The 55655-nt window shown below is 58.9% G+C and carries 59 protein-coding genes and 1 pseudogene (2 of these 60 running past the window's edge); 40 read left to right on the forward strand and 20 right to left on the reverse strand.

From position 1 onward, the window contains the following. The 12 genes and pseudogenes from ACSQ83_RS14970 to ACSQ83_RS15025 all read left to right on the forward strand — a co-directional run. A protein-coding gene (locus ACSQ83_RS14970) for a hypothetical protein (RefSeq protein WP_436228675.1) crosses the window boundary here: on the forward strand, positions 1-173 show its 3' portion. 67 nt of this gene lie to the left of the window's left edge; 173 of the gene's 240 nt are visible here — the last part of the coding sequence; the start codon falls outside the window, past its left edge; its stop codon occupies positions 171-173. Positions 174-202: 29 nt separating this feature from the next. Further along, positions 203-559: a (2Fe-2S) ferredoxin domain-containing protein gene (locus tag ACSQ83_RS14975; RefSeq protein WP_436228676.1), complete on the forward strand. Its 357-nt coding sequence runs from the start codon at positions 203-205 to the stop codon at positions 557-559. 13 nt (positions 560-572) lie between these two features. Further along, a complete protein-coding gene (locus ACSQ83_RS14980) occupies positions 573-1433 on the forward strand; it encodes a hypothetical protein (protein WP_436228677.1) in 861 nt (286 codons plus the stop codon). Next, positions 1358-1786, forward strand: coding sequence for an NADH-ubiquinone oxidoreductase-F iron-sulfur binding region domain-containing protein (locus ACSQ83_RS14985; RefSeq protein ID WP_436228678.1), 429 nt, complete (start codon positions 1358-1360; stop codon positions 1784-1786). Before ACSQ83_RS14980 ends, ACSQ83_RS14985 begins: the two co-directional genes overlap by 76 nt. A gap of 79 nt (positions 1787-1865) precedes the next feature. After that, positions 1866-2522: a hypothetical protein gene (locus tag ACSQ83_RS14990; protein WP_436228679.1), complete on the forward strand. Its 657-nt coding sequence runs from the start codon at positions 1866-1868 to the stop codon at positions 2520-2522. Between the two features lie 233 nt (positions 2523-2755). Continuing rightward, positions 2756-3532 carry a hypothetical protein gene (locus tag ACSQ83_RS14995; protein WP_436228680.1) on the forward strand — a complete coding sequence of 259 codons (777 nt, stop codon included), beginning with the start codon at positions 2756-2758 and terminating at the stop codon, positions 3530-3532. A 24-nt stretch (positions 3533-3556) separates the two neighbouring features. Further along, positions 3557-3688, forward strand: a complete 132-nt coding sequence (locus ACSQ83_RS15000) for a hypothetical protein (protein ID WP_436228681.1) — start codon at positions 3557-3559, stop codon at positions 3686-3688. Positions 3689-3697: 9 nt separating this feature from the next. Beyond that, positions 3698-4393 carry an alpha/beta fold hydrolase gene (locus ACSQ83_RS15005; RefSeq protein WP_436228682.1) on the forward strand — a complete coding sequence of 232 codons (696 nt, stop codon included), beginning with the start codon at positions 3698-3700 and terminating at the stop codon, positions 4391-4393. A gap of 4 nt (positions 4394-4397) precedes the next feature. Next, complete coding sequence (gene groEL, locus ACSQ83_RS15010) at positions 4398-6005, forward strand: chaperonin GroEL (protein ID WP_436228683.1); 1608 nt, start codon at positions 4398-4400, stop codon at positions 6003-6005. Between the two features lie 32 nt (positions 6006-6037). Further along, positions 6038-7085, forward strand: a pseudogene (locus ACSQ83_RS15015) (2,5-dihydroxypyridine 5,6-dioxygenase). Beyond that, complete coding sequence (locus ACSQ83_RS15020) at positions 7082-7705, forward strand: isochorismatase family protein (protein ID WP_436228684.1); 624 nt, start codon at positions 7082-7084, stop codon at positions 7703-7705. Before ACSQ83_RS15015 ends, ACSQ83_RS15020 begins: the two are co-directional and overlap by 4 nt. Before the next feature lie 294 nt (positions 7706-7999). After that, a complete protein-coding gene (locus ACSQ83_RS15025) occupies positions 8000-8926 on the forward strand; it encodes a porin (RefSeq protein ID WP_436228685.1) in 927 nt (308 codons plus the stop codon). Between the two features lie 43 nt (positions 8927-8969). On the opposite strand, the gene ACSQ83_RS15030 is transcribed toward ACSQ83_RS15025, so the two are convergent. The 6 genes from ACSQ83_RS15030 to ACSQ83_RS15055 form a co-directional block, all read right to left on the reverse strand. Further along, entirely contained in the window at positions 8970-9698 is a 729-nt protein-coding gene (locus tag ACSQ83_RS15030) for an SDR family NAD(P)-dependent oxidoreductase (RefSeq protein ID WP_414948577.1), read from the reverse strand. Between the two features lie 5 nt (positions 9699-9703). Then, complete coding sequence (locus ACSQ83_RS15035; RefSeq protein ID WP_436228686.1) at positions 9704-11017, reverse strand: MFS transporter; 1314 nt, start codon at positions 11015-11017, stop codon at positions 9704-9706. 67 nt (positions 11018-11084) lie between these two features. Beyond that, positions 11085-11612 carry a 2,4'-dihydroxyacetophenone dioxygenase family protein gene (locus tag ACSQ83_RS15040; protein WP_436228687.1) on the reverse strand — a complete coding sequence of 176 codons (528 nt, stop codon included), beginning with the start codon at positions 11610-11612 and terminating at the stop codon, positions 11085-11087. A 105-nt stretch (positions 11613-11717) separates the two neighbouring features. Then, on the reverse strand, positions 11718-12659 hold the full coding sequence (locus tag ACSQ83_RS15045; protein ID WP_414948580.1) for a TauD/TfdA dioxygenase family protein: 942 nt from the start codon (positions 12657-12659) through the stop codon (positions 11718-11720). Positions 12660-12816: 157 nt separating this feature from the next. Next, positions 12817-13527: a GntR family transcriptional regulator gene (locus ACSQ83_RS15050; protein ID WP_414948581.1), complete on the reverse strand. Its 711-nt coding sequence runs from the start codon at positions 13525-13527 to the stop codon at positions 12817-12819. A 131-nt stretch (positions 13528-13658) separates the two neighbouring features. After that, complete coding sequence (locus tag ACSQ83_RS15055) at positions 13659-14588, reverse strand: LysR family transcriptional regulator (protein WP_414969874.1); 930 nt, start codon at positions 14586-14588, stop codon at positions 13659-13661. 152 nt (positions 14589-14740) lie between these two features. Between ACSQ83_RS15055 and ACSQ83_RS15060 the strand changes: the two genes are divergently transcribed. Further along, positions 14741-15880, forward strand: a complete 1140-nt coding sequence (locus ACSQ83_RS15060; protein ID WP_436228688.1) for an iron-containing alcohol dehydrogenase — start codon at positions 14741-14743, stop codon at positions 15878-15880. 203 nt (positions 15881-16083) lie between these two features. On the opposite strand, the gene ACSQ83_RS15065 is transcribed toward ACSQ83_RS15060, so the two are convergent. Together ACSQ83_RS15065 and ACSQ83_RS15070 are read right to left on the reverse strand one after the other, a co-directional pair. Next, entirely contained in the window at positions 16084-17577 is a 1494-nt protein-coding gene (locus ACSQ83_RS15065) for an EAL domain-containing protein (RefSeq protein WP_436228731.1), read from the reverse strand. A gap of 248 nt (positions 17578-17825) precedes the next feature. Next, positions 17826-18656: an oxidoreductase gene (locus tag ACSQ83_RS15070; RefSeq protein WP_436228689.1), complete on the reverse strand. Its 831-nt coding sequence runs from the start codon at positions 18654-18656 to the stop codon at positions 17826-17828. A gap of 165 nt (positions 18657-18821) precedes the next feature. On the opposite strand from ACSQ83_RS15070, the gene ACSQ83_RS15075 reads away from it, so the two are divergent. Further along, the gene (locus ACSQ83_RS15075) at positions 18822-19733 is read left to right on the forward strand and encodes an AraC family transcriptional regulator (protein ID WP_414948586.1); all 912 of its coding nucleotides are present in this window, start codon (positions 18822-18824) and stop codon (positions 19731-19733) included. Between the two features lie 280 nt (positions 19734-20013). Next, complete coding sequence (locus ACSQ83_RS15080; RefSeq protein ID WP_436228732.1) at positions 20014-20661, forward strand: isochorismatase family protein; 648 nt, start codon at positions 20014-20016, stop codon at positions 20659-20661. A gap of 104 nt (positions 20662-20765) precedes the next feature. Here the strand turns inward: ACSQ83_RS15080 and ACSQ83_RS15085 are convergent, their stop codons facing one another. Beyond that, positions 20766-21272, reverse strand: a complete 507-nt coding sequence (locus ACSQ83_RS15085; protein ID WP_436228690.1) for a universal stress protein — start codon at positions 21270-21272, stop codon at positions 20766-20768. 588 nt (positions 21273-21860) lie between these two features. Beyond that, a complete protein-coding gene (locus tag ACSQ83_RS15090) occupies positions 21861-22652 on the reverse strand; it encodes an SDR family NAD(P)-dependent oxidoreductase (RefSeq protein ID WP_436228691.1) in 792 nt (263 codons plus the stop codon). Between the two features lie 394 nt (positions 22653-23046). Here ACSQ83_RS15090 and ACSQ83_RS15095 point away from each other — a divergent pair, with 394 nt between their 5' ends. The 7 genes from ACSQ83_RS15095 to yghU all read left to right on the forward strand — a co-directional run bounded on the left by ACSQ83_RS15095 (position 23047) and on the right by yghU (position 28474). Then, positions 23047-24111 (forward strand): LLM class flavin-dependent oxidoreductase, encoded by a 1065-nt coding sequence (locus tag ACSQ83_RS15095; RefSeq protein WP_436228692.1) that lies wholly within the window; start codon positions 23047-23049, stop codon positions 24109-24111. Between the two features lie 134 nt (positions 24112-24245). Continuing rightward, positions 24246-24992 (forward strand): GntR family transcriptional regulator, encoded by a 747-nt coding sequence (locus tag ACSQ83_RS15100; protein ID WP_436228693.1) that lies wholly within the window; start codon positions 24246-24248, stop codon positions 24990-24992. A 14-nt stretch (positions 24993-25006) separates the two neighbouring features. Further along, the gene (locus ACSQ83_RS15105) at positions 25007-25870 is read left to right on the forward strand and encodes a sulfite exporter TauE/SafE family protein (RefSeq protein WP_436228694.1); all 864 of its coding nucleotides are present in this window, start codon (positions 25007-25009) and stop codon (positions 25868-25870) included. Continuing rightward, a complete protein-coding gene (locus ACSQ83_RS15110; protein WP_414948593.1) occupies positions 25867-26193 on the forward strand; it encodes a DUF1634 domain-containing protein in 327 nt (108 codons plus the stop codon). Before ACSQ83_RS15105 ends, ACSQ83_RS15110 begins: the two co-directional genes overlap by 4 nt. Before the next feature lie 186 nt (positions 26194-26379). Beyond that, a complete protein-coding gene (locus tag ACSQ83_RS15115) occupies positions 26380-26502 on the forward strand; it encodes a hypothetical protein (RefSeq protein ID WP_414948594.1) in 123 nt (40 codons plus the stop codon). Positions 26503-26762: 260 nt separating this feature from the next. Next, positions 26763-27404, forward strand: a complete 642-nt coding sequence (locus tag ACSQ83_RS15120; RefSeq protein ID WP_414948595.1) for a DsbA family oxidoreductase — start codon at positions 26763-26765, stop codon at positions 27402-27404. Positions 27405-27595: 191 nt separating this feature from the next. Next, positions 27596-28474, forward strand: coding sequence for a glutathione-dependent disulfide-bond oxidoreductase (gene yghU, locus ACSQ83_RS15125; RefSeq protein ID WP_414969885.1), 879 nt, complete (start codon positions 27596-27598; stop codon positions 28472-28474). Positions 28475-28577: 103 nt separating this feature from the next. Here yghU and ACSQ83_RS15130 read toward each other — a convergent pair whose 3' ends face one another. Genes ACSQ83_RS15130 through ACSQ83_RS15140 form a run of 3 tightly spaced genes read right to left on the reverse strand, consistent with a single transcriptional unit; the run spans position 28578 to position 30169 of the window. Continuing rightward, positions 28578-29009, reverse strand: a complete 432-nt coding sequence (locus tag ACSQ83_RS15130) for a carboxymuconolactone decarboxylase family protein (protein WP_436228695.1) — start codon at positions 29007-29009, stop codon at positions 28578-28580. Between the two features lie 48 nt (positions 29010-29057). Beyond that, positions 29058-29702, reverse strand: coding sequence for an FMN-dependent NADH-azoreductase (locus tag ACSQ83_RS15135; RefSeq protein WP_436228696.1), 645 nt, complete (start codon positions 29700-29702; stop codon positions 29058-29060). Continuing rightward, positions 29699-30169, reverse strand: coding sequence for a GNAT family N-acetyltransferase (locus ACSQ83_RS15140; RefSeq protein ID WP_436228697.1), 471 nt, complete (start codon positions 30167-30169; stop codon positions 29699-29701). Before ACSQ83_RS15140 ends, ACSQ83_RS15135 begins: the two co-directional genes overlap by 4 nt. Before the next feature lie 101 nt (positions 30170-30270). Between ACSQ83_RS15140 and ACSQ83_RS15145 the strand changes: the two genes are divergently transcribed. From ACSQ83_RS15145 to ACSQ83_RS15165, 5 genes are all read left to right on the forward strand, one after another. Next, positions 30271-31692 carry a PLP-dependent aminotransferase family protein gene (locus ACSQ83_RS15145; protein WP_436228698.1) on the forward strand — a complete coding sequence of 474 codons (1422 nt, stop codon included), beginning with the start codon at positions 30271-30273 and terminating at the stop codon, positions 31690-31692. 324 nt (positions 31693-32016) lie between these two features. Next, the gene (locus ACSQ83_RS15150) at positions 32017-33264 is read left to right on the forward strand and encodes a DUF1479 domain-containing protein (RefSeq protein ID WP_436228699.1); all 1248 of its coding nucleotides are present in this window, start codon (positions 32017-32019) and stop codon (positions 33262-33264) included. A gap of 176 nt (positions 33265-33440) precedes the next feature. Beyond that, a complete protein-coding gene (locus ACSQ83_RS15155) occupies positions 33441-34685 on the forward strand; it encodes an ABC transporter substrate-binding protein (protein WP_436228700.1) in 1245 nt (414 codons plus the stop codon). Between the two features lie 50 nt (positions 34686-34735). Then, positions 34736-35743 carry an aldo/keto reductase gene (locus ACSQ83_RS15160; RefSeq protein ID WP_436228701.1) on the forward strand — a complete coding sequence of 336 codons (1008 nt, stop codon included), beginning with the start codon at positions 34736-34738 and terminating at the stop codon, positions 35741-35743. Between the two features lie 40 nt (positions 35744-35783). Continuing rightward, positions 35784-36233 (forward strand): GlcG/HbpS family heme-binding protein, encoded by a 450-nt coding sequence (locus tag ACSQ83_RS15165; protein WP_436228702.1) that lies wholly within the window; start codon positions 35784-35786, stop codon positions 36231-36233. A 508-nt stretch (positions 36234-36741) separates the two neighbouring features. Here the strand turns inward: ACSQ83_RS15165 and ACSQ83_RS15170 are convergent. Beyond that, positions 36742-37365 (reverse strand): LysE family translocator, encoded by a 624-nt coding sequence (locus ACSQ83_RS15170; protein WP_414948605.1) that lies wholly within the window; start codon positions 37363-37365, stop codon positions 36742-36744. Positions 37366-37490: 125 nt separating this feature from the next. On the opposite strand from ACSQ83_RS15170, the gene ACSQ83_RS15175 reads away from it, so the two are divergent. From ACSQ83_RS15175 to ACSQ83_RS15185, 3 genes are all read left to right on the forward strand, one after another. Continuing rightward, positions 37491-37943, forward strand: coding sequence for an Lrp/AsnC family transcriptional regulator (locus ACSQ83_RS15175; RefSeq protein WP_414969889.1), 453 nt, complete (start codon positions 37491-37493; stop codon positions 37941-37943). A 249-nt stretch (positions 37944-38192) separates the two neighbouring features. Next, positions 38193-39347 carry a 2-aminoethylphosphonate--pyruvate transaminase gene (locus ACSQ83_RS15180; protein ID WP_436228703.1) on the forward strand — a complete coding sequence of 385 codons (1155 nt, stop codon included), beginning with the start codon at positions 38193-38195 and terminating at the stop codon, positions 39345-39347. A gap of 202 nt (positions 39348-39549) precedes the next feature. Continuing rightward, complete coding sequence (locus ACSQ83_RS15185; RefSeq protein WP_436228704.1) at positions 39550-41190, forward strand: methyl-accepting chemotaxis protein; 1641 nt, start codon at positions 39550-39552, stop codon at positions 41188-41190. Between the two features lie 86 nt (positions 41191-41276). On the opposite strand, the gene ACSQ83_RS15190 is transcribed toward ACSQ83_RS15185, so the two are convergent. After that, positions 41277-42374 carry an NADH:flavin oxidoreductase/NADH oxidase gene (locus ACSQ83_RS15190; RefSeq protein WP_436228705.1) on the reverse strand — a complete coding sequence of 366 codons (1098 nt, stop codon included), beginning with the start codon at positions 42372-42374 and terminating at the stop codon, positions 41277-41279. 104 nt (positions 42375-42478) lie between these two features. Here ACSQ83_RS15190 and ACSQ83_RS15195 point away from each other — a divergent pair, with 104 nt between their 5' ends. From ACSQ83_RS15195 to ACSQ83_RS15205, 3 genes are all read left to right on the forward strand, one after another. Next, positions 42479-42781: an ArsR/SmtB family transcription factor gene (locus tag ACSQ83_RS15195; RefSeq protein WP_414948610.1), complete on the forward strand. Its 303-nt coding sequence runs from the start codon at positions 42479-42481 to the stop codon at positions 42779-42781. Between the two features lie 128 nt (positions 42782-42909). Further along, positions 42910-43926, forward strand: coding sequence for an Ldh family oxidoreductase (locus tag ACSQ83_RS15200; RefSeq protein ID WP_436228706.1), 1017 nt, complete (start codon positions 42910-42912; stop codon positions 43924-43926). Between the two features lie 172 nt (positions 43927-44098). Further along, positions 44099-44593, forward strand: a complete 495-nt coding sequence (locus ACSQ83_RS15205) for a lysozyme inhibitor LprI family protein (protein WP_436228707.1) — start codon at positions 44099-44101, stop codon at positions 44591-44593. A 155-nt stretch (positions 44594-44748) separates the two neighbouring features. On the opposite strand, the gene ACSQ83_RS15210 is transcribed toward ACSQ83_RS15205, so the two are convergent. Beyond that, positions 44749-44982 (reverse strand): hypothetical protein, encoded by a 234-nt coding sequence (locus ACSQ83_RS15210; RefSeq protein WP_436228708.1) that lies wholly within the window; start codon positions 44980-44982, stop codon positions 44749-44751. Between the two features lie 655 nt (positions 44983-45637). On the opposite strand from ACSQ83_RS15210, the gene ACSQ83_RS15215 reads away from it, so the two are divergent. Further along, positions 45638-46651, forward strand: coding sequence for a lysylphosphatidylglycerol synthase transmembrane domain-containing protein (locus ACSQ83_RS15215; protein ID WP_436228709.1), 1014 nt, complete (start codon positions 45638-45640; stop codon positions 46649-46651). Positions 46652-46666: 15 nt separating this feature from the next. Here the strand turns inward: ACSQ83_RS15215 and ACSQ83_RS15220 are convergent, their stop codons facing one another. Both ACSQ83_RS15220 and ACSQ83_RS15225 read right to left on the reverse strand, forming a co-directional pair. Continuing rightward, positions 46667-47431 (reverse strand): glycosyltransferase family 2 protein, encoded by a 765-nt coding sequence (locus ACSQ83_RS15220; protein WP_436228710.1) that lies wholly within the window; start codon positions 47429-47431, stop codon positions 46667-46669. 221 nt (positions 47432-47652) lie between these two features. Beyond that, a complete protein-coding gene (locus tag ACSQ83_RS15225) occupies positions 47653-48546 on the reverse strand; it encodes a LysR family transcriptional regulator (RefSeq protein ID WP_436228711.1) in 894 nt (297 codons plus the stop codon). A gap of 121 nt (positions 48547-48667) precedes the next feature. Here ACSQ83_RS15225 and ACSQ83_RS15230 point away from each other — a divergent pair, with 121 nt between their 5' ends. Next, positions 48668-49501 carry an SDR family oxidoreductase gene (locus ACSQ83_RS15230; RefSeq protein ID WP_436228712.1) on the forward strand — a complete coding sequence of 278 codons (834 nt, stop codon included), beginning with the start codon at positions 48668-48670 and terminating at the stop codon, positions 49499-49501. Between the two features lie 14 nt (positions 49502-49515). Here ACSQ83_RS15230 and ACSQ83_RS15235 read toward each other — a convergent pair whose 3' ends face one another. Then, positions 49516-50295 (reverse strand): hypothetical protein, encoded by a 780-nt coding sequence (locus ACSQ83_RS15235; protein WP_436228713.1) that lies wholly within the window; start codon positions 50293-50295, stop codon positions 49516-49518. Positions 50296-50921: 626 nt separating this feature from the next. Between ACSQ83_RS15235 and ACSQ83_RS15240 the strand changes: the two genes are divergently transcribed. Continuing rightward, entirely contained in the window at positions 50922-51275 is a 354-nt protein-coding gene (locus ACSQ83_RS15240) for a DUF1428 domain-containing protein (RefSeq protein WP_436228714.1), read from the forward strand. A gap of 30 nt (positions 51276-51305) precedes the next feature. Here the strand turns inward: ACSQ83_RS15240 and ACSQ83_RS15245 are convergent, their stop codons facing one another. Further along, a complete protein-coding gene (locus ACSQ83_RS15245; RefSeq protein ID WP_436228715.1) occupies positions 51306-52244 on the reverse strand; it encodes a DMT family transporter in 939 nt (312 codons plus the stop codon). A gap of 311 nt (positions 52245-52555) precedes the next feature. On the opposite strand from ACSQ83_RS15245, the gene ACSQ83_RS15250 reads away from it, so the two are divergent. The 4 genes in view from ACSQ83_RS15250 to otnC are tightly spaced (at most 24 nt apart) and all read left to right on the forward strand, a layout consistent with a single transcriptional unit that may run on beyond the window. After that, positions 52556-53260 carry a FadR/GntR family transcriptional regulator gene (locus tag ACSQ83_RS15250; protein WP_436228716.1) on the forward strand — a complete coding sequence of 235 codons (705 nt, stop codon included), beginning with the start codon at positions 52556-52558 and terminating at the stop codon, positions 53258-53260. Between the two features lie 24 nt (positions 53261-53284). After that, positions 53285-54187, forward strand: a complete 903-nt coding sequence (ltnD, locus tag ACSQ83_RS15255; protein WP_436228717.1) for an L-threonate dehydrogenase — start codon at positions 53285-53287, stop codon at positions 54185-54187. Beyond that, complete coding sequence (gene otnK, locus ACSQ83_RS15260) at positions 54187-55473, forward strand: 3-oxo-tetronate kinase (protein ID WP_436228718.1); 1287 nt, start codon at positions 54187-54189, stop codon at positions 55471-55473. The genes ltnD and otnK overlap by 1 nt, the downstream gene beginning before the upstream one ends. A 2-nt stretch (positions 55474-55475) precedes the next feature. Further along, a protein-coding gene (gene otnC / locus ACSQ83_RS15265; RefSeq protein WP_436228719.1) for a 3-oxo-tetronate 4-phosphate decarboxylase crosses the window boundary here: on the forward strand, positions 55476-55655 show its beginning. 474 nt of this gene lie beyond the right edge of the window; the window shows 180 of its 654 coding nt (coding positions 1-180); its start codon is at positions 55476-55478; its stop codon lies beyond the right edge, outside the window.

Below are 55655 nucleotides of genomic sequence, written 5' to 3' on the forward strand. Positions count from 1 at the left end.
ATAAGTTTTTCAAGCGCGAACCCGGTGAATCGAAACTGATTGCATTCGATAGCGGTCAGGAACTCAACGAGCCAGGCCGGCAACTGAAAGATTATGGACTGGGTCACTGGTCGCTGATGACGCTCGTGCCGACCACCGGCAAAGCGTATAAGCGCGTGACCTTCGGCAACTGACCTGAACTCTTGAACCAAAGGTGTTTGCAATGCAGCAAGAAGACGTCGAAGTATTCGTTTGCATGAATGTGGACTGCAAGAGCCGCGGTGCCGAAGCGGTCCTTAAGCGGCTCAACCAGCGGCTCGACGAACTCGGGCTCGACCACGTGGTGCCGGAGCCTTACCTGTGCTTCTCCGCGTGCCAGTTGGGACCTGACGTGATCATCCCGTCGAAGCGTTGCTGGATGTCCGGGGTGACGGCGGCGGATGTGAACGAGGTGGTCGATTACCTGAACGGTGGCAGCGAAGTGCCGCGCCTCACTGAAAAAAGCGATCCCGGTTTAAAAAAGCTGATCTTCGACATCATCGACGCCGGGCTGCTGCCTGGGCGTGGCGACTACTTCTAAGCGAGCGACGGTGATGAGAACCGCAATGTTCAGGCTCGCCCGCACGCCCGCCCGATACACGGCATGGGCACGCGCCATGACGCTCGATGCACAGGCGCTGATCGGCATGGTGGAGTTATCCGGGCTGACGGGGAAGGGCGGGGGTGCGTTCCCGACGCACAAGAAGATGCGGCTGATGCGTGAACAAGCCGGCGAGCGCAAGGTGCTTGTGGTCAACGGGAGCGAGCACGAGCCCGGCTCGCTGAAGGATCGGCGATTGCTCGCGCAGCACCCCCAGTTCGTACTGGAGGGTGCACTCATCATGGCTCACGCAGTCGGCGCGACAGAGATCGTGGTGGCGATAAACCGCGCGGCGAGTTCGGCGCTGCAGGCGTTCAGGGACGCAATAGATGACGCAGGACCCGAACTGCGGGGCCTGACCGTCCAGGTCAATGAAGTGCCGGATTCGTACATTGTCGGCGAGGAACCGGCGTTGCTGGAGGTGCTGGAAGGCCGCGATGCATTGCCCCGAAAGAAGCCGCCGTTCCCTATCGAGCACGGCTTGCACGGGTTACCGACCCTGATCCAGAACGTAGAAACGGTTGCGCATCTGCCGCTCATCGTGGGCGAGGGGGCGGAGGCTTACCGGGCGCTGGGCCTGACGTTATGCACGCTGGGTGACGAATTCGTCCATGCGGGCGTTCATGAGGTTCGTCAGGAACTTCGTTATACGAACTTTTGTATGAAATTGGCGGAGGCCTTCGCGACGGCTCCCGCATCAAAGCGATCCAGACCGGTGGTCCTTCATCGGGATTCCTGGTGCCCGACCATTTCGACCTGTTGTTCGACGCGGGCGTCCTGGAAAATAACGGCGCGTCGCTCGGCTGTGCGGTGATCCGGGCGTACTCGGAGAACGATTGCATGGTCGAGGCTATCGCCCGCATCACCGGTTTCTTCTCCGCGGGCTCATGCGGTCAGTGCCCGCAGTGCCGGATGGAGACGCAGATGCTCGACGCGATCATGAGGCAGATCTTGAACGGCAATGGCAGTTGGCGGCTACTCGATCGTGTCGGTGACATCCTCAAGATGGCAGAGGGCGCCGGACTGTGCAGCCTGATCAAGATGCCGGTGGCACCGGTCGTAAGCGGCATCGACTTGTTCCGGTCTGAGTTCGCTGCGCACATTGAAGGCGCGTGTAACGAATGCGCCGCGGCAGCAGGAAGAGAACCCTTGCGGGCTGACGCTTGAACACAATTCCAAGTTTCTTGAGCGGTTGTACAGGTTGTCTAATTATTTGGGTCGCAAAGAGCGACAAAGGGGATTTCTCATGGACAGGCTACAGCGGCTAAATCAACTACCGGAACATGAGGTCTATGACACGCGAGTCGTCCTGAAGCGCACAGGCGACAGCGAGACCGCACAGGATGACTACGCCCTTCGGCGTGTGCCTGCTACCTGGCGATGGAGCGCGTGGGGATCGCTCGGGGCCTTCAGTGGCATGTCCACGGCCATGGCCTACCCGCTGACCGCGGCGTTGCTCGCGATGGTGCTGGGTGGCAGCGCAGTGGTATGCGCCTTGATCCTTTCCATGCTCTACACGTGGGTAGGCGTCTGGTACATGTCGAAGAAGGCGGCCAACGAAGGCGCTATCCTCGAACTCATCAGCAAGCATACGTTCGGCTTCAAGGGCTCCGCGTACCAGATCGTGGTATTCGGGCTGCTCGGCACCATCTATTTCTCGCTCGAAGGCCATGTGATGGCGACGGCGCTGACGGAGTCGGTGCCCATGCTGTCGTACAAGCTCAGCGCCGCATTGATCTGCGTGGCGTTCATTCCGCTGACCATGTATGGCATGCAGTTTCTGTCGCGCTTTCAGTCGCTGACCGTGTGGCTCTATGCGTTGGGCATTGTGCTGGCGCTGGTAGGGCTGTTTGGCGGCTGGTCGAGCGACATTAGCAGCAAGCTTGCAAGTGCTCGCTGGTAGGAAGTGAATCCCGGCAATGCGCCGTTTAGCTGGGTAGCGGTACTGAGCGCGTTCGGCGCATTCAGTGGGTTGCTGGGTTCCATCCTGGTTCTGCTTTGCACCGATACGGCCCGTTTTGCAAGGCGCCACGAAGCAGGCAAGGTCGCTGCGTTGACGTCGCTCATCGGGGCCACTGTGCCTGTGATCGCCACGACGCTGTTTGGTATCTATCTGCTGCGAGTTCCGGTGGCAAGGTGCCGGATCCCGGTGTCTCGCTGGTTCGCCTCCTCGGCTCGGCTGGCTTGTTCCTGATCATCGTGACGCAATTGCGCGTGAACGTCATCAACGTGTATTTCGGTACGAACGCGCTTGAAAATTTTGCATCGCAAGTATTCAAGCTTAACTGGAAGCGTTCCCGGTTTCTCATCCCTTTCATGATCATCGCGTACTTGATCGTGACCTCGCCGTTCCTCGCCTACTTCGGCACGATCATGACGATGCTCAGCGTCTTCCTGTTCAACTGGACCATGGTGTTGTTCGGCGACCTGATGCTGGTGCGCAAGCGTTTCGACCTTCCACAATGGTCTGAATTCCGTCGTGGTTATGTTGCCCAGTACAACAAGATCGGCATGATCTCCATGTGGGTCCCAACCGTGGTCGGCGTGGTCATGGGCAGCGGGTTTTTCGGTGTGAAAGTCCAGGCGTTGGCAGTACCGCTGTCCGGTGCCGCGGCTTTCCTGATGCCGACGCTCGTCAGTCGGATGATGTCGCGCAAAAGCGTGATAGACCAGTATTTCGCCCGAATTCCCGAGAGCGTTGCGGCGCTTTCCGAGGAGCATCAGTGCGATGTCTGTACGCACAGTTTCCACGGGTCCGACTTCGTACTGTGCCCGTATCACGGGGGCAAGTTCATCTGCTCGAACTGCTGCGCCGCGGAGAAATCGCGCGGGACAATGTGTCACACCGAGTCGATCGTGTCAGCACCGGCCAGCCGTAAAGGTGCGCCGGTGACGGCCGCCGGGACAGTCTGAAAGATGCATTCACAAGGAGTCTCCATGAACAGCCCCAGGCATTTCGATCACTTGTACGTGAAGGGAATGGACATCGAACTGCATCTGCTTTCCAAAGGCAACCGAGGCGGAATTCCGGTGATCTTCCTCCTCGGCATTACCAGCTACAGCCGCTAGGTGATGCGCATGCTCGACCTGATGCCAGACGATTATCATTCGCTTGCACTCGACATCCGTGGCCGCGGGCGTTCCAGCTGGCCGAAGCAGGGGTATCGGCTGGCGGACTACGTTGGCGACCTGCTCGATGTACTGAACGCGCTTGCCGACAATCCGGTCTCGCCAGTTCTCGTCGGCCATTCGATGGGCGCGCGGATTGCCGCCGCGTTTGCGGCGCGTCATTCGTCGCTGGTGTCGGGTCTGGTGCTGATCGATCCGCCTGTCAACGGCCCCGGCCAGAGGCAGGTGTATCCAAACGCGCTCTCGATGTTCCTGCAGCAGAAGGCGGCAGCCGACCTGAACGACATGGCATCGTTCCGAAGCTATTTGCCGTCGTTCTCTGACGCTGCGCTGGAAGAACGGGCTGACGAGTATCGCAACTGCAGTCAGCAGGCATTGATCGAGTCCTATGAGTCTTTGCTGAGCGAGCCGTTCCGGATCCATGTGAAGGCCGTTACCTGTCCGATGCTTCTGCTTGCCGCCAAACACGGCGATACGATCCGTGAGACGGAGTTTGCGTCGCTTAAAGCGCTCAACGAGCGCCTGCGCGGGGTGCGCGTTCCGGGCGTCGGCCACATGATCTACAAGGATGCTCCTGAAGAGACGGCGCGGCATATTGTCGAGTTTGTCGGCGAACATGCTCGCCGGCCGGTAGGTAAGCGTTAAGCGGATGGCACACGACGCAGCTCACGGTCCGGTCCCCAAGACCCTGACGTTCGGGCCCGATGGGATCAGGCAGATCGCTAGCGGCGTGAAGATACTGGCCGGCGCCATGCGGCGTGCTTATGGACCGAGACGCAGCCTCGTCGTGATGGCGCGTCTGCTGGACTCTCCATTGCTGGTATCGAGCGCGTGGCAGATCGCGAAGGGGGTCGAGTGCGAAGGGCGCCTGCCGAACATCGGCGTGAGACTGCTTCAGGAAGCACTGGACGATGTCAGGGCCAGCGCGGGCGACGGCGGTACGACGACCGCTATCCTGCTCGACGAAATGCTTCGCGATGGCCTTCGTTGCATCGTCGCCGGCATCAATCCTCAAGGTCTCTGGCGCGGCATGGAAAGGGCTACGTCGACGGCCCTGAACGCCATACGGGCAACCGCGTGGACCCTCGACGATGACTTCGTGGTGGCCTCGCTGCTGAACGCCAGCGGGTTCGACGTGGCCCTGTCGCGGCTGATTCAGGAAGCGGTCAGCCGTGTCGGTGTCACAGGGATGATCCGCGTGATCGAATCGACGAAAGCGGTTTGCGAACTCATCGTTCACGATGGCATGTTTTTCGAGCGCGGATTATTGTCGAACTTGCTTGCGACCGATACCACCAAGGTCGAGGCGAGGCTGCATAGACCTTATGTGTTCGTCACCGATCGCGTGCTCGCATCGCACAACGACGTGCTCGGAATTCTCGATCAAGTCCACGCGAAGGGTGGGGCGCTGTTTATAGTCGCCGATGATGTGCAAGGCGACGCGCTGTCGACGCTGATCAGCAATCAACTCGGCAACGTCATGGCAGTCGCCGCTATCCGCTCGCCCGAGTACGGCGAGCAACGCGACGAGGTGTTGCAAGACATCGCTGTCAGCACCGGTGGGCTGGTCCATCAACAGGCCATGCACAGCGCAGTGCCCTTCGAATGTTTTGGCCGCGCGGACGAGATCGTCATCACCAGGGATTCGACGCTGATCATCGGTCCGCATCGCAACGACTTGCAGTGTGCGGTCCGGTTGGGCCAGGTTCAGGATGATATCGGCCCGGCGCTATCGCAGTTCGATCAGGAACGCTTGCAGCGGCGGGTCGGTAATCTAAAAGGCGGGACGGCTGAGCTGCGGATTGGTGGTGCAACGGACGTTGAAATGGGCGAGTTGCAGGAGAAAGCCGTCTATCTCCTGCACGCTATTCGAACCGGGTTAAAACATGGCGTGGTTGCCGGCGCGGGTTCCACTTATGTCAAGGTTGCCGCGAACATGACCGGCATGCCGGCAGTGAATGCGGATGAACAAGCGGGCGTCGATATTGTGCGGCGGGCGCTCGAAGCCCCAGCGCGGCAGTTGTTAAGCAATTCACATATTGATGATCTTTTGGTTGATCAGATTATCAAGCGATACAGAATGGTTGGTAGTGATCTGGCCTATGACCTTGACGGTGGCGGCTGGACAAACACGCTCGTCGGCGGCTTGGTCGATCCGGTTCTCGCGTTAACCGAACCCCTGCGCGTCGCCACGTCGATGGCAGGGCTGCTGCTAAACTCCGGAGCGGTGGTCAGCGACGATCTGATGATCAACTAGCCCGGTTTCCTTAACGCACTCAGGAGTAAGACATGTCCGTAAGCGATGCAGTGATGTTCGATGCGTGGATGCAGGTGCTTAAACTATCGCGTCTCAAACGCGGACAGATGGTCACCGTGCTGACATCCGTCGATACCCATCCGCAAACACTTTCGTCCGCCATGTCGGCGGCGCATGCGCTCGGCGCGACCGTCAACCGGCTCGAATTGCCGCCGGTCAACGCGGAGAAATCGCTAAGCCGCGACGCGCTTGCGTATGTCGGCACGACGCCGCTTACCGGCAATCGCGCGGCGATGGCTGTGCTAAAAGAAAGCGACCTGGTCATCGATCTGATGCTGTTGCTGTTTTCACCGGAGCAGCATGAGATCCTGCAATCAGGTACGAAGATCCTGCTGGCAGTAGAGCCGCCTGAAATACTTGCCCGGCTGGTACCCACCGAAGAAGATCGCGTGCGCGTGCTCGCGGCGGCCGAGCGCCTCGCGGCAGCGCGCAGCATGCACGTCAGCTCTGCTGCGGGCACCGACTTGCATTGCGCTGTTGGCGACTATCCGCTGCTCAAGGAATACGGTTTCGTCGATGAACCGGGCCGATGGGATCACTGGCCGAGCGGATTTCTTGCGACGTGGCCGAACGAAGGAAAAACGCACGGGCGGATCGTGCTCGATCGCGGCGACATCCTGTTGCCGATGAAATCGTATGTTCAGGAACCGATCGAGTTGACCGTCGAGGGTGGATACGTCACGAGCATAAAGGGCGGCCTCGACGCTGACTTGCTCAACGATTATATGGACGCCTTCGGCGACCCGGAGTCGTACGCGATCTCGCATATCGGCTGGGGGCTTGCAGCCTCGTGCGCACTGGTCCGTGCTGGGGCTTTACGACCGCGAGCGCACGATTGGCATGGATGCCCGGGCATTCGCCGGCAATTTCCTGTTCTCACTCGGACCGAACACGGAGGCCGGCGGTACGCTTGATACGCCTTGTCACATTGATATCCCGATGCGCCGCTGCTCCGTGTCACTGGACGGTGTCGATGTGGTGCGTGATGGCAAGCTGATCGAAGAGGAGGTGATGGCATGACAAGCGCAAATGACGAGCAGCGCTACGAACGGCAAGGATTCGGTGCCGCGCTTGGCGCGAGTGGGCGGATCGGGTTATTGATTGTTGACTTCGTTGTCGGGTTTGCCGATCCCGACGCGTTCGGTGGCGGCAACATTCCGGAGGCCATCGCGGCGACCGTACCCGTGCTTGCGGAAGCCCGCCGTCGGGGCTGGCTTGTGGCTCATACCCGAATCGTTTTCGCCGACGACGCAGGCGATCACAACATTTTCGCTGCGAAGGTGCCCACGCTGCTTGCGTTGACTGAGACCGCCGCCGGCAGCGCAATCGTGCCCGAACTGACACCCGTCGAAGGTGAATTGGTCGTGCGAAAAACGGTACCCTCGGCCTTCTTCGAGACCGGTCTGCGCTCCTGGCTCACACAGCGTGGCGTCGAGACGCTGTTGATCGCAGGCATAACGACGAGCGGCTGCGTCAGGGCCAGCGTGATCGATGCCATGTCGTGCGGATTCAAACCAGTAGTCCTTGAAGATTGCGTTGGCGATCGCGCCCTGGGACCGCATGAATCGAACCTGTTCGACATGGGTCAGAAAAACGCCGACGTGCTGAAGTTCGCGGGGGTTCTTGCGCAATTGCCGTGATGTGGTGACGTCAATGGCTCCCGGACGGGCGCACAGCGCCATAGTCCGGGAGCCGGGGGTAGAGTTTTATTTTGAAAGAGCGGATAATTTATTTAGGTATCCAACATTTATTTATGAAAGAAGATCAATGCGACGTTGTCCGTCAAATCCATCAATATCAAACAAAAGATACCAATATAAAAACCTTTAGACGGACTCTTCCGTTTCTGTCGCTTGCATTCGCCGTGTCAGCGCACGCGCAGTCCTCGGTAACACTTTGTGGCGACATGGATCTCGGCATCCAGTATTTGACGCATGCGGGCAGCGGCGGGGGGTAAAACAATAGGTCCGCAGTCTGGCAACGAGCAACCGAGCCGCTCTGGTTTTACCGGATCAGAAGACTTGGGCGGTGGGTATGCCGCCGTCTTCAGGCTCGAATCCGGATTCAATCCGGGTACCGGCGGCTACACCATTCCAGGAACCCCTTTCGATCGATACGCCTATGTCGGCTTGAGTAGTAATAAGTTGGGCACGCTGACGCTGGGTCGCCAGCGAAGCATCTTGTTCGAGCAATCGCTGTTCTATGACCCGACCTATCTCGCCGAATACTCATCGGAATCGACGAATTACATTCCGGTGTCGAGCTTCAACCAGAACAACTCGGTCAAATGGGCGAGTCTGGTGTACGGCGGATTCTCAAGCGTCTTGATGGTTGGTTTTGGACAGCAACTGGCAGGCAATGCGACTGCGGGCCGCTTCACCAGTGGGGCGCTAATATACGAAAACAATTCGTTCGGCGCGCATGTCGTCTATGAACAGAGCCGCGGTTCCGTGTCGACGGGTGCTGACTTGTCGTCGGAGGTCGATCGGCGCATCAATGGCGCCGTTCGCTATGCAATCGGCGACGCTACCGTCTATGGCGGCTATACGCATATCAGCGGTGACCTGCATCTCTCGCCAGCCGGATACACCTACTACGGCGGCTTGCAGTATCGCCTGTCGCCGGCGTTAGCGCTGGTCGGGGAGGCCGCGCACTATCACACGAGTGACAATGAGGGCCAGCCGACGTGGCTCATTGCCGGGGCGACGTATTCGCTGTCGAAGCGCACGAGTATCTATGCTTACGGCGGCATCCTGAAAAATCACGGAGGAACGTCGTTCACGCTTAATACGTACGACTTCAATTCGCCGGGCGGTTTTGATCAGACCGGCGTGATGATCGGCCCGAATCAACTTTTCTGACCGGCGCGAGGAGAATACCGGCTGGATCGCCGGCAGCAGCGGCCTATGCGACCAGATACCCGCCGTCGACCGGGACAACCGCGCCTGTCATGAAGGCCGCCGCCGGCGAGCACAGGAAAGCGACGACTTGCGCGACATCGTCAGGCTGGCCCCAGCGTTTCATCGGCGTGCGGTCGAGGATAGCTTGCGACCGGTGTTCGTCGGCCTGTAGTGCTTGCGTCAAGGGCGTCGCGATCCAGCCGGGAGCCACCGCATTCACGCGGATGCCATCGGCCGCGTAGGCGATCGCAAGTGACTTCGTCAACTGCACAATGCCGCCCTTGCTTGCGCTGTACGCCGGCACAAGTCCACCGCCGAAAAAACTGAGCATCGATGCCGTGTTCACGATCGTCCCGCCGCTCGCCTTGAGTCTCTCGCGCGCCGCGGCGCACACGCGCATCGTGCCGCTAAGGTTCACGGCGATCACACACTCGAACACATCGATCTCAAGCTCGTCGCCGCGCCGGATCATTCCCGCGCAATTGATGAGCATATCGATCGAGCCTGCTCGCTCGACGAGGGCCGCAACGCTCGCATCGTTGCTGACGTCGAGCTCAACGACATCAATGTCTCGTCCAAACGCCTCGCGCTGGGAATCGGTTGGCGCAATCCCGCCCACGACCACGCGTGCACCCAGGCGAGCCAGGCGCTGCGCGATGCCTGCGCCGATACCCTGTGTCCCGCCCGTCACGACGGCGGTCTTGCCGTTGAAAAGATCAGTTTGAAAAGTCATGTTGGTCAGGCAGAAAAATCGGAAACAGCGGCAGAGGAGACAGCAGTTTCACTGTCCTCAATCTTCGTTTTAACGATAAACATATAAACCAGCGCAGCAGCAAACGCTACCGCCGCGCTGATCAGGAACGCATTGACAAAGGAGTGCGTCCGGTCCACGACGATGCCGGTGACAAACGGTGCAAACGATCCGCCGAAATAGCCACCGAAATTCTGGATGCTGGCAAGCGACGCCACCATGTGACGGGGCGCCGCGACCGTCGCGAGCGCCCAGCATGCGCCGCTCGCCAGATTAACGAAGTACATCGCGGCGCAGAGGTACACCATCGCGAGCGTCAGGTTGGGCGTGAATGCAGCCGGCACGGTGAAGAGGGCCGCGCCGAGGAGGCCAACGCAGATCGGCCACTTGCGGCTTCTCATGGGCGCCACGCCACGTGCCATCAGCCCGTCGGCCACGAAGCCGCTCGACAGCATGCCGAGCGTGCCGAACAGATAAGGAATCGAAACGAGCCACCCCGTGCTGGCGATGGAAAGGTGACGCTCGTGTTCGAGATACGCGGGCAGCCAGGTGAGATAGAGCCATACCATGTAGATCACGCCCATGTTGCCGAAGATCATGCCCCACGTGGTCGACTTGCTGAACAGGCCGCGCCACTCGCGCATCGTCATGCGGCGTTCGGCGCGCTGTTCTGGTTCACCTTCAGTCAGATAGGCGATCTCGTCGCGCTCGAGCGGGACCTTGCGGCGATCGCGATAGACAAGGTACCAGCCGATCGATACGGCAATGCCGAGCACACCCATGACGATGAACATCGTGCGCCAGCCGAAGATCAGCAGGAGCGCGGTGAGCACGGGCGGAGCAAGAGCGGGGCCAATGGTCGACGACGTAATGAAGATGCCCGTTGGCCGGCCACGTTCATGCACGCCAAACCACTCGCTGACGACTTTGGCGCCAGCCGGAAAATTAGGCGCTTCGCCGAGCCCGAGCGCCACGCGTGCCACGAGGAATTGCGGCAGGCTCGACACCAGGCCGCCGCAGAGCTGCGCGCTCGACCAGACGAACATGCCAAGGCCGAGCATCACGCGCGCGCCGAAGCGATCGAGCAACATGCCGATGGGCAATTGCGAGAACGCATAGGCGAACGAGAAGGCTGACAGCAGCAGGCCCATCTGCGACGCCGACAGTCCCAGTTCCTGGCTCACGGAATGGTTGGCTATCGAGAGGGTGCTTCTATCGAGGTAATTGACGATGCCGGCAAGCGTCAGGAACGCGATGGCAACGACCTGAATATGCTTCAGGCGAGGGGATTTCAGAAGCATGGTGTCTCCTCCAATGCTTTTCGTCACTTTGAGCGACGTCTGTTGTTATTGACGGGAAAGGCGAGCGTTACCGGATGAACTGGTCGGCGAAGTCCTCACCGAGTCCGACCGATGCAAAGTGTTTGCGGCACATGTCGACCTTGGTGAAAACGTCTTCGTAGCCGGTGTAATTGCCATACGGGTCGCAATAGAACATCACGCCATTGACTTGGAAGTAGGTGATCATTTCTTCCACGTCTTCAGGCACATATAACGTATGGGTTTCACCGGGCGGCTCGAATACATAGCTGCCTGCAGTCGCTTCCCAATCGTGTTCGAGATACCGCCAGCGGCCCTTGAGGACCATGCCATGCACGGCTTGCGGATGCCGGTGCCGGCTGAGCACGCCGGATTTGCGCACGCGCAGGAGGTTCATCCAGTATCCCGTCGATACGTTCAGACACAGCGGACGGAACCAGACGTTCTCGGCTTGCGGAACCCAGAGGCGTTCGTCGGTGGGTATCGCCGATTCAACGACGATCTCCTTTGCCGCTTCCTTGGGGAACGGCAATTGGTACGGCGTCATTGCATCCGCCGAGGGTTTGGCTACAGCCATGCGTTGCCTCCTGGTAATAGTCAGTAGTGGAAAATGTCGATAACGGCACCGCGCCGACGATGCGCCGTGACCCATCTGCATTGCGCCGGAGCCGCATCGTGGTGGTTATTTCGCTGCCCGCTTATTGCCGATCACGGCCCGTGAATAGGGTCCGAGGACGGGGCCATCGCCTGCGACCGTCGTCCGGCGAAACACCCGGCGATACTTGCTCATATCGTAGGCTTCCGCTTTATGCAGCATCGTCCGGTTGTCCCAGACAACGAGATCGCCCTTTTCCCACTCGTGGAAGTACGTGAACTCCGACTGCGAGATGTGCTCGACGAGTTTCCTGTGAAGCGCCTGGCCCTCCTCGAGTGGCAAGCCGCTGATTTCATTTCCCGCGTTTGCCGTGAAATATAGCGAACGCTCGTTGCCGCGGTCCGGATGCACGCGCACTAGCGGTTGGCTCACCGGGGGCACGCTTTCCTTCTCATGCTTTGAAACCGGCGGCAGTTCCGGGAACAACCGGCGGCCGAATTCGTAGGTGTGAACCATGTGCAGCGGTTCGATTTCGTCCTTGAGCGCCTCGGGCAGGGCGGCGTACGCCTTGATCATGTTCGAAAAACCGGTGCGTCCGCCCGGCGCGCCTTTGGGCATGACCTCGATTCCGTAGAGCAACGAGACGAATGCCGGGACATATCGATACGAACTGTCGGTATGCCAGCGTGCATTGACCTTCTGGAAGATCACGCGGAAATCCGTTTCGGGCAGACTCTGCCCGTCGGCCGAGACGTTCGCCACGTGATACACCGTGGCAGCAGCCACCGTCTTGTCTTCTTCCGGGAAATCTTCGAGCGGACCCCATTGTTTCGAGAACTCGATCTGCTGCGCCTCGCTCAACGCCTGTTTGCGAAAGCACAGCACGCCGTATCGCCCAATCGCTTTTTTCAATTCGTCGATGGTCTCGCCGCTCAACGGTTGCGTGAGATCCAGCCCCGTTACCTCGGCGCCGAGCGCATCGCCCAATGGTGAAATTACATAGTCCGTCGCTGCTGTCGTTTGCTCCATCGTCTTCTCCAAAGTGTCAGGTTTGTCGTGGCATGCCACTGGCATGCCACGAATGGAGGCGATAATAAAACGTCGTCACGAGTGAGGACAACGGGGAGTTAACCCTTAGTGATGCAGCATGAAACCGGATGCCAGGGGAGGGTTCGGGACGGTCGGGTCAACCAAGGCTGTGGTGGTGCGGCAGCGTGGCGTTCGCGAATTCGACGAGATAATCGATCAGTTGATTCGACGCCGCGCCTGCAAGCGCTGGATCGCCTGACGCAATCGATTCGACGAGATGGCAGTGAATGGGGCCGATTCCGGCCAGCGCCGTATGTTCGTCGTGGTGATAGAACCAGAAGCGGCGCGACACCGTATGCAGCATGGACGCCAGCGCTGCCGCCGTGCCATTTCTCGCCGCTTTCGAGAGTAACTGGTTCAACTCGGCGTCGAGCCGCAGGAACTCTCGCACGTCGTTGCCGGCGACTGCTTTTAGGGTGAGCGCGAAGTTATCGGTGAACAACGCACGTTCTGCCATGCTCGAGCGCTTCGCGGCGGCCGCGCTCAGCAGGCGGTCGAGTTCACGCCGGGTTTCGAGCACTTCGAACTGGCGGCGGACATCGATGGTCGTCACCACGACGCCGCGCCGCGGAATGATTTCCACGAGATATTCCCGCGCGAGCCGCTGCAGCGCTTCACGGATGGGCGTGGTGCCAATGCCGAGTTCGCGGCTGAGTATCGATTCGGAAACGAGCGAGCCGGGCGCCAGGTCCAGCGTGACGATCATTTCCTCCAGCCGCCGATACGCCTCCTGATTGAGCGTGGTGCCCGGCCGCGGCACCGGTTCGGCGGCAGGGGCGGCTTCATTCGTGTCGGTGAGGTGCTGCACAGCACAAGTCTCCCAAGGCAAGCAGTAATCTGTAATCTGGTTTGGTGTTTCGCAAGATGCGTGCGTCAACCTATAGCTTACCTGAGCAAGAATTTAGACAGGCGTTGACGACGGTGTGCGTGGCCGGCGGGCTACCTCGCTCCGGCGTTGACTATTGCTTTCATCAGCATGCCTGCTCCGGGCGACAAAGGGGCGTCGCGCCGTGTCACCAGTTCATAGGGTTCGCTAAGTGACGAGAACTGCAGCGGCAGGGCGCAGGCAATACCATGCCCGATACAAAAGTCCGCGACGTCCGTCGATACCAGCGCGACGAAGGAGACGTTTTTCTGCAGGAGAGAGACCGTTGCGAACGCCGACGTGGTCTCCAGCAGATGGGTGGGGAATCGAAGTCCAGCGTCGTGGAATTCGCGTTCGAGCAGCAGCCGCATCGGCATGTTCGCCCGATAGACAACCCACCGATAATTCGCGAGATCCTTGAGTGCGACGCGGCGCTTGCGCGCGAGCGGATGCGACGCATTGGCAATGACCGCAAGCGTTTCTTCACGTACGAACACGCTGTCATACAGGTACGGCGTCTGGCTCACGCTCGTGCGGCAAATGGCGAGATCGAGGCGCCCTGCGTCAATCAAGCTGAGCAGGGCAGCGCTCGTGTCTTCGACGATTTCGACCGACATCTCCGGTTGCTCCGCGCTCACCGAAGTAAGCGCGTCCGTGAGGAGCGGAACTGCGCCCATGATTACGCCCACCGATACGCGTCCACCATAACCGCGCATGACGCCGACGATCTCCTCGCGCAGATGGGCGAGATCAGTCTGGATCAGTCGCGCGTAGCGGATCACGCAATGTCCAACTGCGTTCGGCTCCAATCCGCGATTGGTGCGCACGAAGAGACGCGCGCCGAAAGTGGTTTCGATCTCGTGCAGGGCTTTGCTGGCGCCCGGTTGCGTCAACGCCAGCTGTTTCGCCGCGCCAAGCAGGGACCCGTGTTCTCCAAGCGCGATCAAAAGACGTAACTGCTTTACGTGCAGACGGGAAATGATCGAGTCGAGCGACGGGGTCATCGGACTTGAGAAAAAGTAATAGCGGTATCAAATGTTGTCAATACCGCGACGGCGTGTTGGTCCATATACTGCGGAATTCCCGTGGTTTATCGGGTCGGGAAAACGAATCCCCGGCAAGAGCATAGCTCCCCTATAACTCTTCCTCAACTGTCATGTCCCTTATCAACTACATAACCCAAATCCAGTTTGAATATGGCGCGATTCGGCTGCTGGCCGGTGAATGCGAGCGCATCGGCATACGCCGGCCTTTGATCGTGACGGATGCGGGCATCCGGGAAGCGGGCATTGTCGACACCGTACTGGCGGCGCTCGCCAGCACAAGAGATTTGCCGGTGTTCGATCGCACCCCGCCGAACCCGAACGAGGGCGTCGTGCGGGACGCTGTCGCAATGTATCGCGCGCATGGATGCGACGGTGTGATCGCGGTGGGCGGCGGCTCGTCGATCGATCTGGCGAAGGGTGTCGCTGTTTGCGCCACGCATGACGGTCCGCTGCAAAGCTTCGCGGTGATTGAAGGCGGCGCGGCGCGCATCACGGCGGCGACGGCGCCCGTTATCGCGATTCCGACCACGGCGGGAACCGGCAGTGAAGTAGGTCGCGGCGCAATCCTGATTCTCGACGACGGCCGTAAGGTCGGGGTGATTTCTCCTTACGTGGTGCCAAGGGTTGCCATCTGCGATCCAGAGCTCACGCTCGGCCTGCCGCCGATGCTCACGGCCGCCACCGGCATGGACGCCATCGCGCATTGCCTCGAAACGTTCATGTCACCGGCATTTAATCCGCCCGCCGACGGCATCGCGCTGGACGGCCTGTGGCGCGCGTGGCGCCACATCGAACGTGCGACTCGCCATCCCACCGACCGCGCCGCGCGCCTGAACATGATGAGCGCGTCGATGCAGGGCGCGCTCGCCTTCCAGAAAGGTCTCGGATGCGTGCACAGCCTGAGCCATTCTCTTGGAGGCATCAATCCGCGCCTTCACCACGGTACGCTCAACGCGATCTTCCTGCCAGCCGTCATCGCCTTTAATCGCGCGGCGCCTTCAATGCAGGAAGAAACCAAGCTCGAACGCATTGCACAGGCGATGGGTCTTGCATCGGCTGACGAGGTCGGCCCGGCGATCCGTGTGATGACCGCAGCGCTCGGACTGCCGCTTGGTGTCGCGGAACTCGGCGTGACGCGCGAGATGTTTCCACGCATTGCTGCCGGCGCCCTGAAGGACCATAGCCACAAGACCAATCCACGCGAAGCGACGACCGATGACTACCTCACGTTGCTCGAAGCATCGATGTAACACCGCGATGCCGAGCGCTTAGGAGCGCGCTGGGCAACAATAAAAACCCGCAGACAACAATGTCAAGGTGCTGCAGTGACCATCGACTCTCATTTTGCTATTTTTGTCACGGTCCTTGTCTTCACCCAAGGCGTCTCGACACGGTGCCTGACACGCAAACGTGCCCCGGCCCGAATACGAGGCACCCGGTCCCTCTCGCCGGATCATTTCACTGGATCTGCAGCCGACACCACTGCCGGCGGAACGCCAAAAAATTCGTCGGCGGCCACCGGCCGCCGGTAGAGGTAGCCCTGACCGTAGGGAATCCCCAGCCTCCGCAGTGCGTCATGCTGCGCTTGCGTTTCGACACCTTCGGCGATCACCTGCATGCCATAGTGTCCTGCCACGGCGGCGATTCCCTCAATAAGGCTCGCACCACCCTTGTCGACTTGCTCGATGAACTGCCTGTCGATCTTGACGAAATCGAACGGGAACCTCGCGAGCAGATCGAGGTTGCTGTGCTCCGTACCGAAGTCGTCTAGCGCGAAGCGCACGCCGTGTTCTCGCAGGGTCTCGAAGATCTTCCGAACTCGGGGATGCCGGGCCAGCAAGAAACGCTCGGTGACCTCGAGTACAAGAATCGTCGATTCAGGCAGTCGTTCAGTGAGCGCGAGCACTTCCGATACGAACTCTTTGCGTTCAAGGTCCATTGGCGCCACGTTGACAGCGATCCGGAACGGCGCGCTGCCGGTCGGCCCGCGGATATCGGCCGTGGCCCGTTGCAGCACAAACCGGGTGACGTCGGCGAGAAGGCTGCTCGATTCAACCTCCGCCATGAAGACAGCGGGGCTGATCGGCCCCCAGCGAGGATGACTCCAGCGCAGCAAGGCTTCGGCGCCCACAATGCGGCGGGTCGCGATGTCGACGACCGGTTGATAAACCACATGGAGCTGACCGGTCCTGAGCCCTTGCCGGACGGCGGACAGCAACAATCGCCGCGGCGCGAAGGCAAGCAGGTAGGCGGCGGCAATCAGGAGACTCAGCAGCACTCCGATCCCGAAATAGATCGCGCCGTACTTCCACCGCATCTGCGACGCGAAAGCGGGCGATGCCGCTACCGTCACGGAAAAGGGGAACCCGGCTGATCCTACCTGCGTGCCGGAGCGCTTCGTCACGGCGGCACCGGCCGCGGAAAATACATCGTTTTCGTCAACTGCACCGGACCCGACGACAGACAGTGTCACCTTGCTTGCGCCGTAGCGCAGGCCGTGCGCCAGAATATCTGCGATGTACGGGGCTTCGATAACGTACAACAGGCCGTTGCCATATCCAGTCGAGCGAAAGACTGGCAGTACAGGGATGGCAGGTTGGTAAGGGGTGCCACGGATCAGGCTGATGCCGGGATCGCGTTGCATGGTGGAGATGTAGGCCGACAACGGTACGTTCATCGGCCCTAACGCAGAGGAGCAATAGAGGCGTCCATTCTCAACGAGGTTGACGCCGCGCACGTAGCGGACGTATGTCTTCAATTCGGCGAGTTGCTTCGCCACGGTTTCACAAGGCTGGCCCGGCAGCCGATCGAACGGCTCGCGCTGACTGGACACTACATGATGCAGGATGCGCTCGACCGAATCGACCATGTCGCTGGCGACGAGTTGTTCGCGGGCACGGATCGCACCGGCCGCATGGTGCTCGCCGAACGCCACGGCGGACAGCATCACGCAGACGCCGCCAATCACCGCACTCGCACCCGGGATATTGCGTGCGGCGCCGCGTCCCCAGACCGGGCCACGATCGGGAAAGAAAGACGGGAATTGCCGAGCGGGTTTGAGCTTAAACACTCGAAAGTATTGTGTGAAAATCGAACGGGAGACACAGGCGTCGCGCATTCATCATACTTGTTCTTTGCTGGCAAGTTAAGTGACCCTTGCGCCAGCCGACCCGGGCTGGTCGGCGCGCTACACACTCATCCGTCCGTCGATCTCGTAACACTTTCCCAAGCGTTAAATTCTGCACTAAGCGACGAGATTTTTTCCCTGACCAAGCCAAGCGCGTCACTTCCTAGCAGAAGATGCGCTGGCGGTTCATCGCTTTCGATAACGGCCAACATCGCGCGCGCCGCTTTCACAGGATCACCGAGTTGCCTGCCGCTTTTCTCTTCCCGCCCTTTTCTGATCGGGTCGAACAGGGCGTCGTAGTCCGGGACCGAGCGCGGCGATCGAACCATCGAACGACCGGCCCACTCAGTGCGAAAAGACCCGGGCGCTACCGCGGTCACGTGGATGCCGAACGGTTTGACTTCTTTGCCGAGGACCTCGGAGATCCCCTCCAATGCGAATTTACTGCCGCAGTAATAGGCGATGCCCGGCATGGTGACAAAGCCGCCCATCGATGTGATGTTGAGAATATGTCCGCGTCGTCGCTCTCGCATAAACGGCAGCGCGCTTTTCATGACAGCAACGGCTCCGAACACATTCACGTCGAATTGCCGGCGCATTTCCGCAAGCGTTGACTCTTCCATGACGCCCTCGTGACCGTAGCCGGCGTTGTTCACCAGCACGTCCAGCGGCCCGACGCTTGCCTCAATTTCATTTACGACAGGTTCGACAGACTCAAAGTCAGTAACGTCAAGCACGCGACCGAATGCATTGGCGCTAAGCGCTTCGAATGTCTGTTTTGCCTGCTCGCTTCGTACCGTGCCGACGACCCGATACCCTGCAGCAAGCGCTGCTTCTGCCAGCGCGCGTCCGAAGCCGCTGCTGACGCCAGTGATCAGCATTGTTTTGATCGATGACATGAAAACACTCCCGGGTTGATGTGAAAGATTGCATGTTATTCTTAATAACTGCTCTAAATCAGACCCGATTCTCTACTTATGTTGCCTATTTCTATAAGCGGATTGGACGTCACAGAAGGCGCTGAGAAAAGTGTTTCCTCTGCCGGCGCACGTGATCAGCATCGAATGATTGCCTTGCTTACTGCGTTGGCACCGCAGGAAGGCTACAACCTGACCGCGTTGCGCGATGTACGTGTTTTGCGCTCGGACCGGGCGTTGTCTCGGACGCCGGTGCTATACGATCCCGGCATCGTGATCGTCTGCCAGGGTACAAAGCGTGGATTTTTTGGTGACCGGGTCTACGTGTATGACGAGCAGCACTATCTGGCGGTTGCAGTGCCGGTACCCTTCACAATGGAAACCGACGCAACGCCCGAATGTCCGCTGCTGGCCATCTATATGCATCTGGACTTTCAGGTCGCGGCGGAGCTCATGATTCAAATAGACAGTCATGGCTTGCTTAAGTCGGACGACGCGCCGCTGACCATGATGTCCAGTCCAATGGATGCAGGAATGCGAGCATCTGTATTGCGCTTTCTGGAGGCGATGAACCAGCCGCTTGACGCCGCAATACTCGGCGCGGGACTGGTACGTGAATTGTATTTCCGTGTGCTTACCGGCGAGCAAGGTCACGCGATGCGCGCGGCTTTATCGATGCAAGGGCAATTCGGCAAGATTGGAAGAGCGCTTGAGCGTATCCACGCAACCTACGCAGAGCCTCTCGATCTTCCGGTGCTGGCAAGCGAAGCCGGCATGAGCGTGCCCACATTCCACAGTCACTTCAAAGCGATCACGAGTACTTCGCCCATGCAGTATGTGAAGTCCACTCGATTGCATCAGGCTCGCTTGCTGATGGTGCGTCAGGGCATCACTGCTGAGGTCGCATGTCATGCGGTCGGCTATGCCAGTTCCTCGCAGTTCAACCGCGAATTCAAGCGACTCTTTGGGCTGACGCCTGCCGCAGAGACGAAACGCCTCCGCGACACCTTTGCGCTGCCTCCGGCTTTTCCAGACGCAAGGTTCGTCTCCTCACATTGAGGGAATTTCGCTTCTCTTGTTAGCGGTCGTTCTAACTCTGTTGTGATTCACCGCTTCGCTTTATAAGCGTCGGCTTGCTAATAGCATCGCAAGTGTCGGCATCATGCGGCCCCGGCCCATCCGCCAACGCTTTGCTCAGCGCCAGCACGCAAAGCTCGAATGCGGCTTTAAAAAGCGCTTAGTGCGTCGTTGCTTTTGGAGCCTCCATTTCTTAATCTGATCGAAGGGGCTCGGGTCGATGAAAGCCGGTGAGCCTTCATGTATTCATTTGGAGGTCCGCATGATCTTTGATCGAACCGAGACAGCCGTGGTTTTCATTGACCCGCAAGTCGATGTCCTAAGTGAGAAAGGCAAGAACTGGGGCGCAGTCGGTGCAAGCGTGACAGAGAACAGGACAGTAGAAAACATGCTACGAATCTTTAAGGCGGCAAAGTCCGTGAAGTTCGCAGTCTTTATCTCGCCACACTATTTTTTCCCGACTGATCGCGCGTGGAAGTTCAACGGACCGCTAGAGACGGATGAATTCGCCACCGGTACTTTTGCGCGCAGTGCTGCGTTGAGCCTTGAAGGTTTTGAAGGCTCCGGAGCGGACTGGCTCGACGTCTTCAAGCCCTACATCAACGACGGTGAGACGATTGTTGTCAGCCCACATAAAGTGTTCGGACCTCAGACCAACGATCTCGTTCTTCAACTGCGCAAGCGGGGAGTGAGAAGGGTGGTGCTGGGCGGCATGCTTGCCAACATATGCGTGGAGTCCCATCTGCGTGATTTGCTCGAACAGGGACTCGAGGTCTTTGTAGTGAGCGATGCCACGGCGGGTCCGCGTCATCCGGTTTGGGGCGATGGGTACAAGGCGGCGATGATCAACTACGCATTTCTTGCGCACGCCGTCGTTAGTACCGACGAAGTCGTGGCTTCAATGGGATGACGCACAACCAAGGCTGCTCGAGTAGTTGCCGATCGTTCGTCATCACCGATTTCGCCGCCTCTCATTGCCAGAGCCCTGGCCGAGGCCCAGGGCCGTCACCTGGATCATCTTGCGTCCGCAGCGGGCGCTTGGGTCCAGCGTGCAACGTCACGATGCGTCGTGGTACTGATAACTTTGCTTGAGACCGTCTGAATCGGCGCGTTCGCATGGCGCCGCATTTCCAGTGCAACGTCTTCGCTCAGCCAGTCCAGCCAGCTTGCATTTCGTTCGCCGAGAATAATCAGGTCGGCTTCCCACGTGTTGGCGACAGAAGCGATCGCCCCGCCGACCGAAAGACCCGACAGGGGCAACGTAATCATGCGGGTTTCCGCGGGACCCGAATGGTTGTCGAGCACTTGCGCCATTCGCGCGACGATTTCGCGTCCATGTGCTTCCATCGCTTCAATCATGAGCGCGAAGTCATAGTCGATTGGCGACATCAAGTAGGGCGCAGGATTAACCGCGTGCAGCGCAAGAATGCATGCATCGTGCTTTCGCGCAGTGTCGATGGCCGATGCCAATACTGTATCGATCGAATTTGCATTAACCGCAACTAGAATCTTGGTGAACATTCTGGGTGCCTCGTTGTAGTAGGACAGTGGAGCACGGCGGCCGGCTTGCGCTGTTCGTGATCCATGACCGTATCTTCACGCGGCAGAATGAGAGCAAGATTAGCGCAGTCTTCAGACAGGGCGCGGCAAGGAAAATGCCGCTCTCGCGCGTCTCGCCGACCCCCAAACCGACTCACAACCCCATGCCGATGCGAACATCATGGCGACGGTCATACTATTTCACTCGGTCCTTGGCCTCAGGCAACTCGAAGCCGAGGCATCCAGCAGAATGAGAATTGTCGGTCACACGGTATTCACGCCCGATCTCTACGATGGCATGAAAAAGATCTCGAGGGTCACGAGGCGGACCTGATTGAAGGGAGAACTTAAACGCAAAGAAAGTGGTGACGTTCAACAGGTCCCGTTGCTTCGGAAGACCGTGCTAATGCTTAGGCGTCTGAAATTTACATCGTTGTTATTTGCATATTCATGTGATGCGAAATGCCGGAGATCTTTCTGGCAATATCGTGACGAACCGGTACACGGGCGATCTCTCGGTGAGTGACCCGCGGCTAACCAGTTTGAAAGAACGATCAACCGCGGTGTCTGTCATTCCGGCAATGTCACGCCGAGGCTCGCCATCAGGCCCCCGTCAACCTTGAACTCCGCTCCTGTACAGAAACTTGCACGATCGCTAGCCAGAAAGGCGACGACCTCAGCGACTTCTTCCGGGCGCCCGATTCGGCCGAGCGGCTGCGCCTTACCCCATTCCCTGAGGATTTCTTCCTCTCTCCCCGGAGCGGTTTGAGCGGCCGCAAAGCGTGTCATTGGCGCATCGATGCAGCCCGGACAGACCGCATTTGCGCGGATGCCTGAGGGACCAAAATCCACCGCGAGCGAGCGCGTCAGAGCAAGCATGCCAGCCTTCGAAGTGGCGTATGCGGCTACCCGTGTCTGGTTGGCAAGCGCTTGTACTGAGGCAATGTTGATGATTGAACCGCGTTGTTTCTTGAGCATGTATGGCAACGCGTAATGACATGCCAGATAAGTTCCGCGCAGATTGATTCGGATGACGTTGTCCCATTCAACCGATCCCATGGACACAACGGTGCCATAGGGTTGAATGGCCGCATTATTAATCAGGATATCGATTGATCCCAGAAATTCCACGGCCTGTTCCATCGCGGTGGCAATGTCATCTTCTATGCCAACATCGACCACGATCGCGGTGACATTGAGTTTTTCGGCGCGCAACGTTGTCACTGCCTGTTCCAGCATTTCAGGGTCCTCGCCCAGTAATGCGACCGATCCGCCACGCTCGGCGATCAGCCGTGCACATGCCAGCCCGATACCGCGTCCGCCGCCGGTCACAACTGCGCCTTTGCCTGTTAGCTCACTCACGAATGCCCCCGTTTTCCTGCCCGCTGTCAGGTGGGCGAAAGTAGATTGAAGGATGGTCAACTGCGCACCGGCGCAGATAGGCAGGGCGCCCATGGCACGTATTGCCAATACGCTTGCGAAGAGATTGGCGAGCGAATCACTATCCCGGACAGGTCATTGTTTTTCGCCCCGAACTTCTTTCCTAGTATGAAACGTTATATTTACCTGAGTCAATCGGGGTTAGACGATGCGGCGATCCATAACGCAAGTTATTAGCTCCGACCACGTTCCATCCCGGTTTGCGTTCTATCGATATACAAACAAACTCGAAGACCGTCATTGACCGCTGCACCGCGACCGACGCATGCTTGCAGGCTCCGATTTTCTTCTTCCTTAATCCACGCCAGGTCAACTGATGCCTTCGTCAACTCCCCGCTTCGGCATTTGGGCGCTTGTGCACGGTAGCCGTGCCGCGCTGCAGGATCCCGACGAACCCTACGACGCGTCATGGTCACGCAACCGTGAGCTCATCCTGGAAGCCGAGCGGCTCGGCTTCGATTCAACACTGGTCGCGCAGCATACGATCAATCCCCACGACGAAACACTTGATCAACTCGAGGCCTGGACGGCGTCGGCAGCGTTGGCTGCTTTAACCACGCGCATCGAGATCATCACGGCGATCAAGCCATACCTCTATCATCCCGTCACGCTGGCCAAGATGGCCCTGCAGATTGAAGAAATCAGCGGTGGGCGATTCGCCATCAATCTGGTCAATGCATGGAACCGTCCCGAGCTGGCCAAGGCCGGCATCGGCTTTGCTGAGCATGACGAACGATATGCGTACGGACGTGAATGGATCACGGTCGTGAACGATTTGATGCTTGGAAAGCGTACCCATTTCAAGGGCAAGTTCTTCGACGTCGAAGACTATGTCCTACGCCCGGCCGGCCGCTTCCGGGAGAGGCCGCGAATTTATATCGGCGGTGAGTCCGAGCCGGCGAGGGCGCTCGTGGCCGACCGCGGCGATGTCTGGTTCATCAACGGTCAACCGCTGCCCGATGTGCGCCGGCTGATTGAAGACGTGGGAGGGCGCGCGAGGACGGGTCCGCTATTGCGCTTCGGGCTTTCCGCGTTCGTGATTGCGCGGCCAACCGATGGGCAAGCGCAAGAGCACCTTGATCACCTGTTCGCGCTTGCTGCAAAGGACGCTCCCTTGCGTGCAGTGCAGAAGGAAAACAGTGATCCAAAGGTGGTCATGCACCAGACGTTCGCCAAGTCGGCGCGAGTGGGGTCGAACGGCGGGACCGCAGCGGGGCTGGTGGGCAGCTACGAAACGGTCGCACGGCGTATTGTCGAGTTTCATCGGGCGGGAATCAAATTGTTCATGCTGCAGTTTCAGCCGTTTGAAGCAGATATGAAGCGCTTCGCACAAGAGGTCATACCGCTCGTTCGTGAACTGACAGCCCGGGACGATAAGTAAGACAGGACGCACATCTCAGCGAACGGTTTTCTCGGGCTGTTCGCGAAGGACTAACCGCCCCGTGGTCCGCCGAAGGCGTCGTCGGGCTCGGCGCGCGCCTTGACAACCAGACATCATGACGTCATGATGTCTATATGAATTCAAGCCGTGACAGCCAACTTCCCCTTTACGCGCAGGTAGAAGCGGAGCTCGTGGCCCGCATTGCCGACGGGACTTATACTCGGGGAGCGCAACTGCCCAATGAAGCCGCCTTGTTAGCGGCGTTCGGCATAAGCCGGACGACCCTTCAGAAGACCGTGCAGAATTTGATCAACCGGGGGCTGATTGAAATCCGCCGCGGCAAGGGCACGTTCGTTTCACAGCCTCGCCTGACGCAAGAGCTCACTGAGCTGAGCGGTTTTGTCGAAGATATGCGCGAGCATGGCCGTCATCCCACCGCGCGCTTGTTGACCAAGAAAATTCAAAACGCCAGCGATCTTGTCGCTCGCAAGCTTTCGCTCGAGCCCGGCGCGCAGGTAGTCCACATTCAGCGCATACGCATTGCCGACGGCACCCCGTTATCGTTCGATGAAACCTGGTTGCCGAAGGAAATCGGCGAGAAGATCATGGAAAATGATCTGGAAGCCGAACCAATTTTTGAATTGCTTGAGCAGAAGTACGATACGCCGCTCATGAAGGCGGAGTACAGGCTCGAAGCTGTCTTGGCAAACAAGATTGTCGCGCAAGCACTTGAGATCAAGGCAGGTAGCGCAATTTTTCTGATTGAGCGCACGTCGTACAGCGAGCACGGCACGCCCGTCGACTATGAAAAGTTGTACTACCGCGGCGACCAGATCCAGTTCGTCACGCACCTCAAGCGGCGCAAGCCGCATGGCCGGTAGGACGAGGATTTCCCATGGATACGGGTCATGTAGTCTGGCTGTTTGCGATGTCGTTTGGGGCTAGTGCGCTAGGTGGAATGCTGGGCATGGCGAGCGGCATTTTTATCGTGCCCATCCTGACCGTGTTCGGCCATGTCGACATTCATGTTGCAATTGGCGCCAGCATCGTCTCGGTAATCGCCTGTTCCTGTAGCGGCGCTGCTCCTTTTCTTCGCGGTCGATTGACCAATATCCGGCTTGCTATTGTTTTGGAGACCGCTACAACGCTAGGCGCATTGTCCGGCGTGCTGATGAGCGGTCTCATTCCAGTCCCTGTGCTCTATTTCATTTTTGCTGTAATCCTGATGCTGTCAGCGCAGCAAATGCTTGCGAGGCGCTCCGATCCTGTTGTTGTGCTCGCGAGCGCGAGCGCCGTTGCGTGGAGTGTTTCGTTGGGCCTGGATTCCCGGTATCCGGATCACACGCTCGGACGCGATATCGAATACCGTGTGCATCGCCTCGGGCTTGGCATGTCCTTGATGTACGGTGCCGGATTGATTTCGGCGTTACTCGGCATCGGCAGCGGCGTCCTCAAGATTCCGGCAATGGATATGGCGTTGCGCCTGCCGATCAAGGTTTCCTCCGCGACGTCCAATTTCATGATCGGCGTGACGGCTGCGGCTAGCGCAGGCGCGTATTTCCTGCGCGGTGAAATTATGACCGCGATTGCCGCACCCGTGGCGCTGGGTTCCGTCGTGGGCGCGGTACTTGGCGCACGCATTTTGATGCGGATATCGAGTGACAAACTGCGCGTGCTTTTCGTCGTCGTGCTCGCGATCCTTGCCGTGCAGATGCTTCTCGAAGCACTGGGTATCCGCCTCTTCGGAGGGCCGGCATGAGGCGCACGGCATCGGAGGCGCCAGGGCTTGAACGGTGGTTGGCCTGGCTTCTGCAATATGGCACATGGGTGGCCGCAAGTACGGTTGCGGCAGGACTCGCGATGGCGCTGCTGGATTCATGGGCTCGCAACGGGTCCGTGGCAACGTCGGTGGTCGCCACCCGAATCATGACGACGGGGATCGCACTTTTCATCCTCCTCCCGGTCGCGCGTTTGACCTTGATGCTGGGTGTTTTCCTGCATCGACGCGACTATTGTTTCAGCGCGATCGCCGCGTTGGTACTGACGATCGTGATCGCCGGATCAATGATCGGCGTAGCGTGAACGGGCGCATACGTGGCTGTGCACCGGCACGGTAATTTCGTGTCGGCAGAAGGTGATCGATCAGGCGTAAGGCGTGCCTGTCATCGCAGCCTTCAGCCCGATGGTTCCCTTATCAACAATAGCAAGAAAGGCGGCTTTCGCTTCCTCGGTATCGTATGTTGTGCATCCGTTGATACAGGCCCTTCAATGCTGATCCGTCCCGACGCCTGCATTGCCTGGACCGGTGAGCAGAACAGCACAGAAGGATTGGAGGACGCGCTCCGCCGCTGGTTTATTCCGGACACATGCTTGACTGATGGGAACAATTGAAATGCGGCGGGCCATGCTGATTCCGCGTCGAAACTCGTCCAGAATAGAATCCGTGCCCGATCAGGACTGAAACGTCCGCTGCGTTTCTCGAAGGATTCACCCGCCGTTTTGTACCGCGTTCCCAGGCCCCGGACGCTCTTTGCTCGGCCACCGCTTCAGCCACCGATTCGGCAAGCATTTGCAAATCCGGCTACGCTGTAGGTGGCTGTTGCCCTCGTGTCGAACCGGTGACGAAACAGACAATCATCATCAGGAAAGCAATGAAACAACCGATCAGAATCGATTTTGTCTCCGACATAGCGTGCCCGTGGTGTGCTGTCGGTCTATCTTCGCTGCAGCTTGCGTTGTCGCGACTTGGCGATACGGTCGACGCCGAAATAGTGATGCATCCCTTCGAACTGAATCCGCAGATGGGTGAGGAGGGTGAAGACCTTGTCGACCATATCAGCAAGAAATACGGGCGCACTCCGCAGCAGGTAGCCCAGGCGCAGGACGATCTCCGGCAGCGCGGCGCGGATGTGGGTTTCACTTTCGGCAAGCGTAGCCGGATCTATAGCACCTTCGACGCGCATCGTCTGATGCATTGGGCCGGGATCAAAGGCAAACAGGTTGAGCTTAAAGAGGCACTGCTCCAGGCTTATCACGGCGAGGGCAAGGCCACGAGCGACCATGACGTTCTGGTTGCAGCGGCGGAATCAGTGGGGCTTGACGGCGCTGAGGCGCGCTCCGTTCTGCAAGGAGGCGACTATGCCAATGAGGTCCGTGCAGAAGAAGAGAAATATCAGTCAATGGGTATTCAGTCAGTGCCGTCGATCATCTTTAATGACCGCTACTTGCTGACTGGCGCACAACCCGTTGAAGCGTTCGAGAAAGCCATTCGACAGATTCTGTCTGAAGCGTAATCACACTACAGTGAGCGGCCGCGAGTAGCAGTCGTTCACTGGCTCGCAGACCGCCGCGGTCGAGCATTCACTCGTCAACGGTCAATAGCGTCAATGCGGGACCTTCCTGCACGCCTCGCGCCAATTTGTTACTGTCGCTTCAAGATACCGATTTCCCAAAACGATTCCCTAAAATGCCAGGAGCTTTGAGCATGACTGATTCCGCTGACTACGTGCCGCCGAAAGTTTGGGCCTGGAATAAATCCGGCAGTGGCCGCTTCGCTAACATCAACCGCCCAATATCCGGACCGACCCACGACAAGGAACTGCCAGTCGGCCGTCATCCTTTCCAGCTCTACTCACTGGCGACACCGAACGGCGTGAAGGTCACGACGATGCTGGAAGAATTGCTGGCGCTCGGTCACAGCGGTGCGGAATACGATGCGTGGCTGATCAGGATTGGTGACGGCGAGCAATTCGGTAGCGGCTTCGTTGAAGCGAATCCCAACTCCAAGATCCCCGCGCTGTTCGATCACAGCGGCCCGAAGCCAATCCGGGTTTTTGAGTCCGGCGCGATTCTGCTTTATCTTGCCGAAAAATTTGGCGCGTTCCTGCCGACGGAAGCGAGCGCGCGCGCCGAATGCCTGTCGTGGCTATTCTGGCAGATGGGAAGCGCGCCGTATCTGGGCGGAGGTTTCGGCCATTTCTATGCGTACGCGCCGACGAAGATCGAATATGCCATCGACCGTTTCGCGATGGAAACGAAGCGTCAGCTCGATGTGCTCGACAAGCAGCTTGCACGCAACGAATATATCGCCGGCAGCGAGTACACAATTGCCGACATGGCGATCTGGCCTTGGTACGGTGGCCTGGTAAAGGGCTGGATATACGAGGCGGCCGAGTTCCTGGCTGTACAGGACTACAAACATCTTCAGCGCTGGGCTGATGCGATAGGTGAGCGCCCGGCCGTGCGCCGGGGGCGGATGGTTAACCGTGTTTTTGGCGAGCTTTCCAGTCAGCTGCATGAGCGCCATGATGCCTCTGACTTCGATACCCAAACACAGGATAAGTTGGTTACCCAGCCAGAGTGAGGCACGACGGCTCCTCTAAAGAATCGCCAAGCGGACTGCAAGCAAACTGCAAAGCGGAGCCGTTCAAAACTAAAACGCGGATACTCGCAACACAAACAAAAGCCTACAGCAGCATGCCGATAGCGAGACGATTAAACGCGTTCATCAGCGCGATGGCGATCATCAGATCCGAGATTTCCGCATCGGAGAAAAGCGCCTTCAGCGGAGCGTAGCGTTCCTCCGGCGCACCTTGTTGGTCGACGTGCGTCAATGTCTCGGCCCATGCCAGCGCGGCGCGTTCCCGTGCATCGAACAACTCGCTGACACGCCAGCCCGCGAGTTGGTCGAGCTTGCGTATCGCAATACCGGAATCACGCAACGTCGACGAATGTTTGTCGAGACAGAATGCGCAGCCATTGATCTGCGAGATGCGCAGATAGATCAATTCGATCAAGGGCATACCGAGGCTGCTGTTGGAGAGTGCCTTGCTTGTTGCGAGGAGCCCCTGGTAAGCGGCAGGCGATAGTGTGGTAAATGGAAGGCGAAGTTGGCTCATGGTCAGGCTCTGGAGTAGTTAAAGAGGGCTTTTAAAAAAAGCGAAAATTCATACCGACGCTTCAAACGCGGTCGATTCGGGTTCGACGCCGGCAAATAGCGGCGTGTTCGATAACTGCTGACGGGCGGTGGAGATTGCAGCGGCCACCGCTTCTTCACTTCCGACCATTCCTTGCAGATAAATGAAGTGATTGTTAGTAATCCCAATTGTCTTCAGTGAATGTCTCAGGTAATCGGACAAGAAATCAGGTTGACGCGCTTGCGGCCCTTGATGAATTCCGCCGGAACTCACAATGATGTAGGTCGGGCGGTCAGCTAGCAAACCGACTTTACCTTCGGGCCCTGCCGAAAAAGAACGTCCAATCCGAAGCACGTAATCGATCCACAACTTCAGCGTTGCCGGCACCGTGAAGTTATGCATCGGCGTGGCGATCAGCAAGTGGCGGCTGCGCTCCAGTTCATCGATCAACTCCTCCGATTGCCGAAACGCGGGATCGTCGAAGGGAGTGCGTTTTGTCAGCGCGGATCCATATGCGGCACTCAGCGGCGGCAGCGGATTCGCCGCGAGGTCGCGTTTATTCACGCTCATTCCCGGATGTCTTTCACTCAGCTTCTTGAGCAGCGCGTCAGCAAAGCGGTACGCGTGTGAAGCTTGCTGATTCGGGCTCGCACTCAAGAATAAAAAGTCGTTCATATCGCTTCCCGTTGCTGTGTTTGCAGTTGTTGCGGTAGCGGCTGGACGAAATGCATGCCGCGCGCCAACAAGCCTTGGCGAAAGTAAAAGCGCTGTGCCAATGCCATATGCAGGCCGGTATCGAGGACAAAATGCTGACATCCCAGGCGCGTTGCTTCGTTGCGCACTGTCGAGATCAGGAGTGCGCCGAGACCCTGCTGACGCTCGTCTATGTCGATGACCAGATCGTCGACATAGACGAAGCGGCCATACACCGTGTTTTCCATCGCGCGATAACCAATCAGCCCCGCGATTCGCTCGCCCATATAAGCGGCAAGCAGCCGATACCCTTGCGCATACTGACGCACGATCTGTTCGACGAACGCGGCTTCGTCAGTCAGGTGAGGGCGCAGTTCGCGCATCAGCGCAAAGCCTGCGCGCTGCAGCGTGGGAGTGTCCAATTCCTGGAGTTTCATGGTTGGTGCCATCGGCGTACCTCTTTGTTTGTCATCGTTGAGGTACTTTAAGCGATTGATGTCATACACTATAGAGCCAAGAAATGTGAATTTGAGTAGGACATGCGAGAGACATGACGCTGCCATTTAGCCCTATCAATCCCATCGGTACCGTGACGGACGGCCCGATTTATCGGCAGATATATCTGCGCATTCGTCAATCCATTGCGGATGGTGTGTTGCGGCCCGGAGACCGCGTGCCGTCGGTGCGGGGCTTGGCGTCGGAACTGAATCTGGCGCGCGGCACGGTTGAATCGGCTTATCAGCTTTTGATCGGCGAGGGTTATCTGAACGCTCGTGGACCGGCCGGGACGGTGGTCTCACCCCAGATCAAACTGCCCGAGTCGGCTGGGCAGTCCAGCGTTACGCCGGAGACCGCGCCGTGGTCGGAACATACGGGCTCGATGCCGTTGCCTTTGCAGATGGGCCTTCCGGCGCTGGATGCCTTTCCGAGCACGGTCTGGAACCGCCTGGCGGCGCGCGAGATGCGCCAAAGCGGTCTCCAGGACCTGATTTATCCCGATCCCCAGGGGCATGCGCCGCTGCGTGCGGCCATTGCCGGGTACTTGGGTGTATCGCGAGGCGTTGCCTGCTCGCCCGATCAGGTCTTTATTTGCGCGGGATATCGCGCCAGTCTGGATCTGATCTGCCGCGCGGTCTTGCGCAGTGGCGACGCGTGCTGGTTCGAGGATCCCGGCTATCTCATGGCGCGGCACTTCCTGAGCAATGCGGGGATGAAACTGCTGCCGGTTCCAGTCGATGACGACGGCCTCGATGTCGAAGCCGGCATCAAGATGGACGCGAATGCACGCTTTGCGCTGGTCACACCCAGTCACCAGAGTCCGCTGGGCGTGTCGTTATCCCTTTCGCGCAGATACGCTTTGTTGGACTGGGCAAGAGCCGGTGACCGCTGGATTATCGAAGACGATTACGACAGCGAATACCGGTATAGAGGGCGGCCGCTTCCCGCGTTAAAAAGTCTTGATACAGGCGGCCCGGGGAGAGTGCTATACACAGGCACCTTCAGCAAGGTGCTCGCACCCGGGTTGCGTCTGTCGTATTTGGTGGTGCCGCAAGAGCACGTCGCCCGGTTCTTTGAAACTGCTAATCGAATGCAGAATCAATGTCCGCGTTTGCTACAGGCGACGCTGGCAAGGTTTATCGAAGACGGCTATTTCGCGCGGCATATTACCAAGATGCGGAACATCTACGCGGATCGCCGCACGATGCTTGCAGATGCGCTTGGGGGCACTTTAGGCATGCGCGCGCAACTTCGTTTGCAAGCTGGCGGCATGCATCTTCTTGCGATGCTCGAAAACGAATCCGATGACAGTGCGATTGCGTTGCGTGCGCGGGGCCTCGGGTTATCGGTGAATGCGTTGTCGAGCTGGTATGCCGGAGCAGCATCGAAACGAGGACTGCTGATGGGATTCACCAATGTCAGGTCTGCCGAAGAGGCGAGCGCGTTGGCTCGTACTCTGCTTAGCGCGTTCTAACCTCTAGAGTAGGTGGCAGAGGACGAAGAGTTTCTAATTTGGATTGCTAACTGTTTTTTTTACAACTCGGGAGACGCTTAGGAACGGGACCTTTCCTGATGGAAAATAGGCTAAGGGCGCCTGAGATTAATTCGGTTCGCGTTCGATAAAGACTTAAGTTAATCGATAACGGGTTAACCCGCAGCGCCTAGCCGCCGTTAATGACGGACACGTCCATCCCCTAATGGTCGATGGCTGAAAACGCAAATTGATTGTCTTGATCGTATCACTTCTTATTCGTGGCTCAGCTTAAGCTCCGCACATACCAAATACGCGGAGACAATCATGCAAGCCCTGCAAATTGATGACTTGCCCGCCGCCATTCGCGAAGCGAAGCGGGCGTTGCGTCAAGCCTTACCCAATTGTCGTGAAGTGTTTCTTGCAGTCGAGGATGACATCAAGCAGCAAGCCAGCGTCATTGCAGCACAGCGCGCTCGCGGCGACTCGGTCATTCCCGAACTTTCCTATGAGGACATCGCCGCGCAGCGCGTCAGTGCCGACACCATTACTTTCATCAAGGCTCGCGGCGCTTGCGTGGTGCGACGCGTATTCAGTCCGGAGCAAGCCACGCAATGGGACGCGCAGATCGCCGAGTACGTGGACACCAACAATCTGGACGAGCGGCTGCTGAATCGCGCGGAGGACAAGTACTTCGGCAACCTGGCATCGAGCAAGCCGCAAATCTATGGCATCTATTGGTCCGCGCCTCAAGTTGCCGCGCGTCAATCGCCTGAATTAACTGCCACCCGCGTGTTCCTTAACCGCTTGTGGAAAGCGGAGAGCGAAGGCCGTCAGCACTTCGATCCCGATCATGTGCCGGTCTACGCGGACCGGTTGCGCCGGCGTCCGCCGGGCTCGGAGTCGTTAGGATTGTCCGCCCATTGCGATGGCGGTTCCGTCGAGCGGTGGCTTGAGGAAAACTTCAGGCGGGTTTATCGGCACGTCTTTAGCGGCGACTGGAAACGCTATGACCCATTCGACGCGGCTTATCGGCCGGACGTAAGGGAGATCGCGTCGCCCGCAGTGTGCTCGATGTTCCGGACCTTCCAGGGCTGGACTGCGCTGACGCCGCAAGGGCCGGGCGATGGCACGCTGCAACTCATTCCAATCGCGAACGCCATGGCCTATGTGCTGCTGCGGGCGCTTCAGGACGACGTTCCAGAGGACGACCTCTGCGGGGCCATGCCGGGCCGGGCGTTGTCGATCAAGCCCGAATGGCACGGCCCGCTTTATGAGGCGCTTTCGTCAATCCCTAAGATGCAAGCGGGAGATACTGTGTTCTGGCACAGCGATGTCATTCACGCTGTTGAGGATGCACACCGCGGCACGGGATTTAGCAATGTCATGTACATATCGTCGGCGCCGGCTTGCGCCAAGAACGATGCCTACTTGAAGCGTCAACTACCGAGCTTTAGGGAAGGGAAAAGCCCTCCCGACTTTCCCGCCGATAACTTCGAAGTTGATTTCGTCGGACGCGCGACCGAGGCGGATTTAACGCCGCTAGGCCGTGAGCAACTCGGCCTTTCACTTTAAGCCGCTTTTTACGTCGTTTTACCGCTTCCTGTTTTACCGCTTCCTTTAACGCAGCTCCGGTCAAGTACCTGAGTTGCGCGAACTCTCTTTGCCCGGCAAAAGCTTAAGTCCGCTAAGGCCAGGCAAAGAAAATAGACGAGCCGATCAAGGCTACATGTAATTCCCAGGAGACAACGATGAACAAAAATCTTAAACAGGGCATGTGCGCCTTATTCAGTCTCTGTATATGCCACGCGGCGAGCGCCGCTGAGTCCATTTCAGTGCTGCACTGGTGGACCTCGGGCGGCGAGTCAAAAGCGGTCAGGCTGCTCAAAGACGACATGACCAAACAAGGTTACGAGTGGAAAGACTTTGCAGTAGCCGGAGGCGCGGGCGCGGCCGCAATGACCGCGTTGAAGGCCCAGGTGATCTCCGGCAACGCGCCATCGGCTGCACAGATCAAGGGCCCGCTCATTCAGGATTGGGCCGATCAGGACATGCTGGTTTCAATCGACAAATCCGCGGGCGATTGGAAGAGTCATACACCTCCGCAAATCGATGCAATCATGCGCGCCGGCGGTCATTATGTTGGTGCGCCATTTTCCGTGCATCGAATCAACTGGCTCTGGATAAACAAGGCAGCGCTAGACAAGGTCGGGGGAACACCACCTGCAACATGGCCTGAATTCTTCGCACTGGCTGACAAGTTTCGCGCGGCAGGCATCACCCCGGTTGCACACGGCGGACAGCCTTGGCAAGACATGACGGTTTGGGAAACGGTCGTGCTGTCGCAAGGCCCTGACTTCTACAAGAAGGCATTGGTCGACCTCGACCAGAAGACGCTGACATCTCCGCAAATGGTGCAAGTGTTCGAGACAGTCAAGAAGATCGAGTCGTACTTCGATAAAGGCTATGCGGGCCGGGACTGGAATCTTGCCACTGCAATGGTGATCAACGGTACAGGCGGCATGCAGTTCATGGGCGACTGGGCCAAAGGCGAGTTCGAAAATGCGAACAAGAAGCCGGGTGTCGATTACGTCTGCGCTGTCGCGCCAGGCACGTCCAGCGCCTTCACTTACACCGTGGACTCCTTTGTATTTTTTCAGCAGAAGGGCTCAAAAGAAGCAACGCCAGGTCAGCTTGCCTTAGCCAAGACCATCATGTCGCCCGATTTTCAACAACAGTTCAGCCTGTACAAGGGTTCCATCCCGATCCGTCAGGATGTATCGATGGACAAGTTTGATGACTGCGCCAAGAAGTCGTACGCCGACGAACAAAGGACGATCAAGTCAGGGGGTTTCCTGCCATCGCTTGCATTTGGCATGGTGCAGTCGACCGTGACCGCAGGCGCCATGTCCGATGCCATCAGCAAGTTCATGAACTCCAATGAGGACGCAAAAACCGGTGTCCAGGCACTCGCTGCGGCGGCTAAAGTTAAATAAGGTCAACGGCTTGATTGCACTACTTAAACAGGAAAAAAATGAACGCTGACATGAAAAAGACCTGGCCACGCTCGGAGCTGGACGTAACGGTGATGGGTTTTGGCGCATCGCCCATCGGCAACCTCGCCCGGCCGATCTCGGAAGAGACCAGCGTCGCGCTGATTCAGGCGGCATGGAATGCGGGCATTCGCTATTTCGACACGGCGCCCATGTATGGCCATGGCCTTAGCGAAGCGCGTTGTGGTCAGGGACTTCGCTGGTATCCGCGTGACGAGTTTGTCATTTCCACCAAGGTCGGCCGTCTGCTAAAGGCGGCAAGGAGATCGGATATCGACTTTAGTCCGTGGGCAAGCGGACTGCCGTTCGAACTGCGTTTTGATTACAGCTATGACGGTACGATGCGCTCTATCGAAGACAGCCTGCAGCGTCTGGGGCTGGAACGAATAGATATCGCGCTGATTCACGACATAGACAATTTTACGCATGGTCCGCAGGAACAGCCGGTGGTCTTCAATGCCGCGATGTCGGGTGCGGCTAAGGCGCTGATTCGTCTAAGAGACGAAGGCGTAGTGAAAGCGATTGGCGTAGGTGTCAACGAATGGCAGGTCGCTTACGAGGCCATCAAGCGGGTCGATTTTGACTGCCTGTTATTGGCCGGCCGATACACATTGCTGGAGCAGGATTCGCTCGACGGGTTTCTTCCTGCTTGCGAGAAGCAAAAGGTCTCGGTCATCTTAGGGGGTTGCTATAACAGCGGCATATTGGCAACCGGTGCAATTCCGGGCGTACGATACAACTACGCGCCTGCATCGAATGAAATAGTTGCTCGCGTTCGAAAGATCGAAGCGGTTTGCGATGAATTCAAGGTTCCGCTCAAGGCTGCCGCGTTGCAATTCGCGTTGGCGCATCCCGCGATAGCCACCAATATTCCAGGCGTCAGAACTGTCGCGCAGTTGGAAGACAACATCGAGACGTTCAAGGTGGAGATTCCGGCGGCGTTCTGGGCTGCGCTTCGAACGAGCAAGCTTATCCGTGAAGACGCGCCACTACCTGCATGAAGTTGTCTATTCGTCTACGTAACGTCCAGGGGAAAATTCAGTGCTAGTTCATAGCGGTGTTAGCAACGCGGAAGCGCTCGCCGCAATAGAGGACATGCGGCAGGCGCTTGAAAAAAATTATGCAGCCGCTGTGCTTGCGGTCAGCGATGCACATGGCGAATTGATCGCGCTGGTACGGATGGACGGGGCGCCACTGCCTTCCATAGCTGCCGCGCAAGCCAAGGCCTTTACAGCCGCCCGGCAAGGGATGGCTACTCGCCAACTGGCATTGGAGGCCAAGGCGGGGGGCTGGAGCATGTCTTCTTACGGAGATGCGCGTTATGTCGGCTGGGCGGGTGGCTTGCCGGTTCTGATAGACGGGATGGTGGCCGGCGCGGTTGCGGTCAGCGGTTTATCGGAAGATGACGACGAACGAATCGCGCAGCTTGGTGTTGATGCAGTCATCGCCCTGCAAGCAACGCAAAACGCAAGGCTGTCTACCGTGAAATGACAGACGTGAGATCCGGCTCTGAAAAGTCGCAGAGCCGCCTCGCGAGGTCGGCGACCATGGAGTAGAGCGGCTTGGGACAATCGTTGCGGCGGAGTTAGCGAGGAAGCACGCGACCTAAGGCGACGGCTTTTGCAGCGCGGGATTGTTGCAGGTTTTAACGTCGGGCTCTCGATTCGAGACTGTAATGTAACGCTGCTAGGATTCCAATTCCCTTCAACGTCATATTGTCATATGAAAAAAGCCATTCTTGCCGTCATCACCGCCGCTCTTACGCTCGGCGCTTTTACTTCCGCTTTCGCAGAAGATCACCATCACCGCGTATGCCACAAAGTGAAGGTGCATGGCCACTGGCAAAACCGCTGTCATTAACTGACGCCAGAGGCGGCGCCAGCTGCCCTAAGGAAACGTTCGCGCGTCTAGCGGTGACGTTTCCTTAAGCCGACTGATCTATGCTTGCACAGAACACCGATCAAAACGTTTTACCCAAGCGCCGATATCACATCCGGCGTCACGCCTTGGCGAATGCGGTTAGCGCCCCCGCGGCGATCAACACAACACCGCTTATCCGACTCGCGGCACCCGCCCATTTCCGATTCGCAGCCAATCCCTGACTCTTTGCGCCGAGCCACGCATAGAAGGAATAGGAACAGAGGTCCAGCAGCACCGTCGTCAAGCCGAAGATCAGCATTTGAAGCCAGATTGGTTGGTGCACCTCAACGAACTGCGGAAGTAGCGCGACGAAAAAGAGCAGCGCTTTCGGGTTTGCCAACTCAACCATCAGACCCTGACTCAACGCACGCGGACCGCTGACTGCCGCAATGCCCGCAGGCTGGATGGTCAGCGCACTCGACCGGTTGAATAAGGCCCGAACACCGAGATACACGAGATAAGCAACGCCGGCCCATTTCACTGCATTAAACACGTTGTGACTGGTGACGATCAGCGCCGCCAGACCCGTCGCCGATAAAGCAAAATAAATTGAATTGGCAAGCGCGATCCCGGCGATGGTCCAGTAGCTGCGCCGCACGCCGTTAGAGATGCCTTGAGCGACAACGAGCAGTGCTGCAACGCCGGGCGTGAGACACACGAGACCCGTTGTCGCGACGAAGATCAGCCAGATTTTCAGGTGCATGTCGAGTCTCTTACCACGAAGGGATTTACTTATAATCTATCGCGTCGTCATGGTTTTTATAACCCGAATTCAATGGTATTTTTCGACAAAGCCCGATCGTTGATCGGATTTATCGAAGGATTTCCATGAATACCAAAGTTGATCATCACGACCGCAAGATCCTCGAACTTTTGCAGCAAGACGCGCGGGTGTCGCATGCTGAAATTGGCCGGCGCGTACACCTCAGCCAGCCCGCCGTGTCTGAGCGGATCAAGCGGCTGGAAGTGCAGGGCGTCATAGGGGGCTACCGTGCGTGGGTTGACCCGGCGAAGCTCGGCTACACGATCACCGCGATGATCCGTGTGCAGGCTCAGGCAGGGCGGCCGTATGAAGCGTTTGCCCGCGAGCGCCCCGAAGTCATTGAATGCCTGACGGTGACAGGCGACGATTGTGCGGTGCTGCGTGTGCTCGCAACCGACGTGCAGCATTTGCAGGGCATTATCGATGCACTGAACACCTATGGCACGACCTCGACGGCAATCGTGCTGTCGACGCAGGTCGCCCACAAGCCGGTCAAGCCGCCATCACGCGATGAATAAGTTAGGATAACGAGCAATATGCCTGGTCGGATTTCAAGCGACTTGTCATTTGATTATCTGGCCACTGCGCGAGCGAGGACGCCGCACGGCTGACGATGTGTTTCATGTCGACGCAGGCGGAATTTTCGCATCGGACAGCGCGCGGTTAAAATGTCGTCATGCGCCGAGGACCTTGCGACGTGAACGTTACACACTCACCATTCTTCGTGCAGCCTTAAACGCCACACATCGATATCGGACACCCTTCTTATGAATCAATCCACGGTCCTCAAACCAGCTGCCACCGAAACGGGCGATCCCTTTCTCCTGACGCCCGGACCCCTGACGACCTCGCGCACCGTCAAGGCTTCGATGGCACACGACTGGGGCTCGCGCGATGCAAGTTTTGTCGCAATCAACAAAGCGGTGCTCGCGCGGCTCGTCGAGGTTGTTCATGGCGAAGGCGACTATGTCACGGTGCCAATGCAAGGTTCCGGTACCTTTGCAGTCGAAGCCATGCTGACGAGTTTCGTGCCGCCAGGCGGCAAGGTTCTCCTCCTCATCAATGGCGCTTACGGTCAGCGCGCGAAACGCATTCTCGACATTGCCCGGCGCAAGAGCGTCATCCATGAAACGGCTGAAGATGCACCGCCGGACCTTAAAAAGGTCGAGACAATCTTGAAGCGCACGCCGTCGATCACGCATATCTTCGTGGTCCATTGCGAGACGACCTCAGGCATCCTGAATCCGATTGCCGAGATTGGCGCGCTTGCCGCCAAGTACAAAAAGGGCTATCTCATCGATTCAATGAGCGCGTTCGGCGCACTGCCAATCGATGCACCCGCGATCCACGCAGATGCAGTCGCGGCTTCGTCGAACAAGTGCATTGAAGGCGTGCCGGGTCTTGGCTTTGTCGTGTGCCGGCGCGACGCGCTGGTGGCGACCAAGGGCAACGCCACCACGCTGGTTCTCGATCTCCACGATCAGTGGGCAAATTTCGAAAAGACTGGGCAATACCGGTTCACACCCCCTACGCATGTGATCGTGGCGTTCCATCAGGCGCTTCAGGAATTTGATGACGAGGGTGGCGTGGCGGGACGAGGGGGACGGTACCGGAACAATTGCCGCGTTCTCATCGACGGCATGAAGGTGCTCGGTTTCGAGCTTCTGCTGAAGGCGGATCTGCAGGCGCCGATCATCGTGACCTTCCGCATGCCTGCGCATCCGGGCTTTGTTTTCGAACGTTTCTACGATGGCCTGAAAACACGGGGATATGTGATCTATCCGGGCAAGCTGACGATCGCGGAATCGTTTCGTATCGGCTGTATTGGCAGGCTCTATGAAAAGGAGATGCACGGTTTGCTCGCCGCGGTGCGCGACGTACTCGATGAAATGGGTGTGAACACGCTGAGTGCAACGCGATAATAGACTGGTGCGCTTCGCCGGGCGACAAGCTCGGCGTAAGCGCGTTTGACTTGCATCGTAAGCTTGATGGCCCCATCAAATTGGGGTCATGTTTCTTCGAAACGCATACCGGCTTCACACCTTCAGTTTTGGGCCAACGGACCGATAAGCAGTAGTCCAACCGCGCGCTCCCGTCGCGGCTTGTCGAATCCGAGAACCATCAATGAAGCTCAGCCTCAAAATTCCCCTTGCCTTCACCGTCGCGCTGCTGCTGATGTTCGCCGGCGCACTGTATGGCATCTTCGCGCTCAACCAGTCGATCAACGCCTACGGAACTACGGTACAAGACAACGTTGCGAATGAACGCATGGTGTCCGCCACGCTCGTCGCATTCAAGCTGCAAGTCCAGGAGTGGAAGGACACGTTGTTGCGTGGCAAGGACCCGGCAAATCTCGACAAATACTGGTCCGCCTTCCAGACCCGCGAAAAGACCGTCAGCACGCTCGCGGCTGAACTCAAAACCAAGTTGCCGGAAGGTGAAAGTCGCACGCTGATCGAACGCTTTGCGATCGCACACGCGGCGATGGGCGAGGGGTATCGCAAAGGCTTCGAGGCATTCAAGTCAGCGGGGTTCGAACCCTCGGCCGGCGATAAAGCCGTGGCCGGTGTAGACCGTGAACCTTCAGCGCTGCTTGAACAGGCTACTCAAAAAATCGCGGCTGACAGCGCGCAGGTTTCGGCGCAGGCCGCTATCGACGCACATCATGCGACTGAGATCAGCATTGCGCTGATGTTGTCGGTACTCGCGCTCGCGATGATCGGCGGCGTCATGTTCAGCCGCACGGTCTCGCGGCCGCTTGGTCACGCGCTGAATTGCGCACGAGCAGTGGCGACCGGTAATCTTTCGATGGAGTTTGACTCCAGCGGCAAGGACGAGATCGCGCAATTGCTTGCGGCATTGAAAGACATGCAGTCGAGTTTGTCGCAAGTGGTCGCCAAGGTTCGTGAGAATGCCGAAGGCGTGGCGACGGCCAGCGCCGAGATCGCATCGGGCAACCTGAACCTTTCGTCGCGCACGGAAGAGCAGGCGGCATCGCTCGAAGAAACGGCGGCGAGCATGGAAGAACTCACCGGCACGGTTCGCCAGAACGCAGAGAACGCGCGGCAGGCATCCACGCTCGCGGACGCGGCTTCACACACCGCTTCGCGCGGCGGCGTGATGATGGATCAGGTCGTTGAAACCATGCACGGCATTGCCGATAGTTCAAGCAAGGTCGCGGAGATCATCGCCGTGATCGACGCCATTGCGTTTCAGACCAATATCCTTGCGCTTAACGCAGCCGTGGAAGCGGCCCGCGCGGGCGAGGAAGGGCGCGGTTTCGCGGTCGTCGCAGCGGAAGTGCGCACGCTCGCGCAACGCAGCGCATCGGCCGCCAAGGAAATCAAGGCGTTGATCGCCCAGTCGACCGATCGCGTGAAGGCGGGTTCGGTGCTCGTCGGCGACGCGGGGCAGATCATCGCGGAGATCGTGGGGTCGGTGCAGCGCGTGACGGATATTGTCGGCGCGATTTCTTCGGCGTCACAGGAGCAGAGCACGGGTATTGAACAGGTCAATACGGCCGTTACGCAAATGGACGAGGTGACGCAGCAAAATGCCGCGCTGGTCGAGGAAGCGTCCGCAGCGGCACACGCGCTTGCCGAACAGGCCAATTCGTTGCGCGATGCGGTGGCGGTGTTTACGCTGCGTGGCGATTCATCGCGGTCTGGTTCGGATGACGTATCCACGGGCCCGCGGTCGCATCGGCCCGGCGCGGCGCGCAAGGCGATGAGTCCGGTTCAGCGGCGCGAGCCGGAACTTGCTTAGGAGTCTTTGTAATTAACGCTAGCGCGGCAATACGCCGGCAACCGTGCAAAAAATGCACATCGATTGCCGGCGTCGTGGGCGCGTGATTAGCTGACCGCGTAGCGTTCGAGCCAATGCGCGTAGGGCGCAGGCAGCGTCCACGAAGGACGTGCAATGCCGAGCTTTTTCGCCGCGTAATACGTCCAGTGAGGATTGGCCAGATGCGCGCGGCCGACCATCACGAGATCGAGTTGACCTTCGCGTACGGCGTTGTCGGCGAGCTCCGGTGTATCGATTCCCCATGCAGATGCAACCGGCAGTTGCGCCTCACGCCGCACCCGATGTGCTATAGGCGCAAGGAACGCGGGCGCCCACGGAATGTTTGCTGCAGGCGTAGAGAACCCCACGCTGACGCTGAGCAGGTCCAGCCCGCCACGCTTGAAATTTTTCGCCAGCTCAATGGACTCCGCGAGGGTTTCCTCATCGCGGCCGTCATATTCGATCACGCCAAAGCGTGCCGTCAGGGGCAGGTGCTCAGGCCAGACTTCGCGCACTGCGGCGAGCGTCTCCAGCATGAAGCGGCTGCGGTTGTCGAGGCTTCCGCCATAGGCATCATCGCGTTGATTGGAGTGCGTCGAGAAAAAGCTCTGACCTAGATAGCCGTGAGCGAAGTGCAGTTCCAGCCATTCAAATCCTGCGTCGCGCGCGCGCTTTGCGGCATCGACAAAATCCTGGCGCACGCGGGCGATATCGTCGACGGTCATCGCCTTAGGCACCTTCGGCAGGTTGGCTCCAAAGGCGACAGCGGAAGGTGCAATGGTGTCCCAGCCGCGCGGATCGTCTGCGGCGATATGGTCGTCGCCTTCCCACGGCCGGTTGGCGCTGGCCTTGCGACCCGCGTGCGCGATCTGGATGCCCGGCACCGCGCCTGCTGCCTTGATCGATGCAACGACGGGCACGAAGGCTTGCGCTTGCTCATCATTCCAGATGCCCGTGCAGCCCGGGGTGATGCGGCCTTCAGGCGACACGGCGGTCGCCTCGACGATAACCAGTCCAGCACCGCCGCGCGCGAGACTCGCCAGATGCACGCGGTGCCAGTCGTTGATCAGGCCGTCGACAGCGGAGTATTGGCACATCGGTGGGATGGCGATGCGGTTGCGCAACGAGATATCTTTGAGTTTGAAGGGTTCGAATAACGTGGGCATCGGGCAGGCTCCGTGGAAAAATCGAGTGCGATAATTCGGGTAATTCAGATAGTTCGATATAAATCGAACTATCGATTATCACAGAAACCGGTACCATCTGCTGCATGCGCAACTATGACCATCCTGGCCCCGAGGACTTTACCCTCCAGCGGCTTTTCAACGCCTTGAGCGACCCGGTACGGCTCGACATCGTGCGGCATTTGTCGCTTGTCACGGAGGCCACCTGCGGAGAGCTCGACGGCGGCCGCCCTAAATCGAGCATGTCGCACCACTTTCGCATCTTGCGCGAGGCGGGTCTCGTGCAGACCCGCGTGGCCGGCAAGGTTCATCAGAACACGTTGCGGCTTGCCGAGCTCGACAGCAGGTTCCCGGGTCTCATGGACGCCATCCTCAAGCAAATTTCCTGACGGAATCGCAGATCAATTGCGTGCCGCAGCTTAAGGCACGCATTTTTTAAATGCGGTTGCACGTTCCTTGCAATACGCATCGCAGCCGCGCTTGCAGCTTCAAATCCATAACTTAAAAGGAATGACCGATGTCCCGACTGCTTCCCGACGCGCTGAGCGCGCTTGCTGTCGACTCGCTGCTTGCCGCCGGCGCATTGCCCGCGACCGCACAATCGACGGCACGCGCGCTTGTTTATGCTGACGTGCGCGGGTTGTCGTCGCACGGCGTGTCGCGCCTGCCGATGTATTGCGCGCAACTCAGGAATGGCCGCGTCGATCCGTTGGCGCAGCCGGGCATCGTCTCGGATCGCGGCGCGGCCGTGCTGGTCGACGGCGCGGACGGACTCGCTTATCCCGCCTGCGATCTCGCCATCAGCGCGTTGATCGAACGCGCGCGGCAGTTCGGCAGCGCGATGGCGGGTGTCAGGCGCAGCCATCACTTCGGCGTCGGCGCGGCGCATCTGCAGGCGCTCGGCACAGCGGGCATGGTTGGCCTGGCGTTCAGCAACTCGCCCGCGGCCATGCCCGCGTGGGGCGGCCGGCGCGCGCTCTTCGGCACTAATCCCATTGCCGCCGTCTTCCCGCGCCGACAGTCGGAACCGCTCGTGATCGACCTGGCGCTCTCGCAAATTGCACGCGGCAAGGTTGCCATTGCCGCGCGTGACGGCAAGCCGATTCCGGAAGGCTGGGCGACCACCCGCGACGGCCAGCCGACGACCGACGCGCGTGCTGCCCTCGACGGCATGATGCTGCCATTCGGCGGAGCGAAGGGCGCGATGCTGGCGTTGGTCGTCGAGTTGCTCGCGGCGGCGCTGACCGGCGCGAACTTCGGTTACGAAGCCGGTTCGTTCCTGACCGAGGAGGGCGAGCGTTCGCGCATTGGCCATTTATTTTGGGCGATCGATCCGGGCGCACTGGCCGGCGACGATACCTATCTTTCGCGCGTGGAAACGCTGATTGAAATGATGCTTCTGGATGATGACGTCCGGCTTCCGGGTTATCGGAGAGAACGTCTCGCCGATGCGTCGGAACAGGAAGGTGTTGATATTCCCGATACGTTGATCGCGCAATTGAAGGAGCTTTCAAACAATCGGCGTGACGGATAGTTCCTCTCGCCAGTCGCGATTTTGCTTGAGCGCCGTCGAGTGAAATATTAAGTAAGGCCTTGAGAAGGTCGCCTCCTATTCGATGGGTTCGCTTGCCTGAAACCTAGGATCATCGGCTTGACGATGCATGCAACGTCAACGCAACTTCAACGATGAATCAACGGGGGCAGGAATGACCAAGTCAGGAAAATTGGAATCGAAACGGTTTGACGTGAGGCGTGCCGCCGGGAAAACCGCGCTGGCGTTACTGGCGTCACTCATGCTGGGCGGTGGCTTCTCCGCGACGGCTCAGGCCGCGAGCTTCCATTGCGGCAAGCGAGTCTCAAGCTCGGAGAAGTTGGTGTGCAATGATCCCGAGCTGTCATCGCTCGACGACAAGCTGGCGATCTCCTACAAGCGCGCGAAGGACGTCACGCCTGACACGGCAGCTTTCGAGGACGACCGGGTCAAGCAATGGCAGTGGCGTCAGCACAACTGCAAGGACAAGGTCTGCGTGGTCAACTGGTACAACCGCCGCATCAGCGAACTCGATGCCGACTTTGATCAGGGAACTGAGAACCAGGCCACCGTGCTTAAGGCTAGTCTCGCTGAGCAAAATCTGGCGCTTCCGGCTCAGGCGGCCGTATTGAGGATCAAAGGCGACGCAGGCTCCTTGTCGATGCAATAACGTGTGGACGGTGCTGGTTTAATCGATTGTGCTGGGCAGAACCCATCATCGTGGGTTTTGCCCAGATCGTTTGTCGATCCTGTGCGCCTTGTGCGCGTGACGTCTTACTGGGCGACGCTAACGCCCAAGCGAAACCCGAGCGATCGCCTCTCTGTTCAAATGGCCTGCTGTTGCTCAAACGGCGACCGCGGCAAAGGCTCGCCATCGATGAACGCAGTCGCACTGCGCACAGCAAACTCAAAGGCACAGTCACGATTGGCGAACTGACCAAGGTTGCCAAGCGAGGTCGCTTCACCGTCCTCTTCCAGGATGGAAACGCGCGCCAGGAACGTGTTGCCTAGTCTCGTTACCGAAGGCTGAATTGCTGCACCATGGTGATAAAAGACCATTGCATCTCCTTTCATTGATAACCACCCTTCGATAACTTTAGTCCCATCATTCATCGGTCAAAAATATAATTTTTCGCACTCGGCACTTAACTAAAAATGGGCACTTGACACGTGGGTGCGCGCTAAAAGTGGCTCTGCCGTACTCGCGTGAAAACATAATCTTCGTCGACCGGGGAGTCTTATGAAGCTACGCGGATCAGACGACCGTAATGTGACGCAGGGGCTTCGAGCAGAGAACGTTCCTGCGCCGCAAGCTAAGCCGTTGCACGAGAAGTGGATCGCAGCAGGTTCAGCGCCGTATCACGCGACCGCGGGCAATTGACCTTGCGCAGAACGCATCGACTTGTTGAGGGGCGTTGCTTCGTTTGTCGAAACGAATCGCAGCGTGTTTGACATTATTGTGTTGGAGAATGAGGGTGCGACCGCAACCGGCGGCTAAGTTGTATCGGACATCGGATTGCTTTCGGGTTGCTTCTGCCGCAACTACACAGCGAACCACGTTGCTTTAAGGACCATCCAGCCGCATGCCTATTTTTCGGCCTCCCACCTTGCAAGTTGCAGTGGAAAATCCGATCGCGCCATCAGCGCGAGCCGACTCGTCGATGTCGATTCTCTCTACTCTCAATCCTCATCGGCAATTGCACAGGCGGTGCTTGTGACGCGTACCCACGCACGTAATGTTGTGACCCTGCTTGCTTTACTCGGGGTCGGGCTCTCAATGGGCGTGCCTTTTATATTAGGCTCGCACGACCTTGTGGCCGGTCTTCGCACTGTCCCGGCAGAAGTGTTCATTGTGCTGGCTGCAAGCGCCGTCGTCAGCGCGTTGGCGAAGGCCGGCAAACTGCAACTGATGCAAACAACGCTAGGCTTGCGCGTGCCATTCATGCGCACGTTTGCGATTACGCTCGTGACCGATTTCGCGTTCCTGGTGTCGCCACTGGGAGCCGCGGGGTATGGGGTCAATATCGGCATGCTGCAGCGCGCCGGAGCTTCGTGGGCCATCGCCACCACGGTAGTGGGTGCAGACCAGGCGCTCGACCTGACGTTCTTTGGCGTGGCTATTCCAATCGCGCTTTTGCTCTCCATCGGCCCGTTGGCTCATTTGCTCCCGAGCGTGAGTTTGTCCGCCGTTGCCGCCACGCTGGCAGGGCTAGTCATTCTGATAGGCGCCCTTTGGATGTGCCGCCGCTACCTTGCGCATGCACTTGGGGCGACGGGCCAGCTTGTTCCATGGCTGAGGGCCCGGCGGACTCGTTGGGACAAGTTTCGCCACAGCGTGCACGAGCAGTGGCGGCTACTTATCACAGGGCCTCGTAACCGGCTTGTCGCGCTGTTGCTGCTGACCACCTTGCAGTGGCTGCTTCGCTATAGCGCCCTATGGTTCATCTTGCTGGAACTCGGATATCGATTGCCGCTTGGATTCGTTCTCGCGGTGCAGGCGGTGGTCTTGCACGCGGCGCTCTGGACGGGCGTACCCGCTGGCGGGGGCGGAGGCGATCTAGCGCTTGCAGCCGCATTCGTGGCCTGGGTCCCGCGAGCGGCCATGGCGACCGCCCTGATTCTCTGGCGCTTCGCAACGCTCTACTGCCCGCTGATACTGGGCGCTATCGGCTTCGCTACGCTTGCGTGGCGTCGACGCACGGCGACATCTGCACCGGCTCCTGACTGACGCTTCGAAGGCAGCTTAAGCCGCGTTATCGCGTGGGCTTCTGATCCTGACAAAGAACGGTGCGTGCCCGGCATGATCGACCCTTAACGAAAAAAGATGACATGTCTGTGACAGCAGCGCCAGCGGATAAGTGACTTTCAACAAGTCGGCAATCATGCGCCATTCCGCGCGGATGCCAGCCCAGTAGCCGAGCTTTTCGGTCTTGCGCGCCTGCGTCACTTTCGGCCAGTGAGTGACTGCAATTGAGAGCCGGCGTTCAATGATCAAGCGGTTCATGAACACTTCGATGCCAAAGCGCGGCAAGCCATGAATTTCCTTGAGCGCCTCGCTTAGCAGTTCTTTCCTGACCATGCGCTCACCCGAAACAAAATCCAGGCCGATCGCGCGGAACAGCAGTAAGCTGTTCTGTCGCAGGCTCAGGCTGACGTTCGCAGCGCCGCTTAGGACGGGCGCGGCGAGCGCCGTGATGTGTTCGCTCGCGAGCCCCTTGAGGTCCGCATCGAGCAGCATCAGCAATTCATTCTGGGCAGAGGCAATGCCGATGGCCATCGCTGCGCTTTTACCGCGGTTCACCGGACACGTGATCAGCCTGACAGAAGGGAAGCGCCTGACGATGTCAGCGGTGTTGTCGGTCGAGCCGTCGTCGACCACGATAACCTCGGCCAGCAGCGGATGCACCGTTGCAACGGCCAGCACAGCGCCGATCCGCGGACCTTCGTTGAATGCGCAAATGATGCATGAAACACGGTGGCGATTGGACGATGTCGAAAGGGCAGTCATGCGGGATGGCTGATGAGCAATTGGAGAATGCGGCCGTAAGGTGCCGCGAATGTTCCCGCTATGGCGCCGGTACTGACAGCGTGTTTGCGTGCTTCGCATCCTACCGCACGAAGCAACAACGCGCTCCGTAAGCCGAGGGAAACTTGATGAGACGTTGGCGGAAGCTCAACGGTTGCGTCGCGCGGTCGGCGTTCTTTGATCAATCCCAGGTGCGAACCTGCTCACGGCATCTCACGCAACATATCGACAAACGCTTTTAGCCCTGAAGGCACATGACGGTGCCCGGGATAATAGAGAAATAATCCGGGAATGGACGGGCACCAATCGTCCAGCACCGTCACCAATTTGCCTGCCTTGATAAGCGGCTGAGCGGAATGGTCCGGCACGTACGCAATCCCCAATCCGTCCGCTGCCGCCTCGATCGTCAACCCGATATGGTCGAGGGTGAGCGAACCCGGCACATCGACCGTCAACTCCTGGCCGTGCTTCGCGAATTCCCATCGATAAAGCTTGCCGCTTGGCAGGCGAACGCGAATGCAGGCGTGATCCTTGAGATCGTCCGGTACGAGTGGCGGCGTTCGCCCCGCGAGATAGGCGGGCGATGCAACCGCGAGAAAACGCACCGGGCCACCGAAGCGCACGGCGATCATGTCCTGCGGCAATGATTCGCCGAGTCTTACGCCGGCATCGAAACCGCCAGCCACAATATCGATCAGCCGGCCTTCCGTTACCAGGTCGACCGACATGTCCGGATAACGCGCAAGAAAGGTTGGGACAACTGATTGCATGAGCAGCCTCGCCGCCGGCTCACTGGCATTGATACGAAGTGATCCGCTGGGGCGGCTACGCACTGAATCGACTTCTTCCAGCGCAAGGTCGAGTTCCTTTAGCACCGGTTGTAGACGGGCGACGAGGCGTTCGCCGGCCTCAGTCGGAGAGACGCTGCGGGTTGTGCGATTCAGCAGCCGCACGCCCATCTTCAACTCGAGCGTTCGCATCATGTGACTGAGCGTGGACGGCGAGACCCCCAGTTCATCCGCCGCTTTGCGAAAACTGCGATGCGTAACGATCGCGGCCAGTGCAGTCAGGTCGCTCAGGGCGGGCCGGTCATTCATGGCTAATTTTCATCAAGGCATCCAATATCGTGCGGATAGTATCAGGAATAGAGCGGGTCTAGCATGGTCCTCAAGACGCGTGGCAATCTCGCGGCGCGGTTGGTTTTTGGGGACAATTCACATGAGTCAAACATGGTTTATCACCGGGGGTTCTTCTGGTTTCGGGCGTTTGCTGGCTGAAAATTTATTGGCACGCGGCGACCGCGTGGCCGCTAGGTTACGCAAGGTGCGCGCCCTTGACGACTTGAAGGAACGGTTCGGCGAGCGCCTTTGGGTGGCATCGCTGGATGTGACGGATACCCACGCCATCCGGCAAGCAACCAGCAGGGCTTTTGCCGAGTTGGGGCGTATCGATGTGGTCGTCAGCAACGCCGGATACGGACTGGTCGGCGCAGCGGAGGAAGTGAGCGATGAGCAGATCCGGCAGCAGATCGACACTAACCTTATCGGCTCGATCCAGGTCATACGCGCCGTGTTGCCGCATTTGCGCGCCCAAGGCGGTGGCCGGATCCTGCAGGTGTCGTCAGAAGGCGGACAGATTACGTATCCGGACTTCAGCTTGTATCACGCGACGAAATGGGGAATTGAAGGCTTCGTCGAGGCGGTCGCCACGGAAGTTGCATCGTTCGGAATCGAGTTTACGATTGTCGAGCCGGGGCCGGCAAAAACGAGTTTCAGCGGGGGCATTGTCAAATCGACGCCCATGGCGATCTACGACAACACGCCCGCCGGCGATGTCCGGCGCGCGATCGAAACAGGTTCGTTCGCGTTGAGAGGCGATCCGCTCAAGATGGTCCAGGCGATGCTCGATAGCGTCGAGCGCACGCCCGCGCCGCTGCGGCTGACCTTGGGTAGCGGCGCCTTTGACAGGGTCCGCGCGGGGCTGTCGAAACGGCTTGCCGAGTTGAATGCGCAGGAGGACATCGCCCGGTCGACGGAACTGGACGACGCGTAAGTCAGCGGCGTGAATCAGTGCTTGCCGTAGATTTCGTTGTTGTTCGCGAATACCTGAGGACTGCGTCGGATCCTGCGTTTTTCAAGCGGTTGCCGATGCGTCAAATTCGCAGCGTCGCTCCGTTGGTTCACCTTCACGGCGGTGACCTGGTTTGCGCCCGATTGTGTGACGGCACGAAGAAGCATTGCGCGTGCTTCGGAATCGGTTACGTCGCTCGCTAGCGCGTCACCGGTGGATCGCAAGACGCACGGCACATCGCCTGCTTTCTCGCAGGCCCGGGCTAGACCCACAGCCGAATCTCTCGCGTGTTCGCGCTGGGCCAGTTCGAAGGTGATTCGCTGGACATCTGCTCGTTGATCCGCACCCGGAGGAAGCAGGGTCAGCTGCTGGCGGGCCGTGTTCAGCTCGCCTCGCACCATCGCCGAACGCACTGCATCGATGATTCTCGCCACATCGATCGACGCGTTATTTGCAGTGAGTGGCGCGTTGATGCTGGCCGGTTGAGCGGCTGCGGTCACGTTGTTCTCAGCGGGCGGCCCGCTCGCGGACTTCGCTTCTTGGAGCGTGTCATTGTCAGCAGAGCCGTAATACAGGGACGAAGCGCCCGCGATCATCGCAATCAGGACGATAAGGGCAGCCCCGGTAAATTTGATGCGTCTTTTCGAACGGCTTTGTGCAAGTAACGTAGAAGTTTCCGGTACGGGCGCACTCGGATAGCGCGAATCCGCCGGCAGCGTCTCCTCATGGAACCGGTCGGAAAATACTTCGTTTGGCGTTGCTTTGGCGGCGCTCACGGCCGCTGGTTTCGTTTTACATCGCGGACATGTTGCGCCAGCCGATGCCAGGAAATTGCCGCATACGGGGCAGTCACTGGTGGTTTCTTGGGTACGCACGTTTAGGTCGGTCATCAAAAGGCTTGGAAAAGCATTAAGCAGGTCACGGCGTTTTCTTACTGCGCAGGACGTGTTCGATGCCGAAACGTTCGGGTATTGAATCGGCCTCGCAGTTGCCTATTTTCGCCTAAAGCGCTACTTTAACGCGGCACGTCGTTGATCAGAGATTGAGCGTCGCTTCATCGGCTCACAAATACCCTGTTTTTGGCGGGTTTTGACCGTTCCTGACGATTCCCGTCTTCGCAAAGTGATTCGAAGCGAGCGCTTGAGCGCCGCAGACAGCGTTTATTGCGCGCCACCATGTCGGCCGGCGCCAGCGCCAGCGGCAAAGCGGCGCAAACCCGCAAGTCCTTCGGCAAACACCGCCTGAATCTCTACGCACGACCAATCGCGACACTTCAGAAAATAGTTGGCAAGGCAAGTCGATTCCCGAACGCACCGTACGTCGTGGGGATGGAGCGGCGATGCGAAAAATGTTGCTTCGTGCCCCTTATTATCGACATCGGAAAATCGAAAGGAGAGCGGTCATGACTTACGTAGATGGGTTTGTCGTCGCGGTGCTGACAACAGATCGCGAGACATACACGAAGCATGCTGAAGCGGCAGCGGCCGTTTTCAAGGAGAACGGCGCGTTGAAGGTAGTCGAATGCTGGGGGGACGACGTGCCCGAAGGGAAGCTGACGTCGTTCCCAATGGCAGTCAAATGCAAGGACGACGAGACGGTGGTGTTCTCGTGGGTCGTGTGGCCGTCGCGTCAGGTGAGGGATAAAGGCATGGAAGCGGTAATGGCCGATCCCAGATTGCAGCCCGACACGAACCCGATGCCTTTCGACGGCAAGCGCCTGATCTACGGTGGTTTCGAGGTGATCGTGGACGCATGATCGGGCGATGCGCTTGGGCCACCGAACACGCTACTTCACAGGAGCCTCACGTCGCGGACGCATGCCCGGCAGCCGCCTGATCACACCCGTAGCCAGCGCCGTCCCGACCAGAATAGTGGCACATGCCTTGATCATTCCGGGTGACACCTGTTCCGAGAGGAAGAGTGCGCCCCAGAGAATGCCGAAGATCGGGATGACGAACGTGACGCTGATCGTGCGCGCCGGACCGGTTGCCGCAATGAGACTGAAGAACAGCATATAAGCGATGCCGGTACACGCCACGCCAAGTGCGATTACCGCTCCCCAGGATTGCGCCGAGATGGGCGTAGCTGGCCACCAGACCACCGCGAACGGCAGCAGCACGGCTGTTGCTGCGGTCATCGTGCCGGTGGCGACGACGAGGGAATTGACGCCGGTGAGATTGCGTTTGGTGTAGCTTGCCGAGATCCCATACAGCAGCGTTGCGCCGAGCGCAGCCGCCGCCGCGAGCGCGGTTGTCGCCGGCGTTACAGGCACCCCTGTGCTCGTCCCTATATCCATCTGATTCCAGACCAGCGCGACCACGCCGAGAAAACCAATCACCAGTCCGACGATGCGTAACCCGGTCAGGCGATCCTTCAGCCACAGGAATGCAACGATCGCGCCCCACAGCGGCGTGGTTGCGTTGATCACCGACGTCACGCCCGCCGATAACGTGAGTTCCGCGTAAGCGAAGAGGCAGAACGGTGCAGCCGAGTTCAGGATGCCGACCACGAAAAGCGGCCATGCATGGGTGCGCATGGTCTGCAGGGAGGCGCGAGCGGACCCGCGCAGGAGCAGCACGGCCAGCAGGAACAATGCGCCGATGCCGACCCGCAGCGCCATCGACGGTGCGACGCCAAAGTCAGCGACACCGATGCGGATAAAGAGGAACGACCCTCCCCACAAGGCGGCGAGGACGAGCAACTGGACGATATTTATCGGATTCATTTGAGGGCGTCGAGCGCAGTGGAGTCGTGACGCGGCGCCATCGTATGCGTGCTTTGGCGCGAGATGGTTCAGTGCGGCGTAAAACGACGAATGAGCAACACCGGAGGTCGCTGGATGTTGTCATCGTAGGTGTATTGGCCCCAAACAGCCAAACGAACAATTCTCATGCGTATGTGAGAAAAATTACGATCGAATCGCATAGCAAGGATGAAATCGCCGCCCGCCCAAGGCGCTCTCAGGGTTATCTCTAGTATCTCAACAAGTTGGCAAATTTGTATGATGACCACATCACCTAACAAATCAGGGGCTGCATGTTCGACAAGATTCCTGCCAGGGCCCTGAGCGATACCGTCGCGCAGCAGCTTCAGTTGCAAATCGAAAAGGGCAGCTTCGTCAAAAGCGGCAAGTTGCCGACGGAAGCCGTGCTGGCCCAGGAGTTCGGCGTGAGCCGGACGGTTATCCGCGAGGCGATCTCGCGGCTGAAGAACGAAGGCATGGTCGAGCCGCGCCAGGGCAGCGGCGTGTTCATCGTCGAACGGGCGGGGATCAGGCCGCTGCGAATCGATTACGCCCAAGCCGTCGAACCGGGCGCGGTCGTGCAGATCCTGGCGCTGCGCCGTGCGATCGAGGCGGAAGTTGCGTCGGAGGCGGCCATGCGCCGCACGGACGTGCAAATGGACGTGATCGAAGCGAAGCTGGCGCAGATTGAACTCGCCGTTGCGCAAGGCGAGGACGGTGTCACTGAAGACGTCGAGTTCCACCGGGCGATTGCCAGCGCCACCGGCAACCCGTATTTCCTGACCACGCTTGCGTTCCTGAACCAGTATCTCGAGGCCGGCACGCTCGTCACGCGTCGCAACGAAGCACTGCGGGAAGACTTTTCGCGGCAGGTCCGCGAGGAACATGCGCGGATCGCAGCGGCCATTCGCGCAGGCGACCCCATGGCCGCACGTAACGCTGCACAGACCCATCTTTACAACGCCGCTCGCCGCCTCGCGGAAGCCGGTATTTGCTGACCCGTTAATTCGAAGGATAACGAAATGTCCAGAAGCGTAGGAGTGATCGGCCTGGGTGCAATGGGTCTGGGTGTAGCGCGTTCGTTGTTGCGCGCGGGCTTCAAGGTTCATGCTTGCGACGTGCGTGCTCAAGTACTCGAAGCATTCGCGGGCGAGGGCGGCATCACCTGTGCCACGCCGGCCGAGCTGGGTAGCCAGTGCGAGGTGGTGGTGACCGTGGTTGTCAACGCGGCGCAAACGGAGACCGTGCTGTTCGGCTCCGAGACTCATTCTGGCGCTGTTTCCACCATGAAACCCGGTGGTGTTGTCCTGGCGTGTGCGACGGTGTCACCGGCCTTCGCCATCGAACTCGGCAAGCGCGTGGAAGCGGCCGGCCTGCATATGCTCGATGCGCCCCTGTCCGGTGGCGCGGCCCGTGCTGCATCCGGCGAAATGACGATGATGACCTCCGGTCCCGAAGCCGCCTTTGAAGCTTGCGAGGATGTGCTCGAAGCGATTGCGGGCAAGGTGTACCGCATGGGCGACGAGCATGGCGCAGGCTCGAAGGTGAAGATCATCAACCAGCTTCTGGCGGGCGTACACATTGCCGCGGCGGCCGAGGCCATGGCGCTTGGGCTTCGCGAAGGCGTGGACCCGGATGCGCTCTACGACGTCATCACGCATAGCGCGGGCAACTCGTGGATGTTCGAGAACCGCGTGCCGCACATTCTCGCAGGTGACTACACGCCGCTATCCGCCGTCGATATCTTCGTGAAGGATCTCGGCCTCGTACTCGATACAGCGCGCGCATCAAAGTTTCCGTTGCCGTTGTCGGCCGCGGCGCACCAGATGTTCATGATGGCGTCGACGGCCGGCCACGGTGGCGAAGATGACTCGGCGGTGATCAAGATTTTCCCGGGCATCGACATTCCGAAGGGAGCCAAATAATGAGCAAGGCCTTGCTTGGCTGCATTGCCGACGACTTCACTGGCGCAACCGATCTTGCCAACATGCTTGTGCGCGGCGGCATGCGCGCGGTGCAGACCATCGGCGTTCCGGCATCGGATACGACGGCTACAGCCGGCCTGGAAGCCGACGCGCTGATCGTCGCGTTGAAATCGCGCACCATCCCCGCGCACGAAGCGGTCGCGCAATCGCTGGCGGCGCTCGAATGGCTGCGCGCGCGAGGCTGCCGGCAGTTCCTGTTCAAGTACTGCTCGACTTTCGATTCCACCGATAAAGGCAACATCGGCCCAGTCGCCGATGCGCTGCTCGATGCGCTGGGCGAGGACTTCACCATCGCGTGTCCCGCGTTTCCGGAGAACGGCCGCACGATCTTTCGCGGCAACTTGTTCGTGGGCGATGTGCTGCTGAGTGAGTCGGGCATGCAAAACCATCCGCTGACGCCCATGACCGATCCTAACCTCGCGCGTGTGCTGCAACGCCAGACGAAATCGAAGGTCGGGTTGATCGCTTATGACGTGATCGCCAAGGGGCCGCAAGCGGTGCGCGACCGGATCGCCGTGTTGCGCAAAGAAGGCGTGCGTATGGCGATTGCCGATGCCGTTTCCGACGCCGATCTTTACGTGCTGGGCGAAGCCTGCGCGGATCTCAAGTTGATCACGGGCGGCTCGGGTATCGCGCTCGGCTTGCCGCATAACTTCCGCGCGGCGAACTTGCTGACTCAAGCGGATCATGCGTCGGACTTGCCGAAGATCGAAGGTAAATCGGTCGTGCTGGCCGGCAGCGCATCGAAGGCGACCAACGAGCAGGTCGCGGAGTGGCGCGCGAGCAAACCGAGTTTTCGAATCGATCCGCTTGCGCTCTCGCGCGGTGAACCTGTCGTCGAAAAAGCCGTTGAATTCGCGGCGAAACACGGCGATGAAACCGTGCTGATCTACGCTACGTCAACACCCGACGAAGTGAAAGCCGTGCAGAAGGAATTGGGCGTCGATCAAGCAGGGCATCTGGTCGAACAAGCATTGGCATCGATTGCAAGCGGGCTTCGCGAGATGGGTGTGCGCAAGTTTGTCATTGCCGGCGGCGAGACGTCTGGCGCGGTCGTGCAGGCGCTTGGTGTGAAGTCGCTGCGGATTGGCGCCCAGATCGATCCGGGTGTGCCGGCGACGCAATCCATTGGCGAAGAACCGCTGGCGCTCGCGTTGAAGTCCGGCAATTTCGGCACGAGGGATTTCTTCGTGAAGGCACTGAACGCTCTCGATGGAGCCGCGTAACCATGGCGACGAACGAGAACCGCATTCGCGAAGAAATCTGCGAGACGGGCGCGAGTCTTTATGAGCGCCGTTACACGGTGGGTACGGCCGGGAATATCAGCGCGCGGCTTGACGACGGCTGGCTGATCACGCCGACCGACGCTTGCCTTGGCCGCCTCGATCCCGCAGATATCGCCAAAGTC

The sequence above is a fragment of the Caballeronia sp. LjRoot29 genome (assembly GCF_964252755.1).
Lineage (GTDB): Bacteria > Pseudomonadota > Gammaproteobacteria > Burkholderiales > Burkholderiaceae > Caballeronia.

Excerpts from the sequence above, each read along its gene's own strand:
- ACSQ83_RS15205 (WP_436228707.1), top strand. The coding sequence starts at position 44,099 with ATGACCAAGTCAGGAAAATTGGAATCGAAACGGTTTGACGTGAGGCGT.
- ACSQ83_RS15065 (WP_436228731.1), bottom strand. The coding sequence starts at position 17,577 with ATGCTGTCCGCCGTGGCGTTCGGCGAGCACCATGCGGCCGGTGCGATC.
- ACSQ83_RS15180 (WP_436228703.1), top strand. The coding sequence starts at position 38,193 with ATGAATCAATCCACGGTCCTCAAACCAGCTGCCACCGAAACGGGCGAT.
- ACSQ83_RS15250 (WP_436228716.1), top strand. The coding sequence starts at position 52,556 with ATGTTCGACAAGATTCCTGCCAGGGCCCTGAGCGATACCGTCGCGCAG.
- ACSQ83_RS15030 (WP_414948577.1), bottom strand. The coding sequence starts at position 9,698 with ATGACTTTTCAAACTGATCTTTTCAACGGCAAGACCGCCGTCGTGACG.
- ACSQ83_RS15115 (WP_414948594.1), top strand. The coding sequence starts at position 26,380 with ATGCTGATCCGTCCCGACGCCTGCATTGCCTGGACCGGTGAGCAGAAC.
- ACSQ83_RS15240 (WP_436228714.1), top strand. The coding sequence starts at position 50,922 with ATGACTTACGTAGATGGGTTTGTCGTCGCGGTGCTGACAACAGATCGC.
- ACSQ83_RS15135 (WP_436228696.1), bottom strand. The coding sequence starts at position 29,702 with ATGAACGACTTTTTATTCTTGAGTGCGAGCCCGAATCAGCAAGCTTCA.
- ACSQ83_RS15000 (WP_436228681.1), top strand. The coding sequence starts at position 3,557 with ATGAACAGCCCCAGGCATTTCGATCACTTGTACGTGAAGGGAATGGAC.
- ACSQ83_RS15200 (WP_436228706.1), top strand. The coding sequence starts at position 42,910 with ATGTCCCGACTGCTTCCCGACGCGCTGAGCGCGCTTGCTGTCGACTCG.
- groEL (WP_436228683.1), top strand. The coding sequence starts at position 4,398 with ATGGCACACGACGCAGCTCACGGTCCGGTCCCCAAGACCCTGACGTTC.
- ACSQ83_RS15035 (WP_436228686.1), bottom strand. The coding sequence starts at position 11,017 with ATGCTTCTGAAATCCCCTCGCCTGAAGCATATTCAGGTCGTTGCCATC.
- otnK (WP_436228718.1), top strand. The coding sequence starts at position 54,187 with ATGAGCAAGGCCTTGCTTGGCTGCATTGCCGACGACTTCACTGGCGCA.
- ACSQ83_RS14990 (WP_436228679.1), top strand. The coding sequence starts at position 1,866 with ATGGACAGGCTACAGCGGCTAAATCAACTACCGGAACATGAGGTCTAT.
- ACSQ83_RS15025 (WP_436228685.1), top strand. The coding sequence starts at position 8,000 with ATGCGGGCAGCGGCGGGGGGTAAAACAATAGGTCCGCAGTCTGGCAAC.
- ACSQ83_RS14980 (WP_436228677.1), top strand. The coding sequence starts at position 573 with ATGAGAACCGCAATGTTCAGGCTCGCCCGCACGCCCGCCCGATACACG.
- ACSQ83_RS15085 (WP_436228690.1), bottom strand. The coding sequence starts at position 21,272 with ATGTTCACCAAGATTCTAGTTGCGGTTAATGCAAATTCGATCGATACA.
- ACSQ83_RS15170 (WP_414948605.1), bottom strand. The coding sequence starts at position 37,365 with ATGCACCTGAAAATCTGGCTGATCTTCGTCGCGACAACGGGTCTCGTG.
- ACSQ83_RS15155 (WP_436228700.1), top strand. The coding sequence starts at position 33,441 with ATGAACAAAAATCTTAAACAGGGCATGTGCGCCTTATTCAGTCTCTGT.
- ACSQ83_RS15160 (WP_436228701.1), top strand. The coding sequence starts at position 34,736 with ATGAAAAAGACCTGGCCACGCTCGGAGCTGGACGTAACGGTGATGGGT.
- ACSQ83_RS15245 (WP_436228715.1), bottom strand. The coding sequence starts at position 52,244 with ATGAATCCGATAAATATCGTCCAGTTGCTCGTCCTCGCCGCCTTGTGG.
- ACSQ83_RS15055 (WP_414969874.1), bottom strand. The coding sequence starts at position 14,588 with ATGACCCCGTCGCTCGACTCGATCATTTCCCGTCTGCACGTAAAGCAG.
- ACSQ83_RS15100 (WP_436228693.1), top strand. The coding sequence starts at position 24,246 with ATGAATTCAAGCCGTGACAGCCAACTTCCCCTTTACGCGCAGGTAGAA.
- ACSQ83_RS15080 (WP_436228732.1), top strand. The coding sequence starts at position 20,014 with ATGATCTTTGATCGAACCGAGACAGCCGTGGTTTTCATTGACCCGCAA.
- ACSQ83_RS15220 (WP_436228710.1), bottom strand. The coding sequence starts at position 47,431 with ATGACTGCCCTTTCGACATCGTCCAATCGCCACCGTGTTTCATGCATC.
- ACSQ83_RS15145 (WP_436228698.1), top strand. The coding sequence starts at position 30,271 with ATGACGCTGCCATTTAGCCCTATCAATCCCATCGGTACCGTGACGGAC.
- ACSQ83_RS15150 (WP_436228699.1), top strand. The coding sequence starts at position 32,017 with ATGCAAGCCCTGCAAATTGATGACTTGCCCGCCGCCATTCGCGAAGCG.
- ACSQ83_RS15190 (WP_436228705.1), bottom strand. The coding sequence starts at position 42,374 with ATGCCCACGTTATTCGAACCCTTCAAACTCAAAGATATCTCGTTGCGC.
- ACSQ83_RS15095 (WP_436228692.1), top strand. The coding sequence starts at position 23,047 with ATGCCTTCGTCAACTCCCCGCTTCGGCATTTGGGCGCTTGTGCACGGT.
- ACSQ83_RS15105 (WP_436228694.1), top strand. The coding sequence starts at position 25,007 with ATGGATACGGGTCATGTAGTCTGGCTGTTTGCGATGTCGTTTGGGGCT.
- ACSQ83_RS15140 (WP_436228697.1), bottom strand. The coding sequence starts at position 30,169 with ATGGCACCAACCATGAAACTCCAGGAATTGGACACTCCCACGCTGCAG.
- ACSQ83_RS15120 (WP_414948595.1), top strand. The coding sequence starts at position 26,763 with ATGAAACAACCGATCAGAATCGATTTTGTCTCCGACATAGCGTGCCCG.
- ACSQ83_RS15185 (WP_436228704.1), top strand. The coding sequence starts at position 39,550 with ATGAAGCTCAGCCTCAAAATTCCCCTTGCCTTCACCGTCGCGCTGCTG.
- ACSQ83_RS15075 (WP_414948586.1), top strand. The coding sequence starts at position 18,822 with ATGATTGCCTTGCTTACTGCGTTGGCACCGCAGGAAGGCTACAACCTG.
- ACSQ83_RS15110 (WP_414948593.1), top strand. The coding sequence starts at position 25,867 with ATGAGGCGCACGGCATCGGAGGCGCCAGGGCTTGAACGGTGGTTGGCC.
- ltnD (WP_436228717.1), top strand. The coding sequence starts at position 53,285 with ATGTCCAGAAGCGTAGGAGTGATCGGCCTGGGTGCAATGGGTCTGGGT.
- ACSQ83_RS15225 (WP_436228711.1), bottom strand. The coding sequence starts at position 48,546 with ATGAATGACCGGCCCGCCCTGAGCGACCTGACTGCACTGGCCGCGATC.
- ACSQ83_RS15130 (WP_436228695.1), bottom strand. The coding sequence starts at position 29,009 with ATGAGCCAACTTCGCCTTCCATTTACCACACTATCGCCTGCCGCTTAC.
- ACSQ83_RS15230 (WP_436228712.1), top strand. The coding sequence starts at position 48,668 with ATGAGTCAAACATGGTTTATCACCGGGGGTTCTTCTGGTTTCGGGCGT.
- ACSQ83_RS15175 (WP_414969889.1), top strand. The coding sequence starts at position 37,491 with ATGAATACCAAAGTTGATCATCACGACCGCAAGATCCTCGAACTTTTG.
- ACSQ83_RS15020 (WP_436228684.1), top strand. The coding sequence starts at position 7,082 with ATGACAAGCGCAAATGACGAGCAGCGCTACGAACGGCAAGGATTCGGT.
- ACSQ83_RS15040 (WP_436228687.1), bottom strand. The coding sequence starts at position 11,612 with ATGGCTGTAGCCAAACCCTCGGCGGATGCAATGACGCCGTACCAATTG.
- ACSQ83_RS15210 (WP_436228708.1), bottom strand. The coding sequence starts at position 44,982 with ATGGTCTTTTATCACCATGGTGCAGCAATTCAGCCTTCGGTAACGAGA.
- ACSQ83_RS15195 (WP_414948610.1), top strand. The coding sequence starts at position 42,479 with ATGCGCAACTATGACCATCCTGGCCCCGAGGACTTTACCCTCCAGCGG.
- ACSQ83_RS15070 (WP_436228689.1), bottom strand. The coding sequence starts at position 18,656 with ATGTCATCGATCAAAACAATGCTGATCACTGGCGTCAGCAGCGGCTTC.
- ACSQ83_RS14975 (WP_436228676.1), top strand. The coding sequence starts at position 203 with ATGCAGCAAGAAGACGTCGAAGTATTCGTTTGCATGAATGTGGACTGC.
- yghU (WP_414969885.1), top strand. The coding sequence starts at position 27,596 with ATGACTGATTCCGCTGACTACGTGCCGCCGAAAGTTTGGGCCTGGAAT.
- ACSQ83_RS15060 (WP_436228688.1), top strand. The coding sequence starts at position 14,741 with ATGTCCCTTATCAACTACATAACCCAAATCCAGTTTGAATATGGCGCG.
- ACSQ83_RS15005 (WP_436228682.1), top strand. The coding sequence starts at position 3,698 with ATGCTCGACCTGATGCCAGACGATTATCATTCGCTTGCACTCGACATC.
- ACSQ83_RS15045 (WP_414948580.1), bottom strand. The coding sequence starts at position 12,659 with ATGGAGCAAACGACAGCAGCGACGGACTATGTAATTTCACCATTGGGC.